Annotated in this window: 53 protein-coding genes and 1 pseudogene (2 of these 54 cut by a window edge); 22 read left to right on the top strand and 32 right to left on the bottom strand. The window is 63.4% G+C overall.

The features are described from left to right. The 10 genes from FZ938_RS25940 to FZ938_RS25895 all read left to right on the top strand — a co-directional run. Positions 1-393, top strand: the final stretch of a protein-coding gene (locus tag FZ938_RS25940; RefSeq protein ID WP_149201219.1) for an intradiol ring-cleavage dioxygenase. 522 nt of this gene lie to the left of the window's left edge; only the last 393 of its 915 coding nucleotides appear in the window; its start codon lies beyond the left edge, outside the window; it ends in the stop codon at positions 391-393. Positions 394-463: 70 nt separating this feature from the next. Next, a complete protein-coding gene (locus FZ938_RS25935) occupies positions 464-1,342 on the top strand; it encodes a sugar phosphate isomerase/epimerase family protein (protein WP_149201218.1) in 879 nt (292 codons plus the stop codon). 82 nt (positions 1,343-1,424) lie between these two features. Next, the gene (iolG, locus tag FZ938_RS25930) at positions 1,425-2,417 is read left to right on the top strand and encodes an inositol 2-dehydrogenase (RefSeq protein ID WP_149201217.1); all 993 of its coding nucleotides are present in this window, start codon (positions 1,425-1,427) and stop codon (positions 2,415-2,417) included. A 49-nt stretch (positions 2,418-2,466) separates the two neighbouring features. Further along, entirely contained in the window at positions 2,467-3,561 is a 1,095-nt protein-coding gene (locus FZ938_RS25925) for a Gfo/Idh/MocA family protein (RefSeq protein ID WP_211101167.1), read from the top strand. A gap of 197 nt (positions 3,562-3,758) precedes the next feature. Continuing rightward, a complete protein-coding gene (gene chvE / locus FZ938_RS25920) occupies positions 3,759-4,829 on the top strand; it encodes a multiple monosaccharide ABC transporter substrate-binding protein (RefSeq protein WP_149201216.1) in 1,071 nt (356 codons plus the stop codon). A gap of 201 nt (positions 4,830-5,030) precedes the next feature. Beyond that, the gene (gene mmsA / locus FZ938_RS25915) at positions 5,031-6,641 is read left to right on the top strand and encodes a multiple monosaccharide ABC transporter ATP-binding protein (RefSeq protein ID WP_425529380.1); all 1,611 of its coding nucleotides are present in this window, start codon (positions 5,031-5,033) and stop codon (positions 6,639-6,641) included. Positions 6,642-6,654: 13 nt separating this feature from the next. Continuing rightward, positions 6,655-7,848, top strand: coding sequence for a multiple monosaccharide ABC transporter permease (gene mmsB, locus FZ938_RS25910; protein ID WP_149201215.1), 1,194 nt, complete (start codon positions 6,655-6,657; stop codon positions 7,846-7,848). Between the two features lie 13 nt (positions 7,849-7,861). Further along, positions 7,862-8,158, top strand: coding sequence for a Dabb family protein (locus FZ938_RS25905; protein ID WP_149201214.1), 297 nt, complete (start codon positions 7,862-7,864; stop codon positions 8,156-8,158). 54 nt (positions 8,159-8,212) lie between these two features. After that, the gene (locus FZ938_RS25900) at positions 8,213-9,274 is read left to right on the top strand and encodes a maleylacetate reductase (protein ID WP_149201213.1); all 1,062 of its coding nucleotides are present in this window, start codon (positions 8,213-8,215) and stop codon (positions 9,272-9,274) included. A 337-nt stretch (positions 9,275-9,611) separates the two neighbouring features. Continuing rightward, positions 9,612-10,769, top strand: a complete 1,158-nt coding sequence (locus FZ938_RS25895; protein WP_149201212.1) for a porin — start codon at positions 9,612-9,614, stop codon at positions 10,767-10,769. Between the two features lie 719 nt (positions 10,770-11,488). Here FZ938_RS25895 and FZ938_RS25890 read toward each other — a convergent pair. Both FZ938_RS25890 and FZ938_RS25885 read right to left on the bottom strand, forming a co-directional pair. Continuing rightward, a pseudogene (locus FZ938_RS25890) lies at positions 11,489-11,944 on the bottom strand (transposase); the annotation flags it as partial. Between the two features lie 128 nt (positions 11,945-12,072). Beyond that, positions 12,073-12,891 (bottom strand): IS6 family transposase, encoded by an 819-nt coding sequence (locus tag FZ938_RS25885; protein ID WP_149201211.1) that lies wholly within the window; start codon positions 12,889-12,891, stop codon positions 12,073-12,075. Positions 12,892-13,020: 129 nt separating this feature from the next. Between FZ938_RS25885 and FZ938_RS30720 the strand changes: the two genes are divergently transcribed. Then, positions 13,021-13,173, top strand: coding sequence for a hypothetical protein (locus FZ938_RS30720; protein WP_174757563.1), 153 nt, complete (start codon positions 13,021-13,023; stop codon positions 13,171-13,173). Between the two features lie 203 nt (positions 13,174-13,376). Here the strand turns inward: FZ938_RS30720 and FZ938_RS25880 are convergent, their stop codons facing one another. Next, complete coding sequence (locus FZ938_RS25880) at positions 13,377-16,379, bottom strand: Tn3 family transposase (RefSeq protein WP_098736705.1); 3,003 nt, start codon at positions 16,377-16,379, stop codon at positions 13,377-13,379. Then, a complete protein-coding gene (locus tag FZ938_RS25875) occupies positions 16,379-16,936 on the bottom strand; it encodes a recombinase family protein (RefSeq protein WP_098736704.1) in 558 nt (185 codons plus the stop codon). Before FZ938_RS25875 ends, FZ938_RS25880 begins: the two co-directional genes overlap by 1 nt. 407 nt (positions 16,937-17,343) lie before the next feature. On the opposite strand from FZ938_RS25875, the gene FZ938_RS25870 reads away from it, so the two are divergent. Next, positions 17,344-18,030: a uracil-DNA glycosylase family protein gene (locus FZ938_RS25870; protein ID WP_109153195.1), complete on the top strand. Its 687-nt coding sequence runs from the start codon at positions 17,344-17,346 to the stop codon at positions 18,028-18,030. A gap of 13 nt (positions 18,031-18,043) precedes the next feature. Further along, positions 18,044-18,841 carry a hypothetical protein gene (locus FZ938_RS25865; protein WP_109153194.1) on the top strand — a complete coding sequence of 266 codons (798 nt, stop codon included), beginning with the start codon at positions 18,044-18,046 and terminating at the stop codon, positions 18,839-18,841. A gap of 193 nt (positions 18,842-19,034) precedes the next feature. Here the strand turns inward: FZ938_RS25865 and FZ938_RS25860 are convergent, their stop codons facing one another. The 10 genes from FZ938_RS25860 to FZ938_RS25815 all read right to left on the bottom strand — a co-directional run bounded on the left by FZ938_RS25860 (position 19,035) and on the right by FZ938_RS25815 (position 28,988). Then, positions 19,035-19,280 carry a hypothetical protein gene (locus tag FZ938_RS25860; protein WP_199230950.1) on the bottom strand — a complete coding sequence of 82 codons (246 nt, stop codon included), beginning with the start codon at positions 19,278-19,280 and terminating at the stop codon, positions 19,035-19,037. Between the two features lie 19 nt (positions 19,281-19,299). Continuing rightward, positions 19,300-20,544: a glycosyltransferase family protein gene (locus FZ938_RS25855; protein WP_109153193.1), complete on the bottom strand. Its 1,245-nt coding sequence runs from the start codon at positions 20,542-20,544 to the stop codon at positions 19,300-19,302. 124 nt (positions 20,545-20,668) lie between these two features. After that, on the bottom strand, positions 20,669-21,055 hold the full coding sequence (locus tag FZ938_RS25850; protein WP_136706029.1) for a hypothetical protein: 387 nt from the start codon (positions 21,053-21,055) through the stop codon (positions 20,669-20,671). Between the two features lie 28 nt (positions 21,056-21,083). Then, positions 21,084-21,614, bottom strand: coding sequence for a DUF411 domain-containing protein (locus FZ938_RS25845; protein ID WP_246458209.1), 531 nt, complete (start codon positions 21,612-21,614; stop codon positions 21,084-21,086). An 81-nt stretch (positions 21,615-21,695) separates the two neighbouring features. After that, a complete protein-coding gene (locus FZ938_RS25840; protein WP_158282460.1) occupies positions 21,696-22,031 on the bottom strand; it encodes a copper-binding protein in 336 nt (111 codons plus the stop codon). After that, positions 22,021-25,212 (bottom strand): efflux RND transporter permease subunit, encoded by a 3,192-nt coding sequence (locus FZ938_RS25835; RefSeq protein WP_109153191.1) that lies wholly within the window; start codon positions 25,210-25,212, stop codon positions 22,021-22,023. The genes FZ938_RS25840 and FZ938_RS25835 overlap by 11 nt, the downstream gene beginning before the upstream one ends. A 17-nt stretch (positions 25,213-25,229) precedes the next feature. After that, the gene (locus FZ938_RS25830; protein WP_246458207.1) at positions 25,230-26,627 is read right to left on the bottom strand and encodes an efflux RND transporter periplasmic adaptor subunit; all 1,398 of its coding nucleotides are present in this window, start codon (positions 26,625-26,627) and stop codon (positions 25,230-25,232) included. Beyond that, positions 26,624-27,895, bottom strand: a complete 1,272-nt coding sequence (locus FZ938_RS25825; protein ID WP_174757577.1) for a TolC family protein — start codon at positions 27,893-27,895, stop codon at positions 26,624-26,626. Before FZ938_RS25825 ends, FZ938_RS25830 begins: the two co-directional genes overlap by 4 nt. A 134-nt stretch (positions 27,896-28,029) precedes the next feature. Further along, the gene (locus tag FZ938_RS25820; RefSeq protein ID WP_109153189.1) at positions 28,030-28,386 is read right to left on the bottom strand and encodes a hypothetical protein; all 357 of its coding nucleotides are present in this window, start codon (positions 28,384-28,386) and stop codon (positions 28,030-28,032) included. Between the two features lie 320 nt (positions 28,387-28,706). Further along, positions 28,707-28,988 (bottom strand): hypothetical protein, encoded by a 282-nt coding sequence (locus FZ938_RS25815; protein ID WP_149201209.1) that lies wholly within the window; start codon positions 28,986-28,988, stop codon positions 28,707-28,709. A 286-nt stretch (positions 28,989-29,274) separates the two neighbouring features. Here FZ938_RS25815 and FZ938_RS25810 point away from each other — a divergent pair, with 286 nt between their 5' ends. The 8 genes from FZ938_RS25810 to FZ938_RS25775 all read left to right on the top strand — a co-directional run bounded on the left by FZ938_RS25810 (position 29,275) and on the right by FZ938_RS25775 (position 39,493). After that, positions 29,275-29,988, top strand: a complete 714-nt coding sequence (locus FZ938_RS25810) for a response regulator (protein WP_109153187.1) — start codon at positions 29,275-29,277, stop codon at positions 29,986-29,988. 431 nt (positions 29,989-30,419) lie between these two features. Next, positions 30,420-31,139: a response regulator gene (locus FZ938_RS25805; protein WP_109153186.1), complete on the top strand. Its 720-nt coding sequence runs from the start codon at positions 30,420-30,422 to the stop codon at positions 31,137-31,139. Beyond that, the gene (locus FZ938_RS25800) at positions 31,139-32,479 is read left to right on the top strand and encodes an ATP-binding protein (RefSeq protein ID WP_109153185.1); all 1,341 of its coding nucleotides are present in this window, start codon (positions 31,139-31,141) and stop codon (positions 32,477-32,479) included. Before FZ938_RS25805 ends, FZ938_RS25800 begins: the two co-directional genes overlap by 1 nt. Before the next feature lie 864 nt (positions 32,480-33,343). Continuing rightward, a complete protein-coding gene (locus FZ938_RS25795; RefSeq protein WP_109153184.1) occupies positions 33,344-34,603 on the top strand; it encodes an ABC transporter ATP-binding protein in 1,260 nt (419 codons plus the stop codon). A 574-nt stretch (positions 34,604-35,177) separates the two neighbouring features. Then, a complete protein-coding gene (locus tag FZ938_RS25790) occupies positions 35,178-35,738 on the top strand; it encodes a cupredoxin domain-containing protein (RefSeq protein ID WP_174757575.1) in 561 nt (186 codons plus the stop codon). Between the two features lie 11 nt (positions 35,739-35,749). Further along, positions 35,750-37,594, top strand: coding sequence for a copper resistance system multicopper oxidase (locus FZ938_RS25785; protein WP_109153183.1), 1,845 nt, complete (start codon positions 35,750-35,752; stop codon positions 37,592-37,594). Between the two features lie 13 nt (positions 37,595-37,607). Further along, complete coding sequence (locus FZ938_RS25780) at positions 37,608-38,363, top strand: copper resistance protein B (protein ID WP_109153182.1); 756 nt, start codon at positions 37,608-37,610, stop codon at positions 38,361-38,363. 197 nt (positions 38,364-38,560) lie between these two features. Further along, positions 38,561-39,493 carry an SAM-dependent methyltransferase gene (locus FZ938_RS25775; RefSeq protein ID WP_146203813.1) on the top strand — a complete coding sequence of 311 codons (933 nt, stop codon included), beginning with the start codon at positions 38,561-38,563 and terminating at the stop codon, positions 39,491-39,493. Between the two features lie 28 nt (positions 39,494-39,521). Here the strand turns inward: FZ938_RS25775 and FZ938_RS25770 are convergent, their stop codons facing one another. The 11 genes from FZ938_RS25770 to FZ938_RS25720 all read right to left on the bottom strand — a co-directional run bounded on the left by FZ938_RS25770 (position 39,522) and on the right by FZ938_RS25720 (position 48,487). Continuing rightward, complete coding sequence (locus FZ938_RS25770) at positions 39,522-40,346, bottom strand: trypsin-like serine protease (RefSeq protein ID WP_169055110.1); 825 nt, start codon at positions 40,344-40,346, stop codon at positions 39,522-39,524. 290 nt (positions 40,347-40,636) lie between these two features. Beyond that, positions 40,637-43,036 carry a heavy metal translocating P-type ATPase gene (locus tag FZ938_RS25765; RefSeq protein ID WP_109155170.1) on the bottom strand — a complete coding sequence of 800 codons (2,400 nt, stop codon included), beginning with the start codon at positions 43,034-43,036 and terminating at the stop codon, positions 40,637-40,639. A 152-nt stretch (positions 43,037-43,188) separates the two neighbouring features. Then, positions 43,189-43,650 (bottom strand): c-type cytochrome, encoded by a 462-nt coding sequence (locus FZ938_RS25760; protein ID WP_246799110.1) that lies wholly within the window; start codon positions 43,648-43,650, stop codon positions 43,189-43,191. A gap of 19 nt (positions 43,651-43,669) precedes the next feature. Continuing rightward, a complete protein-coding gene (locus tag FZ938_RS25755) occupies positions 43,670-44,536 on the bottom strand; it encodes a WD40/YVTN/BNR-like repeat-containing protein (RefSeq protein ID WP_109155168.1) in 867 nt (288 codons plus the stop codon). Between the two features lie 59 nt (positions 44,537-44,595). Beyond that, a complete protein-coding gene (locus tag FZ938_RS25750) occupies positions 44,596-44,862 on the bottom strand; it encodes a hypothetical protein (RefSeq protein ID WP_136706026.1) in 267 nt (88 codons plus the stop codon). Then, positions 44,855-45,532 (bottom strand): methyltransferase family protein, encoded by a 678-nt coding sequence (locus FZ938_RS25745; RefSeq protein ID WP_109155166.1) that lies wholly within the window; start codon positions 45,530-45,532, stop codon positions 44,855-44,857. The genes FZ938_RS25750 and FZ938_RS25745 overlap by 8 nt, the downstream gene beginning before the upstream one ends. Next, positions 45,529-45,810 carry a DUF2933 domain-containing protein gene (locus FZ938_RS25740; RefSeq protein WP_109155165.1) on the bottom strand — a complete coding sequence of 94 codons (282 nt, stop codon included), beginning with the start codon at positions 45,808-45,810 and terminating at the stop codon, positions 45,529-45,531. Before FZ938_RS25740 ends, FZ938_RS25745 begins: the two co-directional genes overlap by 4 nt. Before the next feature lie 10 nt (positions 45,811-45,820). Next, the gene (locus FZ938_RS30860; RefSeq protein WP_199231069.1) at positions 45,821-46,573 is read right to left on the bottom strand and encodes a Spy/CpxP family protein refolding chaperone; all 753 of its coding nucleotides are present in this window, start codon (positions 46,571-46,573) and stop codon (positions 45,821-45,823) included. Positions 46,574-46,727: 154 nt separating this feature from the next. Beyond that, a complete protein-coding gene (locus FZ938_RS25730) occupies positions 46,728-47,078 on the bottom strand; it encodes a hypothetical protein (RefSeq protein WP_109155164.1) in 351 nt (116 codons plus the stop codon). Between the two features lie 322 nt (positions 47,079-47,400). Then, on the bottom strand, positions 47,401-47,970 hold the full coding sequence (locus tag FZ938_RS25725) for a DUF305 domain-containing protein (RefSeq protein ID WP_246458205.1): 570 nt from the start codon (positions 47,968-47,970) through the stop codon (positions 47,401-47,403). Between the two features lie 148 nt (positions 47,971-48,118). Beyond that, positions 48,119-48,487, bottom strand: coding sequence for a hypothetical protein (locus tag FZ938_RS25720; protein WP_109155163.1), 369 nt, complete (start codon positions 48,485-48,487; stop codon positions 48,119-48,121). A 602-nt stretch (positions 48,488-49,089) separates the two neighbouring features. Here FZ938_RS25720 and FZ938_RS25715 point away from each other — a divergent pair. Continuing rightward, positions 49,090-50,181, top strand: a complete 1,092-nt coding sequence (locus FZ938_RS25715) for an IS1595 family transposase (protein ID WP_109155162.1) — start codon at positions 49,090-49,092, stop codon at positions 50,179-50,181. Positions 50,182-50,823: 642 nt separating this feature from the next. On the opposite strand, the gene copM is transcribed toward FZ938_RS25715, so the two are convergent. The 7 genes from copM to dmeF form a co-directional block, all read right to left on the bottom strand. After that, positions 50,824-51,318: a CopM family metallochaperone gene (gene copM, locus FZ938_RS25710; protein WP_136706024.1), complete on the bottom strand. Its 495-nt coding sequence runs from the start codon at positions 51,316-51,318 to the stop codon at positions 50,824-50,826. Positions 51,319-51,374: 56 nt separating this feature from the next. Continuing rightward, positions 51,375-51,773, bottom strand: coding sequence for a DUF302 domain-containing protein (locus FZ938_RS25705; RefSeq protein ID WP_136706023.1), 399 nt, complete (start codon positions 51,771-51,773; stop codon positions 51,375-51,377). 229 nt (positions 51,774-52,002) lie between these two features. After that, complete coding sequence (locus FZ938_RS25700; protein WP_136706022.1) at positions 52,003-52,407, bottom strand: hypothetical protein; 405 nt, start codon at positions 52,405-52,407, stop codon at positions 52,003-52,005. Between the two features lie 118 nt (positions 52,408-52,525). Then, positions 52,526-53,143 (bottom strand): phosphatase PAP2 family protein, encoded by a 618-nt coding sequence (locus tag FZ938_RS25695; RefSeq protein ID WP_136706021.1) that lies wholly within the window; start codon positions 53,141-53,143, stop codon positions 52,526-52,528. 151 nt (positions 53,144-53,294) lie between these two features. Further along, positions 53,295-55,283, bottom strand: coding sequence for a bifunctional DedA family/phosphatase PAP2 family protein (locus tag FZ938_RS25690; RefSeq protein ID WP_199231055.1), 1,989 nt, complete (start codon positions 55,281-55,283; stop codon positions 53,295-53,297). 136 nt (positions 55,284-55,419) lie between these two features. Next, entirely contained in the window at positions 55,420-56,601 is a 1,182-nt protein-coding gene (locus FZ938_RS25685) for an MFS transporter (protein WP_246799108.1), read from the bottom strand. A 75-nt stretch (positions 56,602-56,676) separates the two neighbouring features. Then, positions 56,677-57,083, bottom strand: the end of a protein-coding gene (dmeF, locus tag FZ938_RS25680) for a CDF family Co(II)/Ni(II) efflux transporter DmeF (protein WP_109154877.1). Its footprint extends 679 nt past the window's final position; the window shows 407 of its 1,086 coding nt (coding positions 680-1,086); its start codon lies beyond the right edge, outside the window; its stop codon occupies positions 56,677-56,679.

Here is a 57,083-nt window from a genome sequence, read left to right as displayed (position 1 = left end):
GGCATTCAGCCTGAGAACAATCTGCGTGGCACTTTCAGCTCTGAAGTGGACGGCAGCTACTGGTTTCAGACGGTAAAGCCGCGTTATTACCCCATCCCCTACGATGGCCCCGTTGGGAAGATGCTGCAGGCTGTCGACCGCCACCCGAACCGTGCCGCGCATCTCCACTTCATCGTGTCCGCGCCGGGATACGAGCGTGTGATCACCCATATCTTCACTCCCGACTGTCCCTATCTGGCTGAAGATGCCGTCTTCGGCGTTAAGCGGGACCTCGTCGCGACGTTCGACAAAGTGGACGACCAACATCTTGCGACGGAGTATGGAATGCCTTCCCCGTTCCTGCTCGTAAATTGGGACTTCGTTCTCGCGCCCTCTGCGCACGCGGCCGGCTGATACCGCAGGTCGATCACAGATCTGCAAGACTTCGCCATCACTGCCTGTGTGACTTAACCAGGATCGTTCGATGAACATCTCCGATATTGATCTTCTTGCCTCCTACTGGACGATTGCCGGGGAAACCTACCCTGGTGCGAAAAGTGAGATCAGCCCCTTTTCTCTGCGGGAGCGTGCAGAGGTTGCGTCCCGCGTGGGCTGGCGGGGAATGGGGTTCGTCCTTGATGACATGACGCATTCGATCAAGAGCTATGGCCTGCCGACGGTGAAGAGCATTTTCGCCGACAATGGGATCCGGCATGTCGAGTTGGAGTTCCTGGTGGACTGGCATCTCGACGGTGCGCGTCGGGACGCGTCCGACCGCGTGTTCAGCGAAATGCTCGACATCGGATCAGAACTGTCGATTAAGAAGATCAAGCTCGGCGGCGGTGTGTTTGAGGAGGGTGAGCCTGACCTTCCCCGGATGCGCGATGCATTCGCTGTCATCTGCGATAGGGCCGCGGAGCGGAACATCGACATCGTCGTCGAGTTTCTGCCGTTCGCGAGCATCAACAGCATCGACCGCGGGCTTGCTCTGGTCGACGGGCTGGACAACACCAACGGCGGCTTGCTTGTCGATACTTGGCATGTGGCCCGCGGCGGCATGAGCTTCGATGAGATTGCAAAAATTCCGGCCGGTCGACTGCGTGCCGTCGAACTCGACGACGCGGACGAAATGATCGTCGGCTCTCTCTTCAACGACTCCACGCACCACCGCAAACTGTGCGGTGAGGGTGCCCTGGATGTTCCCGCTTTCATTCAGGCAATCCTGGATGTCGGCTACCGCGGCTACTGGGGGGTGGAACTGATCTCGGCGGAGCTGCGCAAGCTTCCGCTCGCAGCAGCGGCCCAGCGCGCCTACGAAACGACGATGCGGCAGTTCGAGCCGGTTCGCTTTCCCGCGGCGTAAGTCCCGTTGGCATTTCGCCGGCGGATTGGATCAATTCGGCGTCGTGGATCGACGCCCACCGAACATTGGTTGGGAGATGAGCATGCTTGGTATCGCGGTTCTCGGCGCGGGTCGCATCGGCAAAATTCACGCGGGCAACGCCGCGGCCAATCCGAAGGCGAAGCTTGTCGCGATCGCCGATCCATTCGCCGACGCTGTGATCCCCCTGGCTCAGGCTCTGGGTGCGGAAGCAATGTCCGATTGCGTGGCGGCCATCGAGCGTCCCGATGTCGACGCTGTCGTGATTGGAACGCCGACGGACACCCATGTGGCGCTGATGCTGAAGGCGGTTGAACTCGGCAAGCCGGTGCTTTGCGAAAAGCCGATCGACCTGGACATGGACAAGAGCAGGGCAGCGGTGGCTGAGGTCGAGCGTCTGAACGGGCGCGTTATGCTGGCCTTCAACCGTCGCTTCGAGACCACCTTTGCCCGGATGCGTGAAGCCGTCGACGCCGGCGATGTCGGCGAGGTCCGCCAGGTCATCATCAGCAGCCGCGATCCTGGAATGCCGCCGGCTGCCTACGTAAAAAGCTCCGGCGGCATCTTCCGCGACATGACGATCCACGATCTCGACATCGCCCGTTGGTTGCTGGGCGAGGAGCCGGTCGAAGTTACGGCCGTCGGCAGCCGCCTGATCGACCCCAGCCTCGAACAGTATGGCGACTTCGACACGGTGATGGTCCAACTCAAGACCGCGACCGGTAAGCAGTGCCACATCAACAATTGCCGTGAAGCGGTCTACGGTTACGACCAGCGGATCGAGGTTTTCGGCTCCACCGGGATGCTTCTCCAGGACAATCTTCGCCCGACGACAATCCGCCGCTGGTCCCGCACTGCCACGGATGCCCGCGAGCCGCTGCTCAACTTCTTCCTGGAGCGCTACCAGCAAGCCTATAAGGCCGAACTGGATGCCTTCATTGAGGCGTTGGCTGAGAACAAGCCGCTCCCCACCAGCGTCTACGATGGTCTGAAGGCGCTCCGCCTCGCGGAATGCGCGTTGGAGTCGGCGAACACTGGCCGCACTGTGCGGGTTTGACGTCAACCCTCGTGTTGGTCCCATCGATTGGTATGGAATGTGAGAGGCGATGATGAGCTATTCCCTTGGCATCGACAAAACCCTGGGCATTGCCTGTCTGGGGATCACGCATCCGCACACCTCGGGTCGGGTCAGAGCCTTCCAGCGGATGGCGAACACCAGGTTCCTGGGAGCGTATGACGAGAGCCCCCTGCTGACCCCGTTCGTCGACGCGTTGGGGCTCGAAAGTCGGAGCAAAGCAGACATCCTTGCTGACCCGGATGTGCACGCGGTACTCATCCACCCAAAAAGCCATCTGATGGCTGACTGGGCAATTGAGGCCTTGGAAGCCGGCAAGGCGGTTCTTTGCGAGAAGCCCGCCGGACGGGGATCGAGCGACACGGCGCGGATTGTCGAGACGGTCGAGCGGACAGGCGGCTTGTTCCAGGTCGGCTATTGTTGGCGCTATGCTCCGTCGGTCGATAAGATGCAGGAGGTGCTCAAGGCTGGCCGGCTCGGCAAGGTGCTCCAGGTGCGCGCTCATGCCGGCTGCTCGCACGGCGAGGCCGGCACCGACCACATGCGTCGTCCGGGTGACATTGGCGGCGCAATGTTTGTCATCGGCTGCCATACCATCGACCGTATTCTGCTGCATTTCGGTATGCCGAACTCGGTCAACGCAAGGATCACCAAGTTCCCTGCGGTGTTCGACGCCTCCTCGCGCGAGGATGCTGCCGGCGCAATCCTCAACTATGACGACAAGATCGTCACCATCGACTTCATGGCGTGGGATCCCCTGCCCTGGACCGAGAGCTGGGATATCACCGCTTATGGTACAGAAGGCGTCATGCACTCGCGCCCGCTTCCTGCATCGTACAAGATCTACGACAGCGGAAAGAACGGGCATCAGGAAGGCTGGACTGAATGGAACGAGACCAGCTTTCCTGAGATTTGGGCAGTCCGTAAGACCGTGTACTCGCCCGAGATCGCAGAAATTGGAAACCCTGTTTACTTTGACCGAGAAGCCAGGGCGTTTGCAGAGGCCCTGCGAAGCGGTGCACCGTCCAACGTGCCGGCGACCCAGGCCCATAACATCAACATCGTGCTCGAGGCTCTCTTTGCTTCGTCACAAAAAGATGGCGCCGAAGTCAGCCTGACCAGGTGATGGTCGATTGGTCCCGCGGGAAACCGCGGGACCCTTTGAAAGACATGAGATGTAAACTCCCGCTTGCTGTTTAGACGAAACCTTCATTCGTCAAACCCTGCCGGATTTACCAAAGTAGCGTGCAAGTACAGGCTGAGATCAACTCCTGACCTGCTCTGACATCCGCCAAGCAACAGAAAATTACGGAGGAAATCACTATGGGTGCCCTATCCAAGATCCTGACCGCCTGCGTCCTCGCTGGTTCGATGGTGGCCTCCAGCGGCGTCATGGCCGCAGGCAAGGGCTTGATTGGCGTTTCACTGCCGAACAAGACCGAGGCGCGCTGGGTGTCCGACGGCAGCAATCTTGCCCAGAGCCTGAAGGACAAGGGCTACGACGTCGATCTCCAGTATGCACAGTACGAGGTGCAGACCCAGCTCTCCCAAGTCGAAAATATGCTTGTTAAGGGCGTGAAGGTTCTTGTCGTCGCACCGATTGACGGCACGACAATGACTGATACGCTCCAGCTTGCGAAGTCCATGAACATCCCCGTAATTTCCTACGACCGGCTGATTCGCAACAGCCCGAACGTCGATTATTATGCGACTTTCGACAACCGGCAGACCGGCGTGCTGCAGGGCAAGGACATCGTCGAGAAACTCGGCTTGGCGCAGGGCAAAGGGCCGTTCACCCTGGAGATTTTCAGCGGCTCGCTTGACGACAACAATGCTCATGTCGTCTACGACGGCGTCATGTCCCAGCTGAAGCCCTACATCGATAGTGGGAAGCTGGTCGTGCGCAGTGGTCAGGTGACGCTGGAACAGACGTCGACCCTGAACTGGGACGGCGCCGTTGCCCAGTCCCGCATGGACAACATTCTGAGCTCCTTTTACGCTAATACTCATCTCGATGCCGTGTTGGCAATGAACGATGCGATCGCAACGGGTGTGACGTCCTCGCTGCGCGGGATCGGCTACGGCAGCGGTGGATCAGCGATGCCGGTGATCACCGGACAGGACGCCGAACTGCCCAACGTCAAGGCGATCATTCAAGGCAATCAGACCTCAACCGTGTTCAAGGACACCAGAGCTCTGGCCTTTGCCGCCGCAGATATGGTGGACGCTGTGCTGGCCGGTGCGCCGGTCAAGGTGAACGACAACACCTCTTACAACAATGGTATCAAGGTTATCCCGACTCAGTTGCTCACCCCGGTGCTTGTCGACAAGTCGAACTGGAAGAACGAGCTTTTCTTGAAGGCGAAGTACTACAGCGAAGATCAACTCAAGTAATGCCCTCTTCATGCCTTGGCTGTTTGTCTTGTGAGCTGTTTACCTTGTAAAGTGACTGTCCTAGGTTGATAGGACTGGCGAGCGGATCCAAAGATAATAACCTTTGAGTTATCGCCGCCATTGAGTGAGGCCCTAAGACGACGGACGGTGCCCACAGTTGGGCACCGTCAACGTTGGAACGTCGATAAGGCGAGGAACCCGATGAAACAAGCCGCTATGAAACAGGTCCCTAGCACCAGACTGGATGCCGAGGATTGCGCAATGACGATGCACTCAAGCGTTATCCTCGACATGCAGGGGATCGAGAAGAGCTTCGGTCCGGTCAAGGCCCTTAGAAATGTCAATCTCCATGTCCGCAAAGGCGAAATTCACGCCATCTGCGGCGAGAACGGCGCCGGTAAGTCGACGCTGATGAACATTTTGAGCGGCGTTTACCCCCATGGCTCCTATGGCGGCCGGATCCTGTTTGGCGGTGAAGAACGGCGTTTCCGAAACCTGCGTGACAGCGAGCACGCTGGAATCTGCATCATCCATCAGGAACTCGCCTTGGCGCCGATGCTGTCGATCACCGAGAATCTGTTTCTCGGCAACGAGAAGTCGAAAGGGGGCTTGATAGATTGGACGGCGGCACATGATGCGGCGCGTGTGCTGCTGGATCGTGTGGGGCTTTCCGAGCCGCCGGAGACGCTGGTTGGTGACCTCGGCGTTGGAAAGCAGCAACTGATCGAGATCGCGAAAGCTCTCGCGAAGGACGTCAAGCTGATGATCCTCGATGAGCCAACCGCGAGCCTGAACGAACGAGACAGCGACACCCTGCTCAATTTGATGCTCGAGTTGAAGGCCAAGGGGGTGACGTCGATCATCATCTCGCACAAGCTGAACGAGATCTCACGGGTTGCGGACGCCATCACCGTCATTCGCGACGGCAGCACCGTTGATGTGATGCGCTACGCAGTCGACGAAGTGTCCGAAGCTCGGATCGTTAAGGCGATGGTCAATCGCGAGCTTGCCGATCGGTACCCTCGGCGCGAACCGAAGCTTGGCGAGACCATGTTCGAGATTCGTAATTGGCGTGTCATCGATCCGTCGCATCACGACCGTGAGGCCATCCGGTCCGTTAATTTGAAGGTTCGTCGCGGCGAAGTCGTCGGCATCTCAGGTTTGATGGGAGCTGGCCGTACCGAGCTGGCGTTGAGCGTCTTCGGCCGACTTTTCGGTCGGCACATCGGCGGCACAGTCCATCTCAATGGCCGGGAAATCGATACCTCCACGGTTGCGAAATCCATCGGCCATGGCTTGGCCTATGTGACTGAGGACCGCAAGGGAGCCGGGTTGGTCCTTGGCGATAGCATCGCCCGGAACATCGCACTCGCCAATCTGAAGGCGGTGTCCAGCTTTGGATTCATGATCGACGATCACTCGGTGCTCGATGTGGCCAGGGACTTCCGCGAGAAGCTGAGAATCCGAAGCCACGACGTCCTACAGAAGGTCGCGAACCTGTCTGGTGGAAACCAGCAAAAGGTTGTGTTGAGCAAGTGGCTTTTCACCGATCCCGAGGTCCTGATCCTCGATGAGCCGACCCGGGGAATTGATGTCGGCGCCAAGTACGAAATCTACAGCATCGTCAATGATGCCGTCGCCGCCGGCAAATGCGTCTTGATGATCTCTTCGGAACTGCCGGAGCTGCTGGGTACCTGCGACCGCATCTACGTGATGAACGAAGGGCGCTTTGTCGGTGAGTTTACAGCGGCGGAGGCCACCCAGGAGCGGATCATGGGGGCCATCATGACAAACCAGGCACTAGTGAATTAGGGAGGTTGGAACCATGAGTGAAACGGCGACGACGCATCCGGGCTGGCGCGACACCGCCCTGCTGCCGGTCAAACGGGTGATGAAGGAGTATGGGCTGCTCGTTGCCCTCGTGGTCATTGTCGCGTTTTTCCAGATCGCGACCAATGGCTCACTTCTGCAGCCGCTCAACGTCACCAATCTTCTGCTCCAGAACAGCTATATCGTCATCATGGCCTTGGGCATGTTGATGGTAATCGTCAGCGGCCACATCGACCTTTCCGTCGGCTCAATCGTCGGCGTGGTCGGGGCTCTGGCCGGCGTGCTCATCGTGCAGATGCATCTGGACATCTTCAGCGCGGTCCTTCTCTGCCTGGCTTGCGGCGCGCTCATTGGTGCCATGCAGGGATATTGTGTCGCCTACTGGAAGATGCCGTCCTTCATCGTGACCTTGGCAGGAATGCTCGTGTTCCGCGGCGCCACGATCGCCGTCTCGGGTGGACAATCGATCGGCCCGTTCCCCGCGTCGTTCAGTTGGATCAGTTCCGGATTCATGGCTGATCCGTTGCAGGTTGGCTCACTGCGTGTGACCTCTCTGCTGGCCGGTGTTCTGGTTGCGGCGGCTTTCTTCCTGATCGAGTACCGGACCCGGCGCCGCGTGCTGTCGAGGAATGGGGATGCGCCGTCAACAGCTGTCTTTCTCCTGAAGAATGGCGCATTTGCCGGTCTGATCGTCTACTTCTGCTACATCCTTGCCAATTACCGCGGCATTCCGACCGTCCTGATCACCATGAGCGTTCTGATCGTCGTCTATACGATCATCATGAACAAATCGGTGTTTGGCCGCCGTATTTACGCCGTTGGCGGTAATCTTAAGGCCGCCAGACTGTCTGGCGTGAACACTCAAAGAATTGTGTTCTTGGCCTTCGTCAATATGGGCGTGCTTGCTGCCATCGCCGGGATGATCTTCGCCGCACGGCTGAACAGTGCAACGCCCCGCTCGGGGTTCGGCTTCGAACTTGATGTCATCGCCGCCGTGTTCATTGGTGGTGCCTCGGCTTCCGGCGGTGTTGGCACGGTCCTCGGCGTCATCGCCGGTGCCTTCATCATGGGTGTGCTCAACAACGGCATGTCGATCATGGGCATTGGCGTCGACTACCAACAGATGATCAAGGGGCTCGTTCTGCTCGCGGCGGTCTTCGTCGATATGTACCAGAAAAACAAGGACTAATAGGAGCTCGAGAATGATAAAGCACATTGTCATGTGGAAAGTGCGGGGAGACACTCCTCAGGAGAAGGCTGAGTCCGCCGATTTTGTGAAGAGCCGTTTTGAAGGGCTTATCGGCCGTATCCCTGGCCTGAATAAACTGGAGGTTGGGCTGGATACCAGCGGCGTTGACTACGCCTGTGACGTCGTCCTTTATACTGAGTTCGAGAGCCAAGAAGCTCTTGATGCCTATGCGACCCATGCTGAGCACCTCCGTGTGAAGCAGGAACTTGGAGATCGGCGCATCGCTCGGTACCAGGTCGACTACACTTGAATGTTTGGTTCAGCCGTTCCGGCCAACCATTCCGGGAAGTACAAAGGATCCCCTATGTTCGATTTCACGTATATCGCTCAGCCCTCCCGTGTGATCTTCGCGGTAGGCAGCCTCAACTCGATCAGACAAGAAGTTGAGATGCTCGGCTGCAAGCGTGCTATCGTCCTATGTACGCCGCCACAACGCCAGCAGGCGGAAAGCGTGGCGGCCCTTTTGGGCGAGGCTAGCGCGGGCGTTTACGACGGCGCAGAGATGCACGTGCCCATCGAGGTCGCTCGCAAAGCGCGGGAGCATGCCAAGGCTGTCGGCGCCGACTGCGCCGTAGCCGTCGGCGGAGGGTCAACGATCGGCCTGGGTAAAGCAATCGCACTGGAATCGTCCATCCCGATCCTTGCGGTACCGACGACCTATGCCGGCTCGGAGATGACCCCGGTCTACGGCATTACGGAAGCAGGTGTGAAGAGGACTGGCAAGGACCTGCGTGTCCTGCCCAAGACAGTGATTTATGATCCGCGCCTGACCGCCAGCTTGCCAGTCGGCATGTCGGTCGTCAGCGGCATGAATGCGATCGCACATGCGGCTGAAGGGCTCTATGCGAGGGATGGAAATCCCGTCATGTCGTTGATGGCAGTGGAAGGGATCCGGGCTCTTGCGGGGGGTCTTCTAGGCTTGACCAACGATGGTGCCGATGTGGATTCCCGCGCCCAATGCCTCTACGGCGCTTGGCTGTGCGGCACTGTCCTTGGCCATGTCGGAATGGCCCTGCACCACAAGCTTTGCCATACTCTTGGAGGAAGCTTCAACTTGCCCCATGCGGAAACACACACGATTGTGCTGCCGCATGCGCTCGCTTACAACGCGCCGGCGGCTCCCGAAGCGATGGAGAAGATCGGCGCCGCTATCCACGTGACCGACGCGCCGCTCGGCATTCAACGTTTGGCGCAGCGTCTCGGAGCACCGACGTCGTTGAAGGACATCGGTTTGAAGGAGTCGGACCTCGACCATGCGTGCGATATCGCCCTTTCGAACCCCTATTGGAATCCTCGGCCGATCGAGCGGCAGCCTATTCGAGCCCTGCTGCAGAGGGCATGGGAGGGGGCTGCGCCACAAGCTTGAATGAAGCAAGGAATCTCGCTTGAATCTGTTCGAGCGAGATTTCTTCCAAGTGATGTTCAGGCAGAGCCTGAGCTCTTCAGAATAAATTTTATACTGTTTATGGTTCAAAATTGGTCTTCCTTTATCACTGCCGAAGTATGATTATTACCGAACGCTAATTACGGCTTTTATTTAAACTGACTCATGTATAGTTCGCTGCCATGATCATAATGCTCAAAGCGCGCTACTGGATATTGTTTCCTCTTCAGACACTGTAGTTGCGCTGGTAACCAATGCTGGCGGCCATTTTTGCGATGGCCAGCTGGCAAAAAAGAACCCTTTTGCTGAGGAAATCCTGATGGTGAGATCCGCTCTGCTGCTCGGTGCAGCCACCCTTTCGCTCGCCTCCGTCATGGCGGCCGGCTCGGCCTCCGCCCAGTCGAAGTTCGACATCGTCGTCGGCGGCGATGCCTATTTCGAAGCCGGCTATGTCGACCAGGACCGTGACGCCGGCCTGCGCTCCACCGAGTTCCGCAACCGCCTGCGCCTGCTGGTGACGCCCAAGGCCAAGGCCGACAACGGGCTGGAATACGGCGCCCGCATCCGCCTGCTGGCGGAGAACGGCACCAACAACGCCCGCACCGTCACCAACGACCGCGCCTTCATCTTCGTCAACGGCAGCTTCGGCACCGTCCATCTCGGCGTCGAGAACGGCCCCAGCGACGACAGCGGCATCATCGCCCCGTCCGACTGGGGCACCGGCGGCGTCGACGGCTCCTTCCCCTCCTGGCTCGGCAACAGCGCCGCCAATGCGCCGGTCACCATCGGCAACATCCGCGCGCTGATCTCCGGCAACAGCGCCACCCGCGCCACCTACTGGACGCCGGAAATCGCCGGCTTCAAGCTCGGCGCGTCGTACCAGCCGGCGTCGGACAGCAGCAACACCGACATCAACCGCTCCAAGCTGGCGCTGGCGTCGGCCAACCGCACCGGCGCCTATCGCGATGTCTATGAAGTCGGCGGCACCTACACCAACAACTTCGGCGGCGTGGCGATCAACGGCAGCCTGTTCTACCTGGGCGGTGAGGCCAAGAACCCCACCACCACCCCGGCGGCGAGCTTCGACGACCTGTCCTCCACCCATGCGGGCCTGACGCTGGCCTATGCCGGGTTCAAGATCGGCGGCAGCTATGCCTGGTCGGGCGACAGCGGCTATGCCAAGGCCGGCACCGCCGGCATCGTCAGCCGCGAGAAGCAGGATGTGTGGACGGCCGGCGCGCAGTACACCTTCGGTCCCACCACCGTCGGCGTCGGCTACCTGAACGCCAAGGACGCCGGCGACCTGACGGTGCGCGGCCGCAGCAAGTTCGAGTTGATCACCGTCGGCGCCAAGTATGTCGTCGCTCCGGGCTTCAGCGTCGCTCCGGAATACAACCACTTCAAGCTCAGCTCCGACGTCGCCGCCAACAGCGACAAGGGCGACATCTTCATCATCCGCACGGATCTGGCCTTCTAAGAGGTTGGCTTCTGGGAGTTTGCCTTTTGGGAGCCTCGTGCTCTGAAAGAAGGCCAACTGACGTCCTGGCCTTTTTCTTCTCCTTCGGCTTCGCGCCGCCGCGCTCCTCTCCATCCCACCGCGGCGGGGCGGGAAGACGTGCTCTCTGTTGAGCACGTCGATTTCGACCAAGCTTGGTCGGGATTGCCTATGGGTCGGAGTGGCCTTATGCCCTCCGGCCCCATTTTTTGAACGAATCACCTTCTGGGGGTCACTACACGAAAGTGATCTTCGACTTTGCGCATTTTGGGACGCTCGTCCTGTCCTGCGCGGGCGTCGCAATACGGCCGGCGAAAGGTTGTTGGCTGGTCAACGTCCGACGACACTACAGGTGCCCCATGGCACAGCTCGCCGTCCCCCTTCCTCCGACTTTCGTCGCTTGGCTGTGGCCCTATCTGGATGCCTTCTCGGGGCGCACCCGCTCCACGTTGGCGGCGCTCGCGGTCGGTGCGGTGCTGGCGGTTGGTCCCCGCACCGTCGCCAACCTGCTGCGCACCCTCGGTCTGGCCGGCGAACCCAGCTTCGCCGCATTTCACCGCGTGCTCTACCGCAACCGCTGGTCGGGGCTGAAGCTCGCACGCACCCTGCTGAACGCCTTGGTCAGCGCAATCGTGTCAAACGACATCCCGAACTGGTCCTTCCGCGTTTTCGGTGCAACCGCGTGGCTGGAGCGCTGCCGTTCAAGCCGCCTCCAGGACCCGGTGACGCAGCAGATCGAACTTGGCGCGGCCGCACATGGTTCGCTTGATGGTCTTCAATCGGCTGATTTGCCCCTCTACCGGCCCGGTGCTCCACGGAAGCGACAGCGCCGTGCGGATCGCCGCGAGATCACGCGCGAGCCCATCGGCAAACCCAGCCAAGGCGGTTTCCTTCGCCGCGGCTAACCATTCATCCAACCGGCCCGCCTGCTGACGGCGCACCATGGTGCTGAACGCACGGGCCAACTCGATGACCCTGGTGAGTCCCTCGGAACGGATGAGCAGGGCATCGACGAACCGTTGCTCGGCAGCGTCGATCGTCTCCAGGTCGGCCACCACCAGCCACGCCGCCCGGCGTTTCGAGGGCAACTTCCATGGTCTCATCGTGCCGGCCGCCCCGGTTGGGGGCGGGTTTGCGTCCCGAAGGCGCCCGACCCAGCGATCGTGCCCCAGGACGTGGTGTCTGAGAGGGCCTGTGTGCTCTTCGGCGCGCTGAAGGGTTGCGTCAGATCTCGCGCCACAACGTGAATGAGGGCATGGCGCCGCCCAGAATTCGTGGACTTGGGTTACGCGACAGCGATCATGTCGCGGAGGGCGGCGACGCGCTGGACATGGATTGCCCGTCGGCGCGCCGCGGGGATGTGCTGCTTGCGCCGGGTCGCCGGGCGCAGGAAGCTGCGCACCTCATCGTGAGCCCGGCAGAAGCGGGCGGCGCTGATCGGGGACTTGAAGCCGCGCATCGGCCGCGTGCGGCCTTTGACCCCACGGTGATCTTGCTCCAGATGATTATTCTTGAATTTTGATGTGCGGTGTTCGACGTCGTCTCCGAACACCTCGTCGAGGGCCGGCGGGTAGCCGGAATGCTTGTCGGTGGTGATCGTCTCGGGAATGATCCCAGTCACCTCGATCGCCGAGCGGAAGAACGCTTCGGCAGCGACTTGGTTGTGGGTGGCGCTGAGATAGACGTCGACCAGGTTGCCGTCGCTGTCGATGGCTCGGTACAGGTACTGCCACTGACCGGCGACTTTGAGATACGTCTCGTCCACGTACCAGCTCCGCCCAACCTTTCCTCGACGGCGCTGGCGCAGGGCGTCCGCCAGCAGCGGCGCCAACTTGGCCTCCCAGTCGCGCACCGCCTCATGGGAAAAGACCAAGCCGCGCAAGAGCAGGATTTCGGCGAGATCGCGCAAGCTCAGCTTGAACCGAAGCCGCCACAGCACGATCAGGAAGACGACGTCGGAAGACAACTGCAGCCGGTTCAGCACCGAGCCGGTGCGCTCGTTGAAGCCGCGCCCACATTCGTGGTAGCGGAAGCGACGGTAGCCGTGGGCCGTCCGATCCGAACGGCCCGTCGTTGCGGTCGAAGAGCAGTGTGGACAGCGCATCGGTCACCTCCAAAGGAGAGGTGATCCTCTACGTCAGCCCTACGCCGGACAAGATGGCGCAAAGGCTGACAGAACCTGTCGTTCAGCCTGGCCCATCCCGCCCGCACGACGGCTCCGCTGCTGCGGTCCTTGCGCGACAGCCTTCCGCCCGAAGTCGATCTCTGGGCGGGCGGGGCCGGCATGGGCCGGGTGCCGCCGTTGCCCGGGGTGCGCGTCCTCCATGATCTCGATTCGATCGTCACCGCGCTGGCCGAGAAGCGGAGCAGGCGGCGTTCCTCGTGACGGCGACCGGCTGACGTCGTCATGCCGAGTTGTCCCCCGCCTTCTTCGGCTCCGGCAATCCGTTCAACGGCAACTTGGCGATGCACCTTCGTACCGGCACCAGAAGATGCTGAGAGTGTCGGCATGGATGTTGGGGGCCGAGTAGCAGCGGAACAGAAAACCTAGGTAAGGCCGCGGCGGATGCTGGCTGACGGCGTTACCATTCAGGCGTCCTCATAGGCCAAGGCCACCGGACTGCGCAGTGGCCGCAGTTCACCCCGAGCCACTGGCTCGGGCAGGGTGAAGGCGTAACGGCCAAGCATGTTGATGTGCTCATGGGCGAGCGGCGACAGGCGGGCCACGTCCTCGTTGCGAACGTCGAAACCTTCCATTCGCAGTTGGTCAAGCGCGGCGTCCATGTAAATCGTGTTCCACAGGATGATGGCGTTGACGACCAGACCAAGGGCGCCGAGCTGGTCCTCCTGACCTTCCCGGTAGCGCTGACGCAGTTCGCCCCGCTTGCCATGGAAGACGACGCGGGCGAGTTGGTGGCGGCCCTCACCTCGGTTGAGCTGGGTGAGGATGCGGCGGCGATAGGCTTCGTCGTCGATGTAGGCCAGCAGATAGAGCGTCTTGATGATTCGGCCCAGTTCCTCCAGCGCCCGTGCCAGCCGGGTTGGCCGGTCGTTCGTCTGGAGCGTCCGCATCAGCCCGCCGGCCTGCACGAGGCCCAGCTTGAGCGAGCCGGCCAGGCGCAACAGATCGTCCCAATGCTCGGCGATGAGGCCCGTCCTCACCTTGTGCGCGGCCAGCTTGTCGAGGGGGCCGTAGTCGGCCGCCGGATCAGTCCGCCAGAATCGGGCGCCGCCGACATCGGCGATCCGCGGGCTGAACTGGTAGCCGAGCAGCCAAAAGATGCCGAAGATCACGTCCGTGTAGGCGCCGGTGTCGGTCATGATCTCGGTCGGCTCCAGATCGGTCTCCTGTTCCAACACGACGCTCAGCAGCACCAGGCTGTCGCGCAGAGTGCCGGGCACGGTAATGGCGTTCAGGCCGGTGAACTGGTCGGACACGAGGTTATAGTAGGTGACGCCGCGTTCGGAGCCGAAGTACTTCGGGTTGGGGCCGGCGTGGATGGTGCGCACCGGTACCACGAAGCGCAGCCCGTCGGCGGAGGCGACATCGCCGCCGCCCCACCGCCGCGCCAAGTCGATGCCGTTCTGGGCGGCGACAAGGCGGGCATTGGCCAGGGTCAGGGTTTCTGCCCGCAGATAATTCTGCCGAACCCAGCTCAGGCGCGACCGCCGGAGCGCCGGCAGGTCCGGGCGCACCAGCGGTTCCAGGCCGGTGTTGCATGCCTCGGCCAGCAGCATGGCACACAGCGTCGTCGGCAGATCCTGCGCCCGCGCCTCGGCTTCGCTGGCATGGGTGAAGGCGCCAGCGAAGCCGGTCCGGGCATCGATTTCCAGCAGCAATTCCGGTAGATCGACACGCGGCAGGCGCGCTGTCACGGCCTCCCGCAGAGCAACGAGGCTGGCCGGCTCGTCGAGGCGGTCGAGGCCGGTCAGCACCAGGTCCTCGTCGGTGCCATTCCGTTCGAGGCGGATGCCGGCATTTTGAGGAAGGTTGTCGGTCACCGTTCGGAACGCCTGATCGAGCCGCTCGGTCAGTTGATCGATCTCTTCACCCGCATTCTGCGACTTTCCCAGCGTGCGGCAGACGGTTGGCCGCGCGGCCTCCCAAGCGGCGCCGTCGAGCAGGCCGATGCGGGGGTCGGCAAAGCGCAGACTTGGCGTCGCAAACACGTCGCGGCGACGGAGCGCGCCGCGCAGCCGATCGACCAGACACAGGGTCCAGGCGCGCCGGTCAAGGACGCCGTTCCGGATCACCCGGCGTTCCCAAGACTTCGGCACGAACTCCGTGGGCCACGGCGCACCGCGTGCATTGCCCTCCCCAACCGTCCGGAGGTGGTGCAGAGCCTTCAGCACAGGCCGGCCAGTCGGCATGGCGCCCAAGCCGACCACACGCACGAAGTGCGGTAGGAAACGCCGGATGCGGCGGTGCTGCGCCATAAGTTCGTCGAGATAGGGATCGTCCGGCGGCTTGGTCAGGCTGTCCACTTGAGCCACGGCGGCTTCCAGGGCGGCTTGCGGCACAGCCCCGAAAACGGCGGTTCGCAGATCACTGTCGCCAACATCACCGTCGAGCACCAAAGCACAGACCCTGCTCAGGATGCGGGCGGCAGCGTCAAGGTCGCCCAGGCTGCGCAACCGCGCCTCCCGGCCCTTACGGACGGCATCGACGAACATCCGGGTGACGAGCAGGTCGAACAGGTCGAGCACATCGTCCTGCGCGCTCGCCTCAAGCGTCCGAATGAACGCCAGCAGGGTGGCGGCGCGGCGCTCGTCCGGCAACCGGGCGACCGCCTGGGCCTTGGCGACGCCGGCGAACCGCGCCAAAGACATGATGCGGACTTTCGGCAGATGGCTGGTGAGCGGTAGACCAGCCACGAGGTGCCGTACCTCGTCGAGGCGCTCAATCGCGCGCACCAATTCGTTGGTGCTTTGCAGGGTCGGCCCCGAGCGGAGCCGGTCCATCGGGCTCTGTCGCCCACCCTCCGGCACCACCAGCAGAGCGTCAAGCCGCGCCTTCTGCTCGGGCGTGATCCGGGCCGCCAGCAGGCGCCACAGGCGGCTGTTGGCACGAGACCGCACCCGCGCGACGGTCCGTTCGAGCACGCTCGCCCCCGGCAGCAGCACTTTGTGCGTTACCAGCCAGGCCGTCGCTTGGTCGAACAGGGCCGTCGGCCGGTCTGTCCCCGTCCAGCACAGCGCGTAGAGCCATCGCTGGAGGCGCCATTGCGCGGCGGAGTCCGAAAAATCCCGGTAGCCATAGCGTTTGCGGATTTCAACCGGGTGACGCCAACGCCATTGGCTGGCCCGGTACGCATCGAGCGCTCCGTTGACTGGCACGCCAAGTTGGTCGCCAAGGAAGCCGATGACACCCGGCGGTACCTTGCCTGGATCTTCAAGGAACGTTCCGAGAAACCGCACCGTGCCGAGCTGAACGGCGCAACCAAGCCGCATGTGGGTGCCGCGGTGCGCCAATATGAACACGCGATCTGCGTCATCAAGGTGGAAGAACCGGGCCAACTGCTCGGCAGACACTTCGGCCGGAAACTGGCCGTACCGCCCTTCTTGTTCCGGGGTGAGAAAGCTGACCGGCATCAGGGTCGGTCGGCACCAGCGAGCACCCGATAGACGGACGCGCGCCCGATCCCGAGTCGCTGGGCGATGGCGGTTGGTCCCAGCTTCTCTTCGGTCCGCAAGCGCCAGACCTCCGCCGGGTCGATCGATGGCTTGCGGCCCTTGTAGACTCCCTTGGCCTTGGCGCGCGAGATGCCCTCCATCTGGCGCTCCCGGCGCAGGTTGGTTTCGAACTCGGCGAACACGCCGAGCATGTCGAGAAATGCCTTGCCGGCCGAGGTTGTGGTGTCGATGGGCTGTTCGGTCGCCTTCAGGGCGACCCCCTTGGCGCGCAGCTCATGCACGATGTCCTGGAGATCCTTGATCGAGCGTGCCAGGCGATCGACGCGGGTGACCACCAGCGTGTCACCGGGGCGTAGGAACTGGAGGAGCAAGGCGAGCTCCGACCGGCCGGTACGGGTCGTGCCACTCGCCTTCTCAGAGCGGATGACTTCGCAGCCGGCTTGGCGAAGCGCCTCCTCCTGGATCGCCACGTCCTGATCCAGCGTGGAGGCGCGGGCGTAGCCGTAGATCGCCATGAATCGTCTCGTTTGCTTCTAAACCAGCAAACGGTAACGTCTCACTCAGGCGAAATCCATCCAAATGAGACGCTGAGAATTGTCTCACGACGCCGTATCGTATGGGTATACCCTAAAATTACATTGAGAAGGCGATGACGCTCGCTTGCTGTACGGGTCATCTGGACACTCGGCCGTCATGATATTCATGATAACACCGTAATCATATTCTTGTTGACCGCTGAATATGATATGAATTATATCATTACGGCATGGCGGTGGTAGCGCCTGGCGCGCAGCTGATAGTCGCGCAAGAAACGTCAGCAAAGAGGACTGCCTTCACCTTGGGCGGTGACCTTTTCCCGAACGCAGGGTGAAGCGTGACAGCCCGGAAAGACGGCACCCACTCACATTCGAGGCCCCCCATCATGTTCTCATTGGATCGCTCACTCCTGCCTGCAGCCAATCAATTTCTCGCCGATCTTGATACGCAATGGCGAGCCGCGACCGGCCTCAACAACAGGGCCGATTACTCGATCAACTATTCTCCCATTTGCCCTTGCCCTCTGATGGTCCTCGGCCTCAATCCGGGCGGCTCCGCCGACAATTTTAAATTGGTCGACGTCGCCGCGGGCGGCAGCGAGTACATCGAGGGCTATGGGCCGACATCGCAGAACATCGGTCGCCTGCTTCAGCTAACGCTGGGTGTTTCATCGCCCGAGGGAATTCGGACCGTGCAGGGCAGCAATGTGATCTGGCGCCGGTCCCCCAACATGCAAAGCCTGGGCATCCGTGTTCCTGTAGCCGCCAAGGAAACCGCTCCGCATCTGGCTCGGCTGATCAGCTATATTGGCCCTCGCGCCATCTTGTTTGGCGGCAAGGCCGCCTACGATGCTTTCCTTGGTGCCCACAAGGCTCGTGTCGTGACACAAGGCGAAACCATCCTGGGGCCGAATGGCAGCAGCCAAGCCGTTTACTTCGGCCACAGCGCCTTGTCGCTGCCGTACCTATCAGGCAACGTCGAGGCATTCATCGTCCTTCATCCCTCCAAGGGCCTTCGAGACCCCGCCGTCAACCGGTTGAAGTTCCACTTTGCTCGCCTATTTACCGCCTGAGGAGACAGCCGTAATGATCCGCCGCGAAGACTATGTTCGCGAGTTGCAGCAAGGAATTCTCCTGATCGCTGACCACCTCGCCCGACTGAAAGGGGAGGATGCCGCCGTTGCTTTCGCGGGCTTCCCGGCCGAAGGGGATTATGCAGACGATCAGCCGGAAAAGGTCGACCTGACCCAGTTTGGGAACGGTATGCCCTTGTTGCTCATGTACGACTTCGCCATGGGGTTGTGCGCCCTGGAGCCCAGTGGGGACTTTGAGGAATCGGCTTTGGCGTCTTTCATCGATTTGGTTCCACGGACCAATGCTTACGGCGAGCCCGCGGCCTGGCCCGAGGACCCACTGACGACCCAAGTGCTGGACATGTTCCGGGCTCGGCAAAAGCTATCGGACCCGAACCAGCGATCAACCGCCGTGTTTTCCGTCCGAGAACTGGCGCTACTGGCCGATATGAGAGAGGGCGCCGTTCGAAATGCCCTGAGTGCCAAAGAACTGGCATCCCACCGTGAAGACGGCAAGGTGGTGGTCAATTGGGCCGAAGCTGCGACTTGGCTACTAAAAAAGCGGGGTTTCAGACCAACGCCTGACACCACTTCCCATTATATAGAGTTCGAAACGGCTTCATCGCTCACACAGCTGCTGGCGGCTCTGGCGGCGTTCCCTGGTGCTGAAGGCAACGTGCCTACGGAGTGGCTGTCCGGACGGTGGTCTGGAAATTTGAGTGAGGTGCAGGCAGTAGCGCACGCCCTCCGCATCGACCCGGAAAAGCTGGCCATCCATATGAGCCGCCTTTGGGTGCGCGAGCAACAGTGATCGGGGATATCAGGCGGCAGTGTAGTGGCAGAGCAAGCAAGGATCTTCGCCTAGGGCAAACTCCGACCGTGCCTCAGGCAAAAGCTCCAGATGCCAATAATACCCCTTACCTAGGTTTTCTGTTCCGCTGCTACTCGCATCCCTTGAACGGCATTGGTCGGTGGCGGTGGTGGACATGAACGAGACGCGGTATCTACGCCAATCCGCAAGCCGCCGCCATTCCCGCATCCCTGCACCACGCTGCCTGGTGCAGGTATTCGGGCAGGTGGGTCACGGGGGCCGTGATGAGCCGGTTCAGATCGTGGACCGCCTTATCGGTCGGTTGGCGCAGGCTGACGATGACTTGACGCAGTCCACGCCGCTCCAGCCCCAGGATCTCCTGCGCGATGAAGGTTTCCGACAGGCGCGGCCAGCCTTTGACGATGACCGCAACGGACATGGGACGAACGCCGCGACGGTCATGCCCACTCCCCGGCGGCCATCCTGCGTTCGGACGCGACGTTGGCCAGCTGTTCGGCCACCGGCTGCACCGGCAGGTGCCGGCCGGCGAGGCGGTTGACGCTCTCCAGCCCGTCGAGCAGGCCCGGCACGGTGACGGAGGACGGGGCGGGCTGCCAGGGCAGCCGGCGCAGCGCCGTCGCCATGGCCCTGGCGTCGCGCACGCCGTCGTCCATCAGCACGGAGACGAGCCCCATCTCCTCCGCGCGGGCCGCGCGGATGGTCTGCTCGCGCCGCGGTGTCTCGCGTGGAACGATCAGCGCCTTCTTGTCGAAGGACAGGATCTCGCAGAAGGTGTTGTAGCCGCCCATGGCGACCACCCCCACCGCCCCCTGCATCAGCCGCTCGATCCGCGTCTCGAAGGCGGTGGTCTCGACCTTCGGTAGGACCTCGGCGCGGGCCAGGAACTCCGCCTGCAAATCCGGCTGCATGAAGGGACCAAAGACCAGCAGGGCGCGGTAGGGGATGCCCGGGTCGCTCTCGTAGGCGCGCAGCACCCAGTCCACCAGCGCCTCCCCGTCGCCGCCGCCGCCGGCGGTGACCAGGATGTAAGGCTCCTCCGGCAGGCCCGGCCCGTGCGGCACGGCGGCAGGCACGGTGCGGTGCAGGTAGCCGGTGTAGACCATCTTGTTGCGCACCGACTGGGGCACGTCGATTCCCTCCAGCGGGTCGCAGACCTGCGGCAGGCCGTAGACCCAGATCTCGTCGTAAAGGCTTTCCAGCGCCGGGAGGACCTTTTTGCGCTCCCACTCCGGGGCGAGCAGGGCCGGTTCGTCCATCACGTCGCGCAGGCCCAGCACCTGCGGCACACCGCGCTGCTTTAGGTCGTGCAGCGTCTCGCGCACCTCGCCGCGCAGGCCGAGCGGTTCCTTGTCCACGATGAACAGGTCGGGCTGGTAGACCTCCGCCGTGTGGCGGATTAGCGAGGCCCGCATGGCGAGGAGCTCAGCGATGTCCAGGTGCAGGTTCAGCGCGGTGTATTCCCCGTTGCGCAGTTTGATCACGCCGGGAATGCGCACGAAGTCCACCCGCGCGCGGAAGTCGAAGCTGCCGACGATGGGCGAGCCGGACAGGATCAGCACGGACAGGTTGCTGTACCGTTCGACCAGCGCGTGGGCGATGGCGCGGCAGCGGCGCAGGTGGCCGAGCCCGAACGTGTCGTGGCTGTAGATGAGCACGCGGCCGGAGGTCGGACGTCCTCTCATGAGCTTCCCTCCCCGTGTTTCTGGTCGCCGGTGTTCAGCGCCGGGTTGTGGGTTATGCCAAATTGGCAAACCTGTCTTTCCAACCTGACGGGATGGTGGGCAGGGCGACGCTGGATAACGGCTTTCATCGCCCGCACGCTGGTTCCGATGGCTTGCTCCCTCCTCCATTTTGCCGTTTGGACAGCCGGTTTGCGTAGGTGCGGAGATCGGCAGCGGTGAACGGCGCGCCACTCAGCTTGTGCACGCCAGCCCTCGCAAGCTCAGTGGCGATGGCCTGCCATCCGATGCGTCGTCGGCGCGCCTTAGTGATCTCGTCCAACACGGGGGCCAGCAGGAGCCCGCTCGTCACGCCGGCCGGACGGAGGCCTGCGGTTGCGCGCGGCAACCGGGCCACAGCGTAGCGAAACCGCTGGGCGACCACGATGAGGTCCATGCCGGTCCCGGTCAGCGCCCGCCCCCGGCCCGCCCGGTGGGGTCCCGGCGCGGTGTCGTGAGCATTGCGCTCGATCACGCGCTCCTCCTCTGCCCCGTGTCCACCGTTAATGGCTCGCATAGAGACCACCGCCGGTCCTCCCGAACGTGACGACACCGTACGGGTGGCCGGGATGGTCCATGCCCGGCGCGCTCGCGGGCATGCCTGGCACCGACAGCCCTTTCAGCTGAGGTTTTTCCGTCAGCAACCGGTTCACGTCCGAAGCGGGCACGTGTCCTTCCAGGACATAGCCGTCCATCATGGCGGTGTGGCAGGACCGCAACGCCTCGGGAACCACCTGCCCGGTCCTGATCCGGTGCATGTCCTCCACGTCGCGGACAACGATGGAGAACCCCGCCGCCCGCATGTGCTCGATCCATTTGCCACAGCAGTCGCAGGTCGGCGACTTCCAGACCGTGAGATCCGCGGCTGCGGCCGGTGTGCTCTCGAAGAGCGCGGAGCCGGCGATCAAGTGGACGCCCACCAGCCCGACACCGAGCAAAAGCCCCCAGCGCGCTCCCCGGAGCCGTTGCATCACCGAACCGTGCGCATAGGGCGACCGGACGGTCGCCTTCCTTTGGCGCTTTCTCATCGTCATGACGGTCCTCCTGCTCCATGGCGCCCTCGCGCGGGCGGTGCGTCTGGACGCCGCGCCCGCGCGAGGGCGAAGGGGGTGCGCCTATTTCACCGGCGTGAGCGTCTCGATGCGGTACATCCCAGCAGCGTCCTTTCCGACGGTGAAGGCGACCGGGTCGCCCGGCTTCACGGGCTTGAGGTCCACACCCGGGGCGACCATGAAGTCCATGGTCATCGCCGGCCAGCTGAGCGCCGCAATGGTGCCGTGGCTGAGGTTGACTAGGCGCTTCGCCGGATCAACGGCGTTGACAGTCCCGGTCGTGCCCGCCGCCGGCTGGGCGACCGGCGTGGCATGACCAGGGTGGTCCATTTGCGCCCACGCGGCGGGGGCGATGCTGATGGTGGTGAGGAGAGCGGCGACGGTAAGCTTACGAAGCAATGGCGGTTTCCTTTGTGGGATGGGTGGAGGTGCGGTCAATGGGTGACAACGGCGGCGCTTCGGGAGCGGGGCGCTCCACGTCGCGCGCCTTGACCAGGGCATAAATGGCTGGGATGACCAGCAGGGTGAGCACGGTGGAGGAGATCATGCCCCCGATCATCGGCACGGCGATGCGCTGCATCACCTCCGAGCCGGTGCCGGTGCTCCACATGATCGGCAGCAGGCCGGCCATGATGGCCACCACGGTCATCATTTTCGGGCGGACGCGCTCGACGGCGCCTTCCATGATGGCCTCGTAGAGGTCGGCCGCCGTCATGGCCCGGCCTTCGGCGGCCCGGCGGCGCTTCATGTCCGCCAGCGCGTGGTCGAGGTAGATGAGCATCACCACGCCCGTCTCGGCGGCGACGCCGGCCAGAGCGATGAAGCCGACCGCCACGGCCACCGAGAGGTTGAAGCCGAGCAGGGACATGTACCAGACGCCGCCGACCAGCGCGAAGGGCAGCGACAGCATGACGATCAGCGTCTCGGTGATGCGTCGGAAGTTCAGGTACATCAGCAGGAAGATGATGGCGATCGTCACCGGGATGACGATCTTCAGCTTCGCCGCCGCACGCTCCATGTACTCAAACTGGCCGCTCCAGGTGACGTAGTAACCAGCCGGCATCTGCACCTGCTCGGCCACCGCCTTGCGGGCGTCGGCGACGTAGCCGCCGATGTCGCGGTCGCGGATGTCGACGTAGATATAGGCCGACAGCAATGCGTTCTCCGTTCGCACGGTGGCCGGCCCCTTGGTCAGCCGGACCGAAGCGAGCTGGCCCAGCGGAATGGCGCCACCGGCCTCGGGGTGCAGCAGGATTCGGCTGGCGATGGCGTCGGGGTTGCTGCGCAGCTCCCGCGGGTAGCGGACGTTGACCGAGAAGCGCTCCCGACCTTCCACTGTGGTCGTCACCATCTCACCGCCCAACGCCGTCAAGATGGTGTCCTGCAGGTCGCCGACGGTCAGGCCATAGCGGGACAACTGCTCGCGGTTGGGGTCGATCTCCAGGTAGTAGCCACCGACGATGCGTTCGGCGTAGGCGCTGGTGGTGCCGGAAACCTGCTTGACCACCGCCTCGATCTCGCGGGCCAGCCGTTCCATCTCCTCCAGGTCTTTGCCGAATACCTTGATGCCGATCGGCGTGCGGATGCCGGTCGAGAGCATGTCGATGCGCGCGCGCAACGGCATCGTCCAGGCGTTGGAGATGCCGGGCATCTGCACGGCCTTGTCCATCTCCGCCACCAGGGCGTCGTAGGTCATGCCCGGCCGCCAGTCCGACTTTGGCTTCAGGTTGATGACCGTCTCGAACATCTCGGTGGGCGCCGGGTCGGTGGCCGTGGCGGCGCGGCCGGCCTTGCCGTAGACCGACTCCACCTCGGGGAAGCTCTTGAGAATGCGGTCCTGTGTCTGCACCAGTTCGGCCGCCTTGGTGATCGACAGGCCAGGCAGAGTGCTCGGCATGTAGAGGATGGTGCCCTCGTTGATCGCCGGCATGAACTCGCTGCCGAGGCGGGAAGCGGGGATCACCGACCAACCGAGCAGGCCGATGGCTATCAGGATCGTCGGGATCTTGGCCCGCAGCACCAGCTTGATCAGCGGCCGGTAGAGCCAGATCAGCAGGCGGTTCACCGGGTTCTTCCGTTCCGGGATGATGCGGCCGCGCACGAACAGCATCATCAGCACCGGCACCAGCGTGATCGACAGGAACGCCGCCCCCGCCATGGCAAAGGTCTTGGTGAAGGCCAGCGGCTTGAACAGCCGGCCTTCCTGCGCTTCCAGAGTGAAGACTGGCAGGAAGGAAACGGTGATGACCAGCAGGCTGAAGAACAACGCCGGCCCGACCTCCACCGCCGCATCGATCAGCACCTGCACGCGCGAGGCCCCTGGGGGGGCGTGCTCCAGCCGCTTGTGGGCGTTTTCGATCATCACGATGGAGGCGTCGACCATGGCGCCGACGGCGATGGCGATGCCGCCCAGGCTCATGATGTTCGAGGTCATCCCCATGGCGTCCATCACCATGACGGCGATCAGCACACCGACCGGCAGCGTGACGATGGCGACCAGCGCGCTGCGGACATGCAGCAGGAAGACGATGCAGACGAGCGCGACGATCACGCTCTCCTCGATCAGCGTTCCCTTGAGATTCTCCACCGCGCGCAGGATGAGCTCGGAGCGATCGTAGACGCTTTCGATGCTGACGCCCTCCGGCAGGCCGGCCTTCAGCTCGGTCAGTTTGTTCTTGACGTTCTGGATCACGCTCAGAGCGTTCTGGCCATAGCGCTGGAGCGCCACGCCACTGACCACCTCGCCTTCCCCGTTCAGTTCTGTGAGGCCGCGGCGCTCGTCCGGGCCAATCTCGACCCGCGCCACGTCGCGCAGGAGGATCGGCGTGCCGCGATCGACCTTGAGGACGATCTCCTCGATGTCCTTGGCGCCGCGCAGGTAGCCGCGCCCGCGCACCACGTACTCAGTTTCCGCCATCTCGACGACGCGGCCACCGACGTCCTGGTTCGATGTGCGGATGGCCTGCGCGATCTTGGCCAGCGGCACCCCGTAGGCCTGAAGCTTCTGGGGGTCGACGACCACCTGGTACTGCTGAACGAAGCCGCCGACACTCGCCACCTCGGACACGCCTTCCGCCTTGGTCAGCTGGTAACGCAGATACCAGTCCTGCAGCGTACGCAACTCGGCCAGCGTGCGGTCCTTGGCGAGCACGACGTATTGGTAGACCCAGCCCACGCCGGTCGCGTCCGGCCCCAGCGTCGGGGTGACGCCGTTGGGCAGCCGTTTCGCGGCGAAGTTCAGGTACTCCAGGACGCGCGAACGCGCCCAGTAGATGTCGGTGCCGTCCTCGAAGATGATGTAGACGAAGGACGCGCCGAAGAACGAGAAGCCGCGGACCACTTTGGACTTTGGCACGCTGAGCATGGCGGTGGTCAGCGGGTAGGTGACCTGGTCCTCGACCACCTGCGGCGCTTGGCCGGGATAGTCGGTGTAGAGGATGACCTGCACATCGGACAGGTCTGGCAGCGCGTCGAGCGGGATGCGCGACACCGAATAGGCGCCGGCGGCGATGAGGAACAGCGTGCCAATCAGGGTCAACGCGACGTTGCGCGCGGACCAACGGATGATGGCGGCGATCATGGCAATGCCCTCCGCCGTTATTGGTGCTGGTGCTGGCCGCCGCCGCCGCCGAAGGCGCTCAGGGCTGCACGCAGGTTGCTTTCGGAGTCGATCAGGAAGTTCGCGCGCACCACCACGCGCTCGCCTTCCTCCAGCCCGGCCAGGATCTGGACGAAGCCGTCGGCGCGGGCGCCGGCCTTCACGTCCCGCGGCTCGTAGCGACCCTCGCCGATCTCCACCAGGACCGCTTGCCGTTTGCCGGTGTCGAGCAAGGCGGAGTCCGGCACGGCCAGCCCAGTCATGGCGCCGAGGTCGGCATTCAGATGCACAGTGGCGTAGAGGTTCGGCTTGAGCAGGCCGTCAATGTTGGGCAACTCAACCCGCACCTTGCCGGTGCGACTCTCGGCCGTCAGGGTCGGGTAGACGAAGCTGACCTTGCCGGTGAAGGTCCTGCCCGGCAGGGAGTTGACGGTGACGTCGACCTCCTGGCCCAGCTTGACGTAGCCGAGGTCCTGTTCGAACACGTCGGCGACCAGCCAGACGTTCGACAGGTCGGCGATGCGGTAGAGCGCTTCGCCGGGCATGAAGCGCATGCCCTGCACGGCCGACTTTTCCAACACCACGCCGTCGGCCGCCGCGCGGTAGCTCAGCGTCCGCGACGCCTTGCCAGTCTTGCGCAACCGCTCGATCTCCTCCTCGGGGACGTCGAGGTTGCGCAGGCGCTGCAGTGATGCCTCGGCGAGTTGGGCGCCGCCCTGGCGGGCGACGAGGTATTCCTGCTGGGCCAGGACCAGTTCGGGACTGTAGACCTCCATCAGCGGCTGGCCCTTGCGGACCGTGTCACCGGTGGTGTCGACCAGCAGTCTCTCGATCCAGGCCTCGAACTTCGGCGCGACGATGAAGAGACGGCGCTCGTCCACCTGCACGGTGCCGACCGCCCGCACTTGGCGGGAGATCGCCCGCCGCGTCGCCGTGTCGGTGCGCACGCCAAGCTTCTGGACCTTGTCGGGGCTGATGGTGACGGTGCCCGACGCACTGTCCTCACCCTCATAGACGGGCACGTAGTCCATGCCCATCGGGTCCTTCTTCGGCACCGGGGAGGTGTCCGGGAGGCCCATCGGGTTGCGGTAGTACTGGATCTTGCGTGGACCTGCCGCATTCGGCGCCGGCGTGGCCGCCTGCGCCGGAGTATCCTTTCCCTCGTAGACTGGCACGTAATCCATCCCCATGCTGTCCTTCTTCGGAACTGGGGATGTGTCGGACAGACCCATGGGGTTGCGGTAGTACAGGATCTTCCCCGATCCGGCGGACTGTGCCTCGGCGGGAGCGCCATGGCTGGCATGGCCGGTTCCACCGGCAGATTGCGCGAAGGCCGGCGTTCCGGCGGCGATGGTGCCGGCCATCAGGACGGCGAGAAGGGCTGGGGAGCGGCTCACAGTTCACCTCCGACCAGGCGCTCGATCTCGGCAAGCCGGACCTGCTCCTCGAATGTCACGTTCACGTATTCGACCAGCGCGCGGCGCAGTGTCTGCTCCGCCTGCAGGAGGTTGGCGAATTCCTCGCGCGACAGTTCATAGCCGCGGGTGGCGGCTTCCAGAGCGATGCGCGCCTGCGGCAGGGTAATCTCCCGCACGATGCGCTTGCGCTCCTTGAGGGCGGCCAGCATGGCGTAGGCTTCATGCACGTCCGTCGCGACATCGAGGCGGATTTGCTCCAGCTTCGCCCGCGCCGCGCCGGCCATCGAGGCCGCCTCCCGCTGCTCGGCCTGGCGGCGGTCGGCATAGAGCGGAATATTGACCTCGACCATCGCCTGATAGCCGTCGAAGCGGCCGTCGCGCCGTATGGCGCCAAGGCCCAGTTCGACGTCGGGGTAGCCATTCTTCTCGGCGAGGCGGCGGCTCCCGTCGGCCGAATCGATCTGCGCAAGCTGGGCGCGCACCGCCGGGAAGTCGGAGCGCGCGCGGTCTACCAGCGCGTCGGCCGGCAGCGTCTCAAGCGGCGGCACCGGCCGCGGCAGGGGCTTCGCCGGCAAGGGCGTCTCGGGCGAGCGGGCCAGCAGACCGTTCAGCCGAACCTGGGCGCGGTGGCGGTCGGCATCCATCCGCGCGAGTTCGGCAGTGAGCGCGCCGGCTTCGGCGTTGGCGCCGGTGATGTCCTGTTGCTTGCCTGGTCCCTGGGCGTAACGGGCGCGCGCCAGATCGGACAGACGCCGGACGGTCCCGAGCAGCTTGCGCGTCTCGTCGGCCGCGAGATGCGCTGCGTGGTACTCGGCGTAGGCGACCTTGACGCGGTAAGCGATTTGGTTGGCGACCTCGGCCTGGGCCGTGGCGGCCTTGCGGCTGTCCGCTGCGGCGATCTCCTGCTTCAGGTCGCGCTTGCCCCACAGCGGGAACATCTGGCGGACCTGATAGAGCTCCTGGCCGGCGCGGTAGCGCGGCAGGTAGCCGGGACCGCTACGCGGCAATTCGAGCTCGACCTTGAACTTGGGATCGTCGAGCGCTCCGGCGGACGCGATGCGCACGGTCGCAGCGTCGGTCTCCAGGGCCGTTGCCGCGACCTCAGGGTTCATGCGCCGGGCGGTCTCGATGAAGCGGGCGATGTCGGTGTTCGGCTCCACCGCTGCCGCGGCCCCGCTGCCGATCAGCAGGGCGGCGGTCATGGTGAGGAGTGCGCGCGCCAGGCGTGTGCGGTGTGTGTCGGTCATGGTTCCGGTTTCCGCCTGTCCAGCCGCATCCATACTGTTCCGGTTGAGCCGGACAAGCACGGGATGCGACGATTTTCTTTGATGACGGGTGTCGTCTGCGTTGGCGATCCGTTGCATCAGATCGCGGTCGGTCGTCAGGCGGCGGTTCGGGGCGGTGGCGGTTCGGGCGTGATCAGGAGCGTTGCCAACAAGGGCTCTGCGGCCGGGTGCCAAATGATGCGGCTCATCACGGTGACGCGGGTCACCGTGATGCGCGCCGGCGCCTCGAGGCTCGGGCAGCAGGGAGCCGCCATGGGCATGGCATGGTGAGGCTCCTGATCAGGATAGTCACAGGGCAGCGTCCCTTGGTCTTCGTGGTCGGTGCAGGGGGCGTCGTTATGGACGGCGCCGTGATCGGTCATGACGGCATGCGCTGATGCGCTGCCCGCTGCACCGAGCAGCAGGACCGCCATCACTGCAAGAGCCGTCAAAAACCGACCGATGCCCCCCATTCCATCCTCCTGGGTCCGACGGGACCGTGTGTCGCTCGGACTGCCACGCAGTGAAGCAGGGTCCCGGCGCTCCGGCGTTGATCAGGATCAAACGAGGCGGTCTTCCTACCCTCATCCTCATATGCGGCTCGGGTGATGTTCATATAGTTCTTGCGATGAACAGCATCCCCCCTGCATGAGGAGGCGCAGCAGGCGCCACCGCCCCATGCAGGCGGACGCCGTGCTGCTTCATCAATTCAGATGAATGAGGTCGGGCCAAATGGCCGCGCGAGGCGGAGTTGCAGGGGGCACCGGAGGATGCCCCCTGCAGATGTGGCGCTTCAGCCGGCCGGCGCGGAAGCCTTGCCGAGGGCGAAGTCGAGATAGCCGTGCGCCTGCGCATGCTTACCCTGTTCGTGCAGGTAGGCGCCCATCGCGGCATTGCGCTCGACCAGAGAGCGGGCGGTACGCCCGAGGTTGGGGTTGCCGCCGTTCAGCATGGCGTTCACCGTTTGGATCCGACTTTCGCAATGCGTGCCGGGGTCTGCGGCGTTGGCGATGGTGCCCGACAGGATGAGGGTAGCGGCGATGGCGGCAGTGGTGGCGAGGGCCCGGAACGACATGATGCACCTCCTATGGGAGCGTAGAAGGGCGGGGCTCAATGGTCGGCGGGATGCCTTCCCTGGTGAAGCCCTCATCCATTTCTCTACACCTTCGTTGTATGACCAGTTCTGTTTCAGAATTTGCCGCTGAGTGTAACGAAGTGTTTCTGAATGCAGGAGCGGCGTGCGTCGTGTTCGCGCAGGGACTGGCCGTCGGCGGATGGATGGTCTATCTGGACGCGTGTGAGCGTCATTATCCAATCCCATTTGATGCCTCGATTGTCCTTCCAGCCACCTTGGCCTGACCATGCACCACATCCTCGTCGTCGACGACAATCAGGAGATCCGCGACCTCTTGGGCCGTATCCTGCGCAAGCACGACCTGAAGGTCAGCACTGCCCGCGACGGCTATGAGATGCGCGAATGCCTGAAGAATGGGCCTGTCGACCTGATCGTGCTTGACCTGATGCTGCCGGGTGATGACGGAATGAAGCTCTGTCGAGAGCTGCGTGTGGGCTCGGCGGTCCCGATCATCATGCTGAGCGCGATGGGTGAAGAGACTGATCGCATCGTCGGGTTGGAGATGGGTGCCGACGACTACATGACCAAGCCGTTCAGCCCCCGTGAGCTCCTCAGCCGCATCAAGGCGGTGCTGCGCCGGACCGGCGCGGCCGACGGCCATCCGAAGCAGCCGGCCTCCGCCGACCGCATCATGCGCTTTGCTGGCTGGACGGTTGATCTGGTTCGCCGCGAGCTGCGGTCCCCCGACGACGTGCTGGTCGACCTGACGGGCGGCGAATACGATCTGTTGGTCGCTTTTCTGGAGAATCCCCACCACACCCTGTCGCGTGACCGGCTGCTGGACATTACCCGCAACCGGGCGGCGTTGCCCTTCGACCGGGCGATCGATATCCAGGTCAGCCGGTTGCGCCGCAAGATCGAAGCGGGACCGGAGCAGTCCATGATCAAGACGGTGCGTGGCGTCGGCTACGTGTTCTCGGGCCCGGTGGAGCGGGGGTGATGCGGCTGCGCCCTACAACACGCCCGCCCGGTCCATCGCAGTAATGGCTGTCCGTCTGATCTCGTCCCATCCAGCGACCGGGTCTCACGTTCTCTCAGACCAAGCCCCCGGTGTCTCAGAATTGCAGCCAGTTATCGCCGCGACCGGCCGGCTCACTGCCCACTATGAAGCGCGCTTTCCCGCATGCTACTATACGGTTCGCACCGTGCGTCCGTGCAGTTCAGGAGCGTATTTGGGCGCTGTTCGCTTCGTCATGGCGCCGTGGTCTCTCAGGTATTGGGACGCTGGCAAACTCCGATCGATTCAGCATATTTCAAACTGTAATGGGAACCTGCATATTCATTTTTCCCGCTTACTGATCTTACTTCCAGCGCGATCCTCGTATCGATCTCACCCGTGGCACCCCAACTGTAAAAACCTGTTCGAGCACCATGAGCCTGCATCACATCTTGGTTGTTGACGACAACAAAGAGATCCGTGACCTGTTGGGGCGGTTTCTCCGCATGCACGACTTCAAGGTCACCGCTGCCCGCGACGGCTATGAGATGCGGGAATGCCTGCGCAACGGCCCCATCGATCTCCTCGTTCTCGATCTGATGTTGCCTGGGGATGACGGGCTGAAACTGTGCCGTGAACTGCGGTCGACCTCGGCCGTGCCCATCATCATGCTGACGGCCATGGGCGAGGAAACCGATCGTATCGTCGGTCTGGAAATGGGGGCCGACGACTATGTCGCCAAACCCTTCAATCCGCGGGAATTGCTGGCGCGCATCAAGGCGGTCCTGCGCCGCACGACCATGCCGGGCGATCAGTTCGATCCGCCGAACAGCGGCGGACGCATCCTGCGCTTTGCCGACTGGCAGCTGGATCTGGTACGCCGTGAATTGCGCTCGCCCGACGGGGCGCTGGTCGAGCTGACCACCGGCGAATATGATCTGCTCCTCGCCTTCGTTGAGAACCCCCAGCGCGTTCTTACGCGCGATCAACTGCTCGACATCACCCGCAGCCGGGCGGCCTCGGCGTTCGATCGGACGATTGATGTCCAGGTGAGCCGGCTGCGGCGCAAGGTCGAGACGGACGCTGAGCAAAGCATGATCAAGACTGTGCGCGGTGCAGGCTATGTGTTCGCTGCGACGGTGGAACGGCTGTAATGCGCGTCCGTCTGGTTCCGGACAGTATGGCGGCGCGCACTATCGCTGTGATGATGGCCGGGCTAACGCTCTCCCATTTGGCCAGCATCGGTGCCTATCGCATCGATCTTCTATCTCAATTTGGCAATTCAATTGAGCATGAAGCGGCGGAACGGATCGCGACGGTGCGGGCCGCTGTCCTGAAGGCCGAGCCAAGCGAACGCGAGCGGACCGCGCAATTGCTGTCGGGCCGTCGGCTTGACGTTCATTGGAGCCGCGTGCCGCTGACAACAGCCACGAACCCCGGTGACCCTCAACTCGATGCGCTGCTCAACCGTCTGCGCGAAGCCACGCCTGACCAGCGCGAACGCCCCCTCTACCTTGCCTTCGCCGCAGACCCCGACCACCCGGGCGACGGTGGTCACATGCTGCTGGTCTCTGCACAGTTGCCAGACGAGAGTTGGCTCAACCTACGCTACATTCTGGCCGAGCAGCCGCCGAGCACCCCGCATGGCTTACTGCTGTCGACCGGCCTGATGGCCTTGGCAGTGGCCGGCCTGTCCGTCCTTCTCATCCGTTCCACGACGGCACCTTTGCGTGCCATGGCCCGTGCCGCCGAGCGGCTCGGCGTCGATGTCACCGCCCCGCCGCTGCCTGAAACCGGCCCCAGCGAGGTGCGTCTGGCTGCTCACGCCTTTAACGAGATGCAAAAGCGCATCCAGCGGCTGCTAACCGACCGTACGCAGATGTTTGCGGCCCTGTCCCACGATCTGCGGACGCCGCTCACCATCCTGCGATTGCGGGCTGAATTCGTCGAAGACGACGAACAGCATGCCAAGATGCTGAGCGAGATCTCCGATATGGAGACGATGATTTCGGCAACGCTGGCCTTCCTGCGCGATGACGGCGTGCAGGAGGAAACCGAGGTGATCGATCTGGCGGTCACGCTGGCGACGATCTGCGACACGCTGACCGATTCCGGGTACAGCGCGGAGTATGCCGGTGCGCGCCATGTTCCGGTGCGCTGCCGTCCGGTGATGCTCAAGCGCGCTTTCATGAATCTGATCGACAACGCAGTCAAATACGGAGCGCGTGCGCGCGTCACCCTGTCGGTGGGCAACGGCAAAATCCATGTCGAGGTGGTAGACGAGGGCCCCGGCATACCCGAGGCCGAGATGGAGAAAGTGTTCCACCCGTTCTATCGAGTGGAGCGCTCCCGCTCCCGGGAAACCGGCGGCTTCGGTCTTGGCTTGACCATCGCGCGCACAACGATCCGGGCGCATGGAGGTGATATCAGCCTTGATAACCACCCGGACGGTGGCCTATGCGTCACCATCACGCTGCCTTGGGCTGACCGTTGAAAGGTGCCCCAGGGCCCCCAAAGAGAAGCTGGGCTGGCCAGTGAACAACCTTGCATTTCAGCGCGGAAACGCTGTAGAGCGGCTATCTGGTTGATAGTCATGCTTGGTTCCTACGTATCGGTGCCTTTGGCAATCATTATGTCGCACGGCCGCCCCACCAAGTTTGGGTGTGCTGCTTTGGCACCGGTCATGCACAATACCCATTGATCTATCCCCAAGCTCCCTGACGCAGCAGAAGCCGATGCGCAGTGTTGCGGAGAGACCATGCTGGAGAACAGAGCTGGATCGGTACCGTGTGCCGCAATGAATCCGGTAAGCGGTAGTTGTCTGCCGGTCGTGAAATCCAACGACAACGATGAGGAGCTGGGTGATGGCACGCCACTCCATATACATCGTTCCATAATTGCAATTTCCATTTTGACTTTCTCTATAATCCACCCAAAAGCGATTTCATGTGATTAGGGCGGAACGAACAAGGGGTCCCGACCGGCCACAACGATGTGAATTTGGGGGCAAAATCGGCAGCGCCACCTTCCCTGAAGCCCCGCAACAATTTGTTACATTCGCGTCCTACAACTGCAACATGCGGACGCTCTAATCGCAGTCAGGCTTTGGCACGCAACGATTTGATGCGATGGCGAAGCGTTGGTTTCACCGCTACGGACGACGTGGACAAGCGATGGCGAGAAGCGTGCATGCCCAATCTCTGATCCGCACCTTTCGTCTCGCAGGAATGGTGGCTGGAGGCACTGCGATCAGTTCGCTGTGGCGAACGGGAATATGGGACGCTGCTTCACCAGACCGCAAGCGATGGACCCCGGTACCCGCCACTCGAACGAGGTCGCATCGAAAGGCAGGTGCCGAATGAACTGGGCCATCCTGCAAGACCACATCCACCAGCTGAGTGAGTGGATCATCACTAGTGTGTTCCCCAGCTCCCACTGGTGGATGCATTTCGTCGTCCACGTCGTCCTACTGGCGATGCCAGTCGCGTTTCTTACCCTGCTGGTGGTTTGGTCGGTCGGCCTCGTGCGTCGGCGTCTGGCCTGCCAGCCGACTGCACCGTCTCCGGAACTACGCGCTCCGTTCCCGGCGAATCTGTACCGCTACGTTCTGAAACACACGCAACGGCAGCAGTTCGTTCTGCTTGTGGCCGCATTGACGTCTTTGCCTCTGCTCTACGCGGTTCTCGAACTGCCGAAGCAGATCATCAACCGGGCTTTGAGCACGGAGACCGAGGCGGTTGCGGTGCTCGGGGTGACGTTGACTTCCTATGAACTGCTCTTCGTACTGTGCGCGTTTTATCTCGCAGCCGTTCTGGTGAGCGGCGGCGTCAAATACGGCATCAACCTCCTCAAGGGCCACCTGTCGGAAGGCATGACGCGCCGGATGCGCTTTGCCGTCTTCCAGGCTTGGTCACGGGGGAAAAAACCGTGCGCCCCCTCACAGATCATTCCCGTGCTGGTGCAGGAGGTTGATCCGATCGCCGGTTTCGCCGGTGAAGCCTTTTTGACGCCAGCTTTCGAGGGCGGCACCTTTCTGACCATCCTAGTATTCATGGTACTTCAAAACCCAGTGCTCGGCGCCGCCGCCATGACGCTGGTTCCAGTTCAGATCGCCTTGATTCCCCGCCTGCAACGCCGGGTCAGCGCCCTAGCGCGCCAGCGGTCACGGGAAATGCGTTCGTTCGGGGCCGCAATTGCGGATGCCGACCCTCGCAGCCAAGGCATGCATCCGAATCCGGTCCTCGCTGTCTCACGCTCCCTCAGACGGGCGCAAATCATACGGCTCGAGATCTACCGACGCAAATTCTTCATCAAAAGCCTGAACAATTTCATCACTCACCTCACCCCGTTCTTCTTCTACAGCATCGGCGGGTATCTAGTGATTGAGGAGAGATTATCGCTGGGAGCTCTGGTCGCGGTTTTAGCTGCCCACAAGGATATGTCGGCTCCCCTGCGTGAACTTCTTGGATACTATCAGACCATGGATGATGTTCGCGTGCGCTACGATGACATCCGTCGGTTCTTGGCAGGGCAAAATGATGTGACTCCGGCCACCATCGTACACGCGGTCGGCATCGACGCCTCCCTGCCGCAGGGTCTGCGCAAGGGTGCGGCGTGACCGGTGTCGACATCCGCTTCCTCCTGACCGCAATAGTCGGTTTGCTCCTCGTCTGGGGAGGAAGCGCTCCGTCCATGACGCCGGTCGCCGCCTCGGCCCGCCCGATCCACCAGATCGGAGAGAGCGCCGCCAAGAACACCGCGACCGATTGCGCCACGCTCGCCACTCCCCATGACCGTATCGGCGACCAGCGAGCCCCTGGCAACAACCATGACCCCAGCCCTGAGGGGCCTGACGACGGGTGCTGCATGACGGCGTGCTCTGTGCTGGCGCATGGACCAGACAGGTTTGCCGTATCCTCCGTCGCATGGACCCGCGTCCGCGTCGCCCTGGTGGTCAATGGACCGCAAAACGGCCGTTTGATCTCCCCACCCCGGCGGCCGCCGAAGGCCCGAGCGTGAGACGGAGCTGCATGTCCATCGCATTCGTCCCGGGTGCCGCCGGCTGCTGAAGGCGCTTCTCGTCCCGTCCTGACCGCGGCTTCCGTCCATCCGCCACCGCACATCACTCCGGCCGGGCCTCGGCCCCCGGTGTGCCCATGCTTGCTTTCGAAACACAACCAAAGGAAATCTTCATGCGTCTCAACATCCGTACTTTGACCGCCGCCTCCCTAGTGACTGGCATTGCCCTGCTGACCGTTCCGGGGCTTGCCCTTGCAGGCGCAGGCGAGCCCGGTCACGGGCATGCCGCCGCCGTTGGAGAGCCGGCAAAGGCATCCTCGGCAAAGCGGGTCGTGCAGGTCGAATTGGGCGATAACTATTACAAGCCTGAATCGATTTCGGTGAAGGCGGGCGAAACGGTCCGCTTCGTTCTCAAGAACAAAGGCGATTTCCTGCACGAGTTCAACATCGGCACTGCTACCATGCACGCCGCCCATCAGAAGGAGATGGCGATGATGGTTGAGCACGGCATGCTGACGCCGACGGGCATCAACACGAGCATGAACGGCATGGACCATTCGAAGATGGGCATGGCCGAGATGAAGCACGACGACCCCAACAGCGTGCTCGTGGGGCCGGGCGAAACCAAGGAATTGACCTGGAAGTTCACCAAGGAAACCGCACTGGAGTTCGCCTGCAACATGCCGGGGCATTACGAGTCCGGCATGGTCGGCAAGGTCGCGTTCACGCGCTGAGGGAGAGTTCCATGAACACGGCATCGCGCGGGCTTTCCCGCCGCGATGCCCTCAAGCTCGCCGGACTGGCGGGGCTTGCGGGCGTCGTGACACTCTACCCCGAGCGCCGCGCTTTCGCGACGGCGCATCAAACGCTGGATCTGGCGGTCGAGCGCACCCGGCTGACGATCGACGGTGCCACCAGTCACGGCATCGCCATCGGCGGCTCGATCCCGGCCCCGACGCTTCGCTGGCGCGAAGGGCAGGAGGTGGTCGTCCATGTCACCAACAGGCTGGATGAACCAACCTCGATCCATTGGCACGGGCTGCTGCTCCAGGGCGTCATGGACGGCGCCCCCGGATTCAACGGCTACCAGCCCATCATGCCGGGCGACACCTACACCTACCGGTTCCAACTGCGCCAGGCAGGCACCTACTGGTACCACAGCCACTCCGCCGGACAGGAACAGGAGGGGATGTACGGCGCCATCGTCATCCAACCGGCCGAGCGCGAACCCGTTCGCGCCGACCGCGATTACGTCGTGGTGCTGTCCGACCACACGCCGGAGCGGCCCGCCTCCGTGCTCAGAAAACTCAAGCTCGGCAGTGTCAGCGAAGGCTACTACAACCGATCGAAACGGACCCTGTTCGACTTCTTCCGGGATGCCGAGCGGGATGGTCTGGACGCCACCGTGCGCAATCGCCTTGACTGGGGCGACATGCTCATGGAGCCCACCGATCTGGCCGACGTGACCGGCTACAGCTTCCTGGTCAATGGCAAGGGACCGCAGGACAACTGGACGGCGCTCTTCAAGCCTGGCGAACGTGTCCGGCTCCGCATCATTAACGCTTCGGCGATGACGATCTTCGATGTCCGCATTCCGGGCCTGCCGATGACGGTGGTGGCGGCCGACGGGCAGAATGTGGTGCCGGTGAAGATCGACGAGTTCCGTTTTGGCGTTGGCGAGACCTACGATGTCCTTGTACTGCCGCAGGAAGACAAGGCCTTCACCATCTTCGCCGAACCGATCGACCGTACAGGCTTTGCCCGGGCGACGCTCGCTCCCCGCGAAGGGATGTCGGGGGACCTCCCCGCCCGCCGCCCGCGCACCATCCTGACGATGGCCGACATGGGCATGGACCACGGCTCCATGGCGGGCATGGATCACGGATCGATGGCCGGGATGAACCACGGCGCGATGCCGGGCATGGACCACAGCTCCATGCCTGGAATGAAGCAGGGTCCGATGGCCGGGATGGACCATGGTTCAATGAAAGGCATGGATCACAGCGCCATGATGGGCATGGGCGCCGGATCGATGCCCGGCATGGACCACAGCACCATGGCGGGCATGGATCATGGAACCATGGCCGGCATGGAACAGGGAGCGGCCAAGGGCTCGGACCGGGCGCTTGGCTGGGCGGACGCCGCCACCCCGCCAGGCACCAAGGCGCTGTCCTACGCCGACCTGAGGGCCTTTTCCAAAACCCGCGACCCTCGTGAGCCCACCCAGGAAATCGTTGTGCGGCTGACAGGCATGATGTCCCGCTACATCTGGACCCTGAACGGCGCGAAGTTCGACCAGGGCACGCCGATCCGGGTGGCCTATGGCGACCGCATCCGCATCCGCTTCGTGAACGAGACCATGATGGCTCATCCCATGCACCTGCATGGGATGTTCGTGGAACTCGAAAACGGTCAGAAGGACCGCTTGCCCAAAAAGCATGTCGTTCTCGTTCCTCCGGGACAGACCACATCGGTGCAGTTGACCGCGAACGAGCCTGGGGAATGGCCGTTCCACTGCCATCTGCTTTACCACATGGCCTCGGGCATGATGACGCGGTTCATCGTCGAGCGCCGCACGGCCAGCCTCTGACAGGAAGCGACGCATGCGCATGATCACATCGGGCCTGAGACGGGTCCTACTCCTGGCCGGGGCTCTCACGCTTGTGGTGACGGCGACCGCAGCCAACGCGGCCGACCCACCCCATGCTCAACAGTTCCACGAGGAACCGGCGATCCTGTCGACCCTGCTGGTCGACCGCCTCGAGCATCGCTGGAAAGACGGTGAAAACACGCTCGACTGGGACATCAAAGGCTTCATCGGTGGCGACACCGACAAGCTCTGGCTCAATGCGAAAGGCAGCAAGCCAGTCGAGGGCGGAGCCGAGAAGGCCGAGTTCCAGCTTCTCTACAGCCGCTTGGTGTCGGAGTTCTGGGATGTCCAGGTCGGTGTGCGTCACGATGTGCGGCCCCAGCCGCAGACAACCTACGCGGTTGCCGGATTCCAAGGGTTAGCACCCTATTTCTTCGACGTGAACGCCCAGGCTTTTCTGAGTGAGGACGGCGCCCTGAGCGCCCGGCTCGAGGCAGAGTACGACCTGCTCATCACGCAGCGTCTGATCCTCCAACCGGTCGCCGAGATGAATGTGTCGGCGCGGCGCGTGCGGGAACTCGATCTCGGGCGCGGCATCACCGATATTGAGCTTGGCTTGCGGCTGCGCTACGAGGTGGCCCGGGAGTTCGCGCCTTACATCGGGGTCAATTGGGAGCGCAAGCTCGGCGAGACCGCCGACATCACGCGGCGGCACGGCGAGGACGCAAGTGCAGTGTCGTTCGTCACCGGTGTTCGCTTCTGGTTCTAAACCTTCGCGGGCCGGGCGTAGCGTCCGTTCGGCCCGCAGCCTCTCAACCTTTCGCGCCGTGCCCAAACGTCCGAAACGGGCTGGTCGTCTTCCAGTCCCCTGTTCGACCATCGGTACGCCCGTACTCCGCTTGTTAAGCAAAGCGTGAGCAACCCAATCGGCGTTACATGATCATTTGGAAGGAAAGAGCTTCGATCATGACACCCAGCGAGAAGAAACTGATCCGCTTACGCCAGGCCCGGACGTTGGAGGACTTGCGCACGTCGCTCCCGCGTGACTGGCGCATCGTGGAGCGCAAAATCAGCGGCATTCTCGAACGCGGAAACCCTCAGGATTTAGCGGAATTTACTAAACAAACCATAGAACATCATCAAGATCTGACCGTTCTTCTGAGCAAGACGCTCCCTAACTCGTCTAACTATAAAGCTTATTTATCACGATTTGCACAAGTCAGAATGGCTGCCTTTGTCATTAAGGATTTGTCACGCTTCGCGGGGAAGAATGTTAAATCGCAAAAACTCGGATGCATTGATAAATTCTTGATGGGTAATCTGTTATTTCTCGACGGATTTAGGCGAAAGCCAGTATCGATGTTTTGGTTCCAGTTGATATGGCCGATGATCCGGCAACGGCACATGCTCATGCCTCTGGTTGAGCCCAAAGGTATTTATTGTTTCTATTCCAAAGAACTCATAACTCATTTGGCGGGCTTGATCGGCTCGCGCCCCTGCCTGGAAATCGCCGCCGGAGACGGAACTTTGACCCGATTCCTGCAGGACGTCGGCGTATCGATCATCGCGACGGACAGTCACAGTTGGCAATCCTCCGTGACATACTCTGACAGCGTTATCAAATTAGATGCTCGCGCAGCGCTGCGGATGCACAAGACCAAGGTGGTCTTGTGCTCGTGGCCCCCGGCCAACAACGCTTTCGAGCGGTTTGTCTTCGAAACCGACCATGTCGAACTCTATCTTGTCATCGGCAGCCGGTATGAATTCGCGTCGGGCAATTGGCGCGATTACCGCCGGCAGAACAATTTCACAGTCACTCACGACTTGGAACTGAGCCGTCTGGTGCTGCCTCCGGAGTTGGGCTGCGCGGTGTACCGGTTTGAACGAAAGGCCGCGTGACGGGGCCACTATTGCAGATCGGCTCCGCTCAGGATTGACGGTGGTGGTGGGAAGTATCCGGTAGCTTTGGCAACCGGGGTAGTTCCAACCATGTGGCGAACCCGGAGCCGTGCATAACGAGTACTTCATCGATCCATTGCCGGTACGGCGTCAGATCGGTCAGCCCCAGCCGATGGGAACAGACACGAGGTCCGTAGCTCAACAGGCTGCGGCTGATGATCGCCACCACGGCCAGACCTCCCGAGGGGGTGTGCAAGTAAAGCGGACCTCCAGAGTCCCCATCGCATCCGCTGCCGTCCTTGGTTTCCATTAGAAATTCTGTCTTTCCCCACGTCCAGAGTACGGCCTCCAGGTCGAGGTGGCGCAAGCGTCCCACCCCCGACGCGACCGACCAGGTCGCACTTCCATATCCCGCCAGAATGCCGTGGAACCCTTGGCCCGGCCCAACAAGACCGCTGCCGGTGCTGGCCGTTCGGTCCAACAGCACGGCAGGCCGGTAAGAGGCGGGAACGGGAGCAGCCAAAAGGAGCAGCGCCAAATCGCCGCGATCAATCGGCACTTGCCGCCGGGCGATCCAGCCTGGATGGGGGATGGACCGTAGAACCGGCCGCGCCGTGTCCTGTCCGGCTTGGCCGCGTGCAGGTACGTCGAGCAACACGCTGATCTTGTCATGCATGGTCGCGCAATGTGCCGCGGTCAGAACGGCCGTCGTCGTGATGAGGACGCCGCTGCAGAACTCGGAGGTCTCATGGTTGTAGAGGGCGACGACGTTGGCCGCAAACGCCGCTCCGCCCGATGCCGCTCTGCCGCCTTCGATCGCGTGGGCCGATACGGGCGCGAACTTAAGGACCATCAAAATAACTCGCAACGCACACGTGAACCTCATGATCGGTCACTCCGTTACGAAGCAGCGCTTGTTACCCCCGTTGGCGCCAATCCCCAGCATACACGCGAGAGATATTCCTTTAAGACGGCAAAAATGGTGGGCAGACGTCTCCCTCGAGACGGAAACGGCGCATCATCCGGCGTAACGCGGGCTGGAGCGACACAAGGCTTCAGCCAGGGCGGTTTTGATCCCGGCGGAACCGCCAGGGCACCGGACGCGCAGCGACGCTTCATTCCGATGCGGAGCGTCACCCGCCGCTAAAGACGCAGTCCTCTCAACCGCAAGGCGTTGCCGACCACGGACACCGAACTCAACGCCATCGCCGCGGCGGCGATAATCGGCGACAAGGTCCAGCCGAACAGCGGATAGAAAACGCCCGCCGCGACCGGCACTCCCAGCGCGTTGTATACAAACGCCAGAAAGAGGTTCTGCCGTATGTTGCGCATCGTCGCCCGGCTGAGCATCCGCGCCCGCGCAATCCCCCCCAGATCGCCCTTGACCAGGGTGACGCCCGCGCTTTGAATCGCCACGTCGGTGCCGGTGCCCATGGCGATACCAACGTCGGCCTCGGCAAGCGCCGGGGCATCGTTCACACCATCACCGGCCATCGCCACCACACGGCCCTGCGCCTTTAACCGTTTCACCACTTGGTTCTTGTCCTCGGGCAGGACCTCCGCCTCGATCTCGCCGATACCCAGACGGCGTGCCACCGCCTCGGCGGTGGTACGGTTGTCGCCGGTCAGCATCACGATGCGCACACCATCGCCCTTCAGCAAGTCCAGTGCCTGCGAGGTGGTTGTCTTGATTGGATCGGCAACCGCAATGACTCCACCGGGGCCGTCATCCACCGCTGCGTACAACGCCGTGGCGCCCTCGCGCCGCAGTTCATCCGCGCGCGCCTCCAGATCCCCCAGAACGATCCCCTGGTCCCGCATCATCGCGGCGTTGCCAAGGGACACCGCGTGGCCGCCCACCGCACCAACCACCCCTTTGCCGGTGAGGGAATTGAAATTGGAGACGTCCTGAACCGGCAGGCCACGTTCCTTGGCAGAAGCAACGATCGCGGCGGCCAGCGGATGCTCGCTTGAGCGCTCCAGGCTTGCCGCCAACGACAGCAAGGTCGCCTCGTCCACTCCTGGCGCGGGGACCACAGCGGTCACCCGAGGCTTGCCCTCGGTCAGCGTGCCGGTCTTGTCCACCACCAGCGTGTCGACCTTTTCGAACCGCTCCAGGCTCGCCGCGTCCTTGATGAGCACACCGGCTGTCGCTCCCTTTCCCACCCCGACCATGATCGACATCGGCGTCGCCAGCCCCAGCGCACAGGGGCAGGCGATGATGAGCACCGAGACCGCCGCGATCAGCGCATAGGCGAAGGCAGGGTCCGGCCCCCAGACCATCCAGCCGACGAAGGTGAGGAGGGCGGCCAGGATGACCGCCGGGACGAAGTAGCCGGACACCACGTCGGCCATGCGCTGGATCGGCGCCCGCGAGCGCTGCGCTTCGGCCACCATGGTCACGATGCGCGACAGCATGGTGTCGGAGCCGACCTTCTCGGTCCGCATGACGAGCGCACCCGTCTGGTTCACGGTGCCGCCGATCACCTTGGCGCCGGGCTCCTTCTCGACCGGCATGCTCTCGCCGGTGACCATCGACTCGTCCACGGCGCTGCGTCCCTCGAGCACCTCGCCGTCGACCGGCACCCCGTCACCGGGGCGGACGCGCAGCCGGTCGCCGACCTGGACCTGGTCGAGGGAGATCTCCTCATCCTCACCGCTCTCCTTGATGCGGTGGGCTGTCTTGGGCGCCAAGTTCAGCAGCGCCCGGATGGCACCACCAGTCTGTTCGCGGGCGCGCAGTTCCAGCACCTGGCCGAGCAGCACCAGCACGGTGATGACAGCGGCGGCCTCGTAGTAGACGGCCACCACCCCGTCCATGCCCCGGAAGCTCGCCGGGAAGAGACCGGGCAAGAAGGTCGCGGCCAAGCTGAAGAGGTAGGCAACGCCGACCCCCAGTGCGATCAGGCTGAACATGTTCAGGCTGCGCCGCCGGAACGAGTGCCAGCCGCGCTCCAGCAGCGGCCAACCGGCCCACAGCACGACCGGCGTCGCCAGGAGGAACTGAATCCAGATGGAGAGGCGCGGCGGCACCAGATCATGAAGGCCAAGGGCCGGAATGTGGCTGCCCATCTCGAGGACCAGCAGCGGCACGCTGAGCACCAGGCCGATCCAGAAGCGCCGGGTCATGTCGGCGAGTTCCGGGTTCGGCCCCTCCTCGATGCCCGCGCCCACCGGTTCCAGAGCCATGCCGCAGATCGGGCAGTTGCCGGGCCCCTCCTGGCGGATTTCCGGGTGCATGGGGCAGGTGTAGATGACGCCCCTCTGCGGCGAGGCCCGCCCGGCCTCCTCCGGCGCCGCGGGCTTGGCTTCCGGCTTCAGATACTGCTCCGGGTCGGCGACGAACTTGTCGTGACAGCGCACCGAGCAGAAGTGGAAGCTGTGCCCATCATGCTCCGCGTGGTGCGCGGTCCGCTCCGGGTCGACCATCATGCCGCAGACAGGGTCTTTGACCGTCGTGCGGTCGTCGGGTCCTGCGTGATGATGGTAACCATGATGGTCCTGTCCGTGCTGATGCCCATGGTCATGGTGCAGGTCGTTCATGTTCGCATCTCCCTTCGCAGGCCCGAGGTCGGGACCCCGGTGTTGCGCGGCACCACCCAGGTTCAATGTGTGGCGACGACTGAGGACTCCATGCTCCACCTTCCAATGGCTGGAAGGTCAATCCCGGTTTGCAAGGCGATGTCTTCTCCGCCTCACTTCTTCGACTGCTCGCTCATGGCGGCGTGGCGGCGGCGGATATCTTCCGGCCAGGAGCTTTTGATGAAGGCGAGGACTGCCCAGATGTCGGCGTCGCTCAGCTTGCCGCCGAACGCAGGCATGTCGCTGCTGTAGCCGGGCGGGGCGAAGGCCGCGATGCCCTGTTTGGTGATCTTGAAGAGAGCCTCGTCCGGGTGGTGCCACGTATGACCGGTGGCATCGTGAGGGGGCGCCGGCAGACGGCCGTCGGGCTTCCGGCTCTGCCAGTTCGGCTGACCCTCGAGCCGACGCCCGTGGCACGACGCGCACTGCTCGGCGTACACCCCCCTCCCTCGGGCGACATGTGCGGCAACGGTCGGATCAGCGCCCGCCTTCGGGCCGACGAGCATAACCGCGCCAGCCACCGCAACTGCAGCGCCCAAGGTCAAGCCAATGCCGACTTTCATCGCCTTTTTCACGACTGCCTCTCCCAGTGCGTCATGACTGGAACGGCTTCCAGGTCTTCCCGCCATCCTGGCTGGCCAGGATGGCCGATTTGTCGGTCACGGCATACAGACGCTGCGGGTTTGTCGGATCCACCGCGAGATGCAGCAGGACCGCGTCGCCGAAGCCGTTGCTGACCGGCTGCCACGCCGGGCTTGGCTCGGTGGTCTTGAGCAGACCGGTGCCGACCTGGAAGGCGTAGGCGGTGCCGTCCCTGGTCGTTGTGACCATGGTCGCAGGGCGCGCCACCATATAGGCCGCCTGCCAAGTTTTTCCGGCGTCGCGGCTGACCATCAGGCCGGTGCGCGTGGCGGCGTAGACGGTATTCGCATCCTTGGCCGACGCTGCCAGGTCGAACATGTCGGCAGGCGGCTTGCCGGTGACCTCCCAGCTCTTCCCGGCATCCCGGCTGACCTGAACGCTGCCGTAGTGGCCGTAGAGCACATTGGGATTGGCCAGGCTGGCGTCCATCGAATGGAAATCCACCGGCCCGTTGACGCCCTTCGAGACCGCTTTCCAGGTCTTAGCGCCGTCAATCGAAACGAGGACACCTAGGTTCCCGCCAGTCTCAGGATGACCGCTGGCGAAGAAGGCGCCGGGCTGCGCCGGATTGGGCGTGAATCCCATGTAGTCGTGCCGATTGTCCGAAACCCGCGTCGCCGTGCCGTCGGGTTTGGTCAGCCACACACCGTGATGGGAGGCGAGATACAGGCGGGACGGGTCGCCGGAGTCGACGGCGATGCCGTGCAGGTGGGAAACCTCTGAGAGCTTGACGGTTTCGGCGGCGTGGGCTGGACCGGCGAGCATCATGGCGATCAGCGAGGCCGCCGCCAGTGTGGCGAGTTTCTTCTTGGCGCTCATCGGGCGTCTCCTTGTTCGGGGTGGCATGAGGCGGTGATCCTCATGCCACCCATAGGGTCTCAGTGGCCCGGGTGGCCGACTTCGAAGCGGGCCTGAACCGGCTTCTGGCCGGGCATGGTCAGGGCGTTGACCACCTTCACGCTGTCGTGGGACTCGCCGAGGTTGGCCTTTTCCTTGGCCTCCAGCGACCTGATCTCCGGATTGAGCCGCCACGCCCCCTCCACGGAATCGCGCAGGGTCTGTGCCCCGGCTGGAAGTGCCAGCAGGCAGACGGTAACCGCGGCTGCCGCCGCCTGCTTCATACGCTTGGACCCGAACTCACGCACCAAACGACCCTCCCACCCTGGGGCGGTTCGGCCCATGTCCGGCAAGGTGCGGGATCCATCCCGGCGTGACCGCGGCATACCGCTCATAGTCGACGCCGAAGACGCGGAGGGCTTCACGCTCCTCGGAGTGCGCCAGTCGGACATACATCCAGACGAGCAGCGGGAACATTACCAGTGTCAGGATGGTCGGCCACTGGAGCAGGAAGCCGAACAGGATGACGATGAAGGCGACATATTGCGGGTGCCGGATGTAGGCGTAGGCGCCCGTGGTTGCGAGCCGGTGCTCGCGCTGAGCGGCGTGAAGCACCTTCCAGGCCGCCGAGAGCAGGACGAAGCCACCCAGGATCAGCAGGTTGCTGAGGATGTGCAGCACGCTGAAGTGTGGGTTGCCCGACAGGCCAAGGACGGTCGACCACAGGTGCCCGGCGTCGTGCGACATCAGGTCGAGGCCGGGGTAGCGGGTCTGAAGCCAACCCGAGAGCAGGTAGATGGTCAGCGGGACACCGTACATCTCGGTGAACAGCGCCACGATGAAGGCGCTGAACGCCCCGAAAGAGCGCCAGTCCCGCGGCGACTGCGGCTTGCCGAAGCTGTAAGCAAAAATGATGAAGATCGCGGAGTTGAGGATGACCAGCATCCACAGTCCGTAGCCTGAGGCCTCGTGCGTCATGGCGAGCCTCCCTTGCCGGAGCCGTCGGCATCGTCGCCACCATGGCCGCCGTGGCCGTGTCCGCCGTGCATGAAGAGATGCATCAGCGGGCAGAGGAGCAGCAGCACCAAGGGCAGCGCGTCGAGCACGTGGGTGACGTGATAGAGCGACAGGTACACCGCCCCGACGGCGAGGACGCCAAGGCAGGCTAGTCCTGTCCAGGTCCGGTACCAGGGCAAGCGTGCCTGCGGTTCCGGCTTGTGGGTCTCGGGGGTGTGGTGGGTGTGTTCGTGCGTCATGGCTGCCTCCTCACATCATGCCCATCGGGCTGGCGAACAGCTGGTCGGCAACCCTCTTCTGCTCGTCGGTCAGCGCGGCGTAGAGCGGCTTGGCGGCGGCCTCGAGGGCCTTCACGGCGTCGAGCCGGGTGGCAAGGACCTTCTGCTGAGCGGCCAGCCGGTCCGGCCACGCGGATGGCATGCCGCCCTTGGCCATCTGCTCGTGCATAGCCTGATATGCCTTGGCGTTCGACCGCAGGGTGTCGGCGAAGGTGTTCCACTGCGGCGCCTGGGCGTCGGTGATCTTGAGTTCCGCCTTCAGGAAAGCGATGCGACCCTCGACGTGCTCGAACGGCAGGCCCATGCCACCCTGCTGGCCCATCATCATCTGGCGCATCATGGGCATCATCTGCTCCATCATGCCTGGCCCCATCATGCTGGATTGGCCGTTCTGCTGATCCATCATGCCGCCCATCATCATGCCGGGCCGGTTCCCGCTGGGCAGACCTCCCTGGGCTTGTGTACCGGGCTGCACCATGATCCCGCTGCCCATGCCCTCGCCGATCATCGGGGCGTTTCCGGACACGCTGGACAGAGCACCCTGGGACGGCTGAGTGGGCGGCGGAGCCACAGTGGGCTGGACCTGGGTGGTCGTGGCGCCGGCAGGGTGGTGGGCTTGGTGGTCCTGGCCTTGGTCCGGAGTGGTGGCGGTTTGGGCCTGGGCAGCTGACATCATGGCGACGAGCGCAAAGGCCGGGAGCATGGTGCGGGTGAAAGACGACATGGCGTCCTCCGTCTGATCATCTGATTCGAGCCATCCCGGTCGAACTCCATGCGGGAGCGCCGGGGACACAAAGGCCGAGCGCACGACATCCGGCGACATCCTTCGCTGAGCCAAAGCTCAAGCTGAACGCGGACAGACTCGTGGCGTCAGAGGATCAGAGAGGGGGACGGAGTGCGGGGTCGCTGTCGATGCCTTCGGGCGTTGCCAGGGCAAGCAGATGGTCTGCCCGGTTGAGGGCCGGAATAAAGGCTGCGACGGCACCGACCGGGAGGCCGCCATGCATGGTCGCGCACTGGGCGACGCTGCAGCAGGCATCGTCACCGAGCACACCAAGATCCTTGCAGCGGTCCTGCTTGTGCTCATGGTCCGCCACGCCGGCGACATCATCGTCGTGCGTGTCGGCCACGGCATGTTCATGAGGCGCCGGTGAGTGCTGGTGAGGCGGCAGACTGGCGTGGCTCGGCACGGCATAGATGAGCAGCGTGGCCAGCATCAGCAGGCTCACCACCACCCTCCTCACCGTCGACCATGTCCCACGCCACATGGCGATTGCCTTCCTTGTCTGAGACCGGACGGCACGTTGTGTGCCCACCGGCCTCTCTATGAGCCTAGGAGCATTCTCTGGCCCGCGCAACAGCACGATCGTCTCGACGACCGACCTGGCCGGAGTTCGGATGGGGATGGCAGAGTGTCCCAGCCCCTACTCAAAGGTATTGCAGGCCATGCGGCCTGCAATACTACTCTGGGCATCATCTCTTCCACTTAAAGTCCGAACACGAGCGGCGTGGTCCGTCGGAAGCCGACACGATCCGCTGGGTTCGACGGCACTACTGAACCGCCTCTCGTATCTGCTGCTCCATATCGGGCGTGACCTGAGCCGGTCGCGCAGGAAGGGGCTGACTCCCGCGCTTGCCACTGTTCCCAATGTCGTCAATGAGCAGCTTCATCTCAGCGATCTCGCGAACTTGTGATTCGATGATCTTATCCGCGAGCTTGCGCACGCGGGGGTCGCTGATGCTGGCGTTGCTTGCATTATTGATGGCGATGGAGTGGTGCGGGATCATCGACTTCATGAAGCTGACATCGCCGATCAGGCCCTGACTGCGGTTCACGTAGAGGAGTACAACTCCGACCAGCACGGCTCCGACCAGTACGGCGATCTTAATGGCCATACCCCTGTACATTGACCACATGAAGCCGAGCATCACGATAGTCATGACGCACCCCATAACGAGCGAGGAGACCAGCCGGTTTACGCTTAATAAGGCGTGATCGAGAGAATAAATAAGTTGATACATCAAAAAGAACATGATGAACGTTGAGGTTGCGATCATTGCCGCAAACCGACCCCACCCCATTGCCATCATGTTCCTATGGTGATTTTGCTCGTGTGACATTGTGGCTTCCTCTATCCCAATCTGACCAATGAGGGGGAACGATACCCCTATCATTTTTGTTCCCGCGCAGCTTTCATTGTCTTGGCATGCCGTTCCACAAACTCTGCCAGAGCGAGCATGAGAGGGGCTGCGTAAGACGGACTGCGTATCAGGCGTCGGGATCGAAGTAGACGATGTCTTCCATTCGGACCTTACCCTTGGCGACGCCCAGGTGCTCCGCCGGGGTCAGGCCGTCCTCACCCGTGAAGCACCAGTTGTACCAGACCCGGAAGATGTCGAGGCACTTGCCGACCATCGCCGGGTCGTAGGGCGCGTAGCCGTGCCAGACGCGCCGTGCCCGGCGCGTCGGCGCGATCGGACGCTCCAGAAGCCGCAGGCGGCGCCGGACCAGCATGAAGAAGCGATCGATGGCATGAAGCGAGGCTCGGTTGAACAGATGGGCCAAGTGGTCCAGCGTGTCGACGCCGTAGCCGTTCAGGTCGGTGAGCAGCACGACCTTCTTCTCCGGCTCGGCCATCGTCGGGAACCGAGAAGGTCTTGCCGCACCCTTTGCAGAAGAACCTCTTCGAGCCGGAGCGCGTTGAGCCATAAAGTCGATAGAGTTCCAGATGTTCCCGAGTCGCTTGGCCATGGTTGCCGCAGTCGCTGTTCAGGTAGCCGTGGCGCTCTGGAAGCCTCAAGAACGCGGCCACGCGGGAGAACTCTTCGTCAACTCCGCGGTTGGACTTCAAGGTTGTTGTCTTGCCGCACAGTTGGCAGTAAAGGCCAGGGACGCCGCCCGTTCCACTAAGGCGGTAGTTGTCCCGGCTGACCGGAGACGATGCCGCAGGACGACTGCGTGGTGATGTGCGGTTGGGGGAGACCCCGAAGTTGGCGCAGCCGGGCGTTTTGCAAAAATTCGCTTCAACTCCCGAGTATTCCGCGGGAATCCGCCGCTGATTACTTGTCGAAGAAATCTCCGGCATGAAAACGCGCACTCCAGTACCGCCGTAAAGAGGGCCAGAGTGTGCGTTCTCGTAATGTTCGAAAAGTCAACTCGCCATTATCAACCAAACACAGTAAAGCGTAGCTCTTCCAGCGCTTACGTGCGACTCTCAGCCATCAAGCACGGAGGGGACGATGGGATCGGTGCTCGAAGAGTTGGAGGCCATTCGGACCGTGGCGGAGATGACCGAAGCATTCCACGACGAGGCGCGGTGCCGTCGGCTGGTTGAGGCGATGGTGTGGCCGAACGGACGGCTCTGTCCGGCCTGCGGCTCGCGGCGTTCGATCACCCTGGCCGGGCGCGACATAGGACGACGATCGCGGCCAGGGCTTTATCAGTGCTGCAATCCGGACTGCCGCTACCAGTTTACCGTGACGACGCGAACCCCGCTGCATGGAACGAAGCTGCCGTTGCGGACCTGGCTCATGGGGCTGTGGTTCATCCTGCAATCGGACAAGGGCATCTCGTCCATCCGTCTGGCCGAAGCACTCGGCGTCAGCCAGCCGATGGCATGGCGGATGAGCCATGTTCTGCGGCTCCTGGTGTTGCGCGACCATCCGCTGGGCGGAACGGTGGAGATCGACGAGTTCCATTTCGACGCCAGGCCGCGCCGTGATCCCAACCCTCCCAAGCTGGGGCGCGGACGCAAGGGCCAGCCCCGCACGACGAAGACGCCAGCACTCGCGGTTGTCCAGCGGCCAAGCGGTCGGGAGCCGGGGACACCGGCGGGCGAGGCCCGTGCCGCCGTGGTCGCTGACCTGTCGCTCGACGAGGCCGAGCGGGTGCTGGAAGCCGCTGTCGATCCTGACGCGCACCTGATGAGCGACGAATGGAAGGCGTTCGTCGCCATCGGCAGCGCGTTCGCTGCGCACGATACCGTGCGCCATTCTCAGCGCGAATATGTTCGCGGTACCGTGCATGCCAACTCGGCCGAGGGCTTCAACGATCGTGTCCGGCGCACGATCGCCGGCGTCTTCCACCACATCAGCCCCGACCACGCCGACCTGTATTTTGGCGAGATCGGCTTCCGCTGGTCCCAGCGCACAGTGGCAGGTCAGGCCCAACGCCGGACCCGCAAGGGCCGGACGGTGATCCAAACCCTCTGGTCCCGTGTTCCCCCAGCCCTCCAGCTCCCGGCCGTCTTTCGTTACGCTGTCGGGCGCCAACTCCGGCGGACCAAGGACGGCGGGATTAGCATCCGCTCCGCCGTAGCTGTCTTTGGTTGATAATGGGGAGTCAACTTTCGGCGGAACCGCCTATGCCCGGTGGGGCCGGACAGTAGTGGGCGGTTCCGGGAAAGCGCAACACCTTTGTGTAAGGGCTGGGCAGAGTGTCGCTCCACTCTCATCGCCGCTCCAAGTCACCGAACTGAGCATGGCCCCTCCAGCGATAGGAAAGTCAACACGAAAATCGCTTATACAGCGGCTACGTCGCCGCTGATGGCCCTGGTGGGCGTCGGCGCCACCGTCTTCGCCATCTCGGTCAGCGTCTACGGCGTCGTCCGCACACTGTTGTCGCGGCCTCCGCCAATCGAACAGGCGCCGGTGGTTGACTGATGGGCCGGGTAGCGCGGCGTATGTGCGGTACCCGCCCGGACCGGGCCACATGTCGGTCGCAACGCTGGTCGCCGTCAACCGAAAGACGCCCAGGGGCTGACCAGCCCAAGTGCGCGTGGTTCCCGGCAACCGCTCATGCCGCGAATGGGTATGCTCCGTTCCGCGATGTGAGGCTCAGCGTTTCAGGTATTTGACGAGAGCGGCAATCCCGAGGACGACGAGAACGAGTAGCAAGATCCAGAGGATTGCCATCCCGCCCATGCTCCAACCCCAGCCATCCATACTGCCCGACATCATGGGAAATTCCTGCTGTTACTTGCTGCCAGCTTGCTTGGCCGGGGGCTGCTTCAGCCAGTCCTGAAGCTGCTGGACCTCCTTCGTCTGATCATCGACCATCTTCTGAGCCATGGCCTTGAGGTCGGGATCCTTGCCGTATTGGAGTTCGACACGGGCCATGTCGATGGCGCCCTGATGATGGGCGGCCATCATCCGCGCGAAATCCGCGTCGGCGTCGCCGGACATGCGCTTGCTGCGCATGTCCCGGTTCATCTTTTGCATGCTTTGCATATACGCACGCGAGGCCGGGTCCTTGGGCATATTCTGCGCCCTCTGGCCCTGGTGCATGCCCTGACCCTGCATCATGCCCTGGTTCGCCCCCATACCGGAACCGCCCATACTCGGGCTGCCCATCGGTGCAGTGGTCTGGCCTTGCGGCGCCGGTTGGGTCTGCTGGGCCGTCGCGGGCCCGGCGATCAGCGCCGTTGCCAGGGCCAGTGGGACGATGGTGTTGCGAACTCGATAAGCCATTGCAGTGGTTCTCCTCTGGAGTTGGGCTTGTCGGCGGCCGGTTTGGACCGGCGTGACTATCCCCGCCTACCCAGATCGTCGATCACCTGACGGAGCATGCCCTGCACCTGACGGGCGACATCGGCGAGGTTGGGGTTGTCGATCGCCTGCATGGAGGCGACGGGGTCGACCGCGGACACCTCCACCTTGCCGTCCTCGCGTTGCTGAACGATGACGTTGCACGGCAGCATGGTTCCGATCTTGTCCTCGGCCTGAAGCGCCTTATAGGCCATCTTCGGATTGCAGGCGCCGAGGATGCGATAGGGCCGATACTCGACGTCCAGCTTCTTCTTCAGCGTTGCCTTCACGTCGATCTCGGTCAACACACCGAACCCATGCTCCTTGAGGGCCTCGGTGATCGCCGAGACGGCGTCCTCGAATGGCAGTTCGACGACTTTGGAGAAATGGTACGTCACGATGGTCCTCCCTCCGGCTGGGTGGTGACCTTGGAATACCCTGGTCACCGCAGGGAACATGCTGGCGTGCGTTCACAGCCCGCTCCCAACATAAACCTTCCCTAATGAATGAACAGCACCGTCTGGGGTTCCACCGCTTCTGGGGGTGATCATGCTCCTTGTCGGTTACTCCTGCTCCCAAAAGACGGACGGATCGCGTTTCCATACGGCGTTCCGTCCGTCTGGCGGTTCAATTTTCATCCTCATCGCTGTCCCGGGTCGAGCGTTCGGCCGTTTGGGCGATCGAGCCGTGCCACGTCCCATCAGCCAGGATAATTTCGCTGGCCATCAGCCCACCGTGCCGAACGCGGCCAACAATCGTGATCGGGTCACCTTGATGAATACCCTCCGGCAGGGCATCCCGAACCGTCACGTTGGTTCGGGCGGACTCGTCGCTGACGGTGAGCCAGTTGGCACCGACCGCCGTCACCGACCCAACCACAGTCCCGCCGCCTGCATTGAGCACGTCAGCAATCGGTTGGGGGGCGGAGGCCTGCGCCGAATGAGATGTTTGGTCGGCCAATGCGGTTCCGAGACCGAACACCGTACCGCTCGCGAGCCCGGCGAGAAGGGCAAAAGCTGCTGGCTTGCGCATGTCCATTCCTCCTTGAAGGGGGATGCGGAGGCATCCCGTGGAGGAGAGCATGCCAGGGTGAGCCTGAGCCTGGTCTGAACAGCCGGTTCAACTGCTGTTCAGACAATGGCCCTCCGGTTCATCGGACTGAGGAGTTCCGTCGGGGGAAAACCGTGAGTGGGAGGCGCAGCGTGTCGAGAACCCAATGGTAGAGGCGTTCAACAAGCGGCGCCAGATGCGCGTCAGCTAGCGGTCGCACGATCACAGCGAACACGGCGCAAACGCTGGCGAGGATGAAGGATCCCGCCATGTCGAGCGGCCAATGCACGCCCAGGTACACCCGCGCCCACGCCGTGATGATGCCAAGGGCGAATACCACGGCGCCCCACCGGCGCGCCGCTCCCGTAGCGATCAGCCCGAGCCCGATCGTGAACAGAAATGTCCCATGGTCACTGGGGAACGAGGTCTCCGTGTTGTGCGCCATCAGGGCGTGGCCGATGCCCACAGCGAAAGGCCTAGGGTGGTACCAGACCAGCCCGATCACCGTGCTGATGGCAAACGCCAGCAGCAGACCGCAGCCGACAGCAACCAAGCCGCCACGCCTCTGCGGTGCTCCCCAAATCCACAGCCCGGCGGCGAGAAGCGCTCCGACATAGACGAGATCCTGAGCGAAGGCCGTCGCCAGATGCAGAACCCATGGAGCCGGGGTGGTCGGGCCATTGATGGCCAGAAACAGGTCGACGTTCCAGTTGTTCATTCTTTCCTCGATCAAAAGCGGCAACCACGGTACGGCAAGCAGGTGTAGGCGGCATCGGACCAATACGGGCGGAGCCAACCGGATTACGGCGGATTGGAGGTCTTGTGGTCAGGGCGGAGCGGTAAGCCGCCAAAAGTACAGGCTGGTGGGCTCAAGGCGCGGCCTCGCTCGACGACACGGACCGGGCGTGGGCCAGCAGCACCCGCCGGTCCCATTCATATCTCGCCACCGGAGGTGCAGGCCCCACGAGGCTGACTTCGCCCAATGCACTGGCAAGCGCATCGCGTGGACCGTCAAGGTCGGGCTGCATGCGCCCGAGCGTGAACAGGGAATACGGATGGGTGAAGCGCTCCTCTACGACGCTTCCGACCCAGATCGGCACGGTGCTGCCGTTCCGAAGCTCGAAGCCGGTTGCCCAAAGCCGCACCACCCAGCGGGCCGCCGCTGACACTTGGTCTTCGGCCGGATGAATCAGTGTAAGGACCGGCACGCGCCCGCTCTCGAGGTAAGGCAGCACAGGCAGGTTCAACGGGTCGGTGTCCGCTGTGAGCCACGTCAGCGTGTTGGTCATCGTCCATCCCTCCGGCTCGCGCCATCCACTGTCCTTTAGCGTTGCCTTCAGTGCCTCGAGCGGACCGGCCCACTGGACCGTCATCGGTTCCTCCTCCTCCCCGATGAGGTCGACCCGGCGGGCCGGAAGCCGCTGCCACCCCCCGGTCCACCAGTCGCCAGCAAGGACGGTGGGCGCGGCCTCCCGAGCGGCGTAGCGCTGCACCTCCGCCGCATGCTTGCGGTACACATTGACGCCTCCGGCCACGACGAGGGTCATGCAGGCCACGACGAACAGCCCGCGCACGCGCCCGCGGTGCTGGTGGTGCAGATAGGCGATGCTGAGCACGGCGACCCACGCCATGCCGAAGGCGAGCCCGCCCATGACGTCGGAGAACCAGTGTGCCCCCAGGTAGAGACGGGAAAACGCGATCGGCACCACGAGCCCAGCCCAGGCCAGCACGGCCACCGGCCACCACCCTGGACCCAACCGGCGGACCACCAGGAAGGCCAGGAATCCGTACATGACGGCGTTGGTCGTGCTGTGTCCGCTCGGAAAGGAGAACTCGCTCCAGCCGAAATAGCCGAGCGCACCGGGGCGCATCCGGTGCAGCGCGCCCTTGATGGCGGTGTTGATGGCGGCCGCGCCGCCGACCGCGGCCAGCCAGTAGGCCAGCGTCTTCCACCGGCGCCGAACCGCCAGGTAAAGCGCGACGGCAACGGTGACCGGCAGCGTGACCGAGGTGTCGCCGAACTCGGTGATGGCAACCATTGCTGAGTCGACCCACGGCGTGCGCAAGCCTTGGAGCAGGCGGTAGACGCCGACGTCGACGCGGACCAACGGGTCTCGATTGACCACGTCCTCAAGGATGCCAAGGAACAGCCAGGAGGCCGCCACCAGGATACCCCCTGCTATGGCCAGAGCCTTCCCTTCGGGCAGGGCAGGATCGAGGATGGCGCGAACCGGGCAGGCGATCCAGGTGTCCCGCGATGCCGACCATTCCCAAAGCCGTCGTTGCCCGGCAGCCAACACCGGAATGGCCTTGCGCACGCCGTAGCGCACCAGCCGTGCGATCACCCAGAGAACGATGATGGCGACGACCAGGAGGATGGCGGCGCGTTCGGCCGCAGCGCCGACGAAGCCCAGGGAGGCACCCACCAACATGCCCGACAGCACGTGGGACAGCGCCCACACCAGGGCCGAGGCCACGTTCGCGACGTAAAAGCGCCACACGGGCATGCGCAACATGCCCGCGACCAGGGGGATGAACGCCCGCACGCCGGGCGTGAAGCGTGCGAACAGGACGCTCTTGCCGCCATGCCGGTGGAAGAAGGCATCACTCCGGTTGACGAGCTCCGGATGCCGGTTCATCGGCCATCGGCTCAGGATTGCCTCGTGGTAGCGGTGCCCCAGCCAGAAGGAAGCCCCGTCACCAGCAATGGCGCCGAGCGTCGCGGCGAGGATCACCGGCACAGCATCCAGTTGTCCCCCTGGGATCAGGGCACTGATGCCGAGAATGACGGCCGTGCCCGGCACGACGGCCCCGATCACCGGAATGGACTCCGACATGGCGAGCAGAAAAACCGCCATGTACGCAGCGTATGGAGGCCCGGCAACCAGATCGGTTATTCCCGAAAGATAAGATGCCATTCTCGTCACCGTACCGCGTGGAGGACGGCCACCGACCTCTCGGCTTTCCAGCCTGGCGCTCCGGGCAACCGAAGTGCTACAGCCTCTTCCGTCGCGGCAGGATGGTCAACAGCCCGACCAGGGCGACCAAGGAGAAGGTGGCTCCGGCCAGGAACGTGGCGTCCGGACCCACAGCGGTCCAGAGCAACCCGGCCAGGGCGCTGGAGGCCAGCAGAGCAATTCCGGTCATGAGATTGTAGAGGCCAAACCCCGTTCCCCGCAGGTCCGCGGGCGTGGCATCGGCGACGAAGACCGCGAGCAGCCCTTGGGTGGCGCCCATATGGAGCCCCCACAGCGCCGCCCCAGCCAGGACAACCAGCACGGATCCAGCCGCGGCAAGAACCAGATCAGCCAGGACCAGCAGCCCGACGCCCAAGGCCAGCAGATTGCGCCGGTCCAGCCGGTCGGCCAGACGCCCCAGCGGGTAGGCCGAAACCGCGTAGACGACGTTCATGACGATGAGCACCAGCGGCGCGTAGGCGTCCTCCACCCCAACGCTCTGGGCGCGCAACAGCAGGAAGGCTTCGCTGAAACGCGCCAGTGTCAGAACTGCCGCCATCGCGACCACGCCCCAGAAGGTTGCGTCCAGCCGCCGTAGCTGATCGCGCCGGATGGGGAATCGGCGTGGTTCGCTGGACGGCTCCCTATCGGGCTCATGCACGGCGAATAGGATCACCGCGACGGCAATGAAGGCCGGGACAACGGCAATCCAGAACACGAGGCGGAAGTCGTCGCCGCTCAAGACCATCAGCAGCATGGCCAGCGCCGGTCCGGCGAAGGCCCCGACGGTGTCCATCGACTGCCGCAGGCCGAAGGCGGCGCCGCGCAGGTCGGGCGGCGTCACCTCGGCGACCAGCGCATCGCGGGGTGCCCCGCGCACACCCTTGCCGATGCGGTCGAGGAAGCGGGCCAACAGGACTGACCCCAGGGTGTCGGCAAGCGGGAAGACCGGCTTGGTCAGCGCCGCCATGCCGTAGCCCAACAGCAACAGCGGCTTGCGGCGGCCGACCCAATCGCTGACCACGCCGGAGAAGATCTTGGTGATGGACGCCGTGGCCTCGGCAATCCCTTCGATGAACCCAACCGATAGCGCGCTGGCGCCCAGGACCGAAACCAGGAACACGGGCAGGAGGCTGTGGATCATCTCCGAGGAGACGTCCATGAACAGGCTGACGAAGCCCAGTGCGACGACGCTGCTGGGGATGGAACGGAGTGACACGGCGGACTCCAGAAACCCGTTCAACGATCACCGGTGGCCCCCGCGGTCATCAGCCGCGGGGGTATGGGACAGGCATCACGCAGCGTGGATGTGGGGATGATGATCGTGGTTGGTGCCGGAGTGGTGACCCCCGCACTGTGCCACCTCCACCGTGACGTGGCTGAGACCGTGCAGGTCGGCCAAGCGTGCCTTGTACGTGGCCACCGGCTTCGGGTGATCGGACACGAGGGCGACGATGGCCGCCAGATGGCCTGGACCGACCCGCCAGAGGTGAAGGTCGGTGACCCGGTCCCCGCCGGTCTCGAGGGTGCTGCGGATAGCCGTCGCCAACTTCGGGTCCGGCACCGTGTCGAGGAGCACCGCCCCGGCATCGCGGATGAGACCGTAGGCCCAGCTGAGGATGACGGCAGTGCCGACCAGGCCAACGATCGGATCCATCCAGGTCCAGCCAAACAGACCCGCCGCCAGAAGCCCCAGAATGG

Origin of the sequence: Azospirillum oryzae (genome assembly GCF_008364795.1) — a bacterium.
GTDB classification, from domain to species: Bacteria; Pseudomonadota; Alphaproteobacteria; order Azospirillales; family Azospirillaceae; genus Azospirillum; species Azospirillum oryzae.
This window is presented reverse-complemented; position numbering and strand designations above follow the sequence as displayed.

What these genes read in the sequence shown, in the direction of transcription:
- FZ938_RS25885 (WP_149201211.1), bottom strand. Translation starts at nt 12,891, where the DNA reads ATGCGCTGTCCACACTGCTCTTCGACCGCAACGACGGGCCGTTCGGAT.
- FZ938_RS25765 (WP_109155170.1), bottom strand. Translation starts at nt 43,036, where the DNA reads ATGAACGACCTGCACCATGACCATGGGCATCAGCACGGACAGGACCAT.
- FZ938_RS25790 (WP_174757575.1), top strand. Translation starts at nt 35,178, where the DNA reads ATGCGTCTCAACATCCGTACTTTGACCGCCGCCTCCCTAGTGACTGGC.
- FZ938_RS25785 (WP_109153183.1), top strand. Translation starts at nt 35,750, where the DNA reads ATGAACACGGCATCGCGCGGGCTTTCCCGCCGCGATGCCCTCAAGCTC.
- FZ938_RS25795 (WP_109153184.1), top strand. Translation starts at nt 33,344, where the DNA reads ATGAACTGGGCCATCCTGCAAGACCACATCCACCAGCTGAGTGAGTGG.
- chvE (WP_149201216.1), top strand. Translation starts at nt 3,759, where the DNA reads ATGGGTGCCCTATCCAAGATCCTGACCGCCTGCGTCCTCGCTGGTTCG.
- FZ938_RS25700 (WP_136706022.1), bottom strand. Translation starts at nt 52,407, where the DNA reads ATGCGCAAGCCAGCAGCTTTTGCCCTTCTCGCCGGGCTCGCGAGCGGT.
- FZ938_RS25690 (WP_199231055.1), bottom strand. Translation starts at nt 55,283, where the DNA reads ATGGCGGTTTTTCTGCTCGCCATGTCGGAGTCCATTCCGGTGATCGGG.
- FZ938_RS25775 (WP_146203813.1), top strand. Translation starts at nt 38,561, where the DNA reads ATGACACCCAGCGAGAAGAAACTGATCCGCTTACGCCAGGCCCGGACG.
- FZ938_RS25745 (WP_109155166.1), bottom strand. Translation starts at nt 45,532, where the DNA reads ATGACGCACGAGGCCTCAGGCTACGGACTGTGGATGCTGGTCATCCTC.
- FZ938_RS25905 (WP_149201214.1), top strand. Translation starts at nt 7,862, where the DNA reads ATGATAAAGCACATTGTCATGTGGAAAGTGCGGGGAGACACTCCTCAG.
- FZ938_RS25835 (WP_109153191.1), bottom strand. Translation starts at nt 25,212, where the DNA reads ATGATCGCCGCCATCATCCGTTGGTCCGCGCGCAACGTCGCGTTGACC.
- FZ938_RS25875 (WP_098736704.1), bottom strand. Translation starts at nt 16,936, where the DNA reads ATGGCGATCTACGGCTACGCCCGCGCCTCCACGCTGGATCAGGACGTG.
- FZ938_RS25810 (WP_109153187.1), top strand. Translation starts at nt 29,275, where the DNA reads ATGCACCACATCCTCGTCGTCGACGACAATCAGGAGATCCGCGACCTC.
- FZ938_RS25715 (WP_109155162.1), top strand. Translation starts at nt 49,090, where the DNA reads ATGGGATCGGTGCTCGAAGAGTTGGAGGCCATTCGGACCGTGGCGGAG.
- FZ938_RS25925 (WP_211101167.1), top strand. Translation starts at nt 2,467, where the DNA reads ATGATGAGCTATTCCCTTGGCATCGACAAAACCCTGGGCATTGCCTGT.
- FZ938_RS25740 (WP_109155165.1), bottom strand. Translation starts at nt 45,810, where the DNA reads ATGACGCACGAACACACCCACCACACCCCCGAGACCCACAAGCCGGAA.
- FZ938_RS25855 (WP_109153193.1), bottom strand. Translation starts at nt 20,544, where the DNA reads ATGAGAGGACGTCCGACCTCCGGCCGCGTGCTCATCTACAGCCACGAC.
- FZ938_RS25860 (WP_199230950.1), bottom strand. Translation starts at nt 19,280, where the DNA reads ATGTCCGTTGCGGTCATCGTCAAAGGCTGGCCGCGCCTGTCGGAAACC.
- FZ938_RS25820 (WP_109153189.1), bottom strand. Translation starts at nt 28,386, where the DNA reads ATGGGGGGCATCGGTCGGTTTTTGACGGCTCTTGCAGTGATGGCGGTC.
- FZ938_RS25725 (WP_246458205.1), bottom strand. Translation starts at nt 47,970, where the DNA reads ATGTCACACGAGCAAAATCACCATAGGAACATGATGGCAATGGGGTGG.
- FZ938_RS25755 (WP_109155168.1), bottom strand. Translation starts at nt 44,536, where the DNA reads ATGAGCGCCAAGAAGAAACTCGCCACACTGGCGGCGGCCTCGCTGATC.
- FZ938_RS25825 (WP_174757577.1), bottom strand. Translation starts at nt 27,895, where the DNA reads ATGACCGACACACACCGCACACGCCTGGCGCGCGCACTCCTCACCATG.
- mmsB (WP_149201215.1), top strand. Translation starts at nt 6,655, where the DNA reads ATGAGTGAAACGGCGACGACGCATCCGGGCTGGCGCGACACCGCCCTG.
- FZ938_RS25695 (WP_136706021.1), bottom strand. Translation starts at nt 53,143, where the DNA reads ATGAACAACTGGAACGTCGACCTGTTTCTGGCCATCAATGGCCCGACC.
- FZ938_RS25895 (WP_149201212.1), top strand. Translation starts at nt 9,612, where the DNA reads ATGGTGAGATCCGCTCTGCTGCTCGGTGCAGCCACCCTTTCGCTCGCC.
- FZ938_RS25780 (WP_109153182.1), top strand. Translation starts at nt 37,608, where the DNA reads ATGCGCATGATCACATCGGGCCTGAGACGGGTCCTACTCCTGGCCGGG.
- iolG (WP_149201217.1), top strand. Translation starts at nt 1,425, where the DNA reads ATGCTTGGTATCGCGGTTCTCGGCGCGGGTCGCATCGGCAAAATTCAC.
- mmsA (WP_425529380.1), top strand. Translation starts at nt 5,031, where the DNA reads ATGAAACAAGCCGCTATGAAACAGGTCCCTAGCACCAGACTGGATGCC.
- FZ938_RS25935 (WP_149201218.1), top strand. Translation starts at nt 464, where the DNA reads ATGAACATCTCCGATATTGATCTTCTTGCCTCCTACTGGACGATTGCC.
- FZ938_RS25800 (WP_109153185.1), top strand. Translation starts at nt 31,139, where the DNA reads ATGCGCGTCCGTCTGGTTCCGGACAGTATGGCGGCGCGCACTATCGCT.
- FZ938_RS25815 (WP_149201209.1), bottom strand. Translation starts at nt 28,988, where the DNA reads ATGTCGTTCCGGGCCCTCGCCACCACTGCCGCCATCGCCGCTACCCTC.
- FZ938_RS25770 (WP_169055110.1), bottom strand. Translation starts at nt 40,346, where the DNA reads ATGGTCCTTAAGTTCGCGCCCGTATCGGCCCACGCGATCGAAGGCGGC.
- FZ938_RS25845 (WP_246458209.1), bottom strand. Translation starts at nt 21,614, where the DNA reads ATGACGATGAGAAAGCGCCAAAGGAAGGCGACCGTCCGGTCGCCCTAT.
- FZ938_RS25870 (WP_109153195.1), top strand. Translation starts at nt 17,344, where the DNA reads ATGTTCTCATTGGATCGCTCACTCCTGCCTGCAGCCAATCAATTTCTC.
- FZ938_RS25805 (WP_109153186.1), top strand. Translation starts at nt 30,420, where the DNA reads ATGAGCCTGCATCACATCTTGGTTGTTGACGACAACAAAGAGATCCGT.
- FZ938_RS25900 (WP_149201213.1), top strand. Translation starts at nt 8,213, where the DNA reads ATGTTCGATTTCACGTATATCGCTCAGCCCTCCCGTGTGATCTTCGCG.
- FZ938_RS25865 (WP_109153194.1), top strand. Translation starts at nt 18,044, where the DNA reads ATGATCCGCCGCGAAGACTATGTTCGCGAGTTGCAGCAAGGAATTCTC.
- copM (WP_136706024.1), bottom strand. Translation starts at nt 51,318, where the DNA reads ATGGCTTATCGAGTTCGCAACACCATCGTCCCACTGGCCCTGGCAACG.
- FZ938_RS25720 (WP_109155163.1), bottom strand. Translation starts at nt 48,487, where the DNA reads ATGGCCGAGCCGGAGAAGAAGGTCGTGCTGCTCACCGACCTGAACGGC.
- FZ938_RS25880 (WP_098736705.1), bottom strand. Translation starts at nt 16,379, where the DNA reads ATGCCGGTCAGCTTTCTCACCCCGGAACAAGAAGGGCGGTACGGCCAG.
- FZ938_RS30860 (WP_199231069.1), bottom strand. Translation starts at nt 46,573, where the DNA reads ATGTCGTCTTTCACCCGCACCATGCTCCCGGCCTTTGCGCTCGTCGCC.